Genomic DNA, 57671 nt, shown 5'->3' with positions numbered 1-57671 from the left:
TTAACTGAGTGACCAATGTGAATGTTGCCATTCGCATACGGAGGGCCATCATGCAGAATGAAGGTTTTCTTGCCCTTTTTCGCCTGACGAATAATTCCGTACAAATCCTGTTCATACCAACGTTTCAGCATGTCAGGTTCACGCTTGGCCAGATCGCCACGCATCGGGAACCCTGTTTCCGGCAAATTCAGGGTAGTTTTGTAGTCACTCATTAGATTCTCGATTTAGTTTCGGCCATACCTTGGGGTATGAATATTACACCGGTGCTGCTAACCCGAAAAACGTCCGGGCCGTCACCACATCCTCGGCGATTTGCTGCGTCAATGCTTCTAGCGACGCAAACCGCTGCTCATTTCGTATTTTCTTACACAGCGCCACTTCTATGTGACGCCCGTACAGATCCATGGCGACATCCAGCAGATGCACTTCCAACTGCTGGCGTTTATCGCCGTCTACCGTTGGCCGGGTGCCAATATTGGCGACACCGGGAAACGGCGTCGGGCCCAGGCCGTAGACTTCAACGGCATACACCCCACTGACCGGCGATACCTGGCGTTTCATCGGCAGGTTCGCGGTCGGAAATCCCAACGTTCTGCCCAGTGCTTTACCATGCACCACGCGCCCGGAAATACTGTAAGGGTGGCCCAACAATTCCTGCGCCAGTGGCAGATCGTCATGCAGCAGCGCATCACGTACTGCGGTACTGCTGACGCGCCTACCGCCATTGCAGAACGTCGTGGTGCTGATGACCTCAAAACCATGGGCCTGCCCCGCCTTCTGTAATAACAGGAAATCGCCGCTGCGACCAGCCCCGAAGCGGAAGTCATCCCCCACAACGAGAAATTTCACACCCAGTTTTTCCACCAGAAGGTGGCGCACAAAATCTTGCGCATCGTGTGCGGCGAACGCCGCGTCAAACTTAACGCACAATAGCGCGTCAACGCCTGCGCGCGCCAGATAGTTCACCTTGTCCCGCAGCCGGGTAAGCCGTGCAGGTGCCTGATCGGCAGCAAACAGTTCGAGCGGCTGTGGCTCGAAAGTCATCACCATCACCGGCAAATGACGCGCCAGCCCCTCCTGCTTTAATCGCTCAAGCAGCATTTGATGCCCACGGTGTACGCCGTCAAAATTGCCGATGGTGAGCACACAACCATAATGGCGTGCCCGGAGATTGTGTATACCGCGGATTAGCTGCATGGCGACTCAGGAACAGTTTGGTTAACGATATGGAAATCGGCGGATTATACCTTGTACAGCGGTTAAGGTTAAGGCGCGATTCACGCCTTTTGTCACGCAATTGCTCGGCAGTGCCTACCGATCGCGCCGTGCACCGCCTGCACGGCGCTACCCCGCGTGAGCGGAAATTCCTCTTTCTTATCAAAAGTTCGTCAGGTAAACGTGAATTTCTGTTGGGAAACGCTGTATTCCCGAGCGCGAAGCTGTTAAAATCCTGCGCCATCACAACGTAACAAGCGTCGGCGTACAAACGGCGCTTATTTGCACAAATCCATTGACAAACGAAGGCTAAACGGGCATATTCCTCGGCCTTTGAATTGTCCTCGAAAGAATATATTTGGGAGTTGGACCTTGGCTAATATCAAATCAGCTAAGAAACGCGCCGTACAGTCTGAGAAGCGTCGCAAGCACAACGCTAGCCGTCGTTCGATGATGCGTACTTTCATCAAGAAAGTATACGCCGCGATCGCTACTGGCGATAAAGAAGCTGCACAAAAAGCGTTTAACGACATGCAACCGATTGTGGATCGTCAGGCTAGCAAAGGTCTGATCCACAAGAACAAAGCATCTCGTCATAAATCCAACCTGGCTGCTCAGATCAACGCGCTGCAATAATTGCCTGCGTAGACATCTGTCTTCCTCGTTGTAAGAAAAAACCGGCTCTGGCCGGTTTTTTGTTTCTGCTCGTTTAAACCGCATCCCCCAGGTTCCCCCTGCCGCTATCTCGTCATCAATCCTCGCTTTATGCCGATTCAATCTGTAAGGCGCTTTTTTTATAGCCGGAATTAACCGCTACTTTATGCTGGCGCGCATATCGCATCCACTATTCATGAGGTTTTCTATGGTAGCGCCAGTAGCCAAAAAATGTTCTCCCATCGTATTGACGAACCTGGAGCCAAAAGCTCAACAGGCGTCACCGATAACATCATCACAGCCTTCTGCGTTAAACACCCTGAACGGGCTTGGCAACAGAGCACAACACGCCTGCGCGCCGAACGGCAGACCCGCAGCAGAGGTGGTGAGCACGCCGCTAAAAAATAACGCGTTATTACAGTGCATCAACCCCTTCACGCAGTGTATCAATGTGCGCGCGATGGCAAGATTTAATCAGTCAAAACACGCCGCAACCGCGTCGCGTACACCCGATACAGCGCAACAGACCCGCGCAGCAAGGCCAGCCTATCCCCACTCAGCCCGACAAAAAATCATGGCTACCCTCGCACAGGAAGCCGAGCAGCAGGTCAATAAAAGTCATTTACGCAAAGCGGGCGCGGGAAAACGATTGACCCGACAAGCCATCTCGGGACCGATTCTGGGTAAGCCACTGACTCAGCATGCGGCAACCACACCGACAACCAACACCACCAGCGGGGAAACGCTCACAAAAGCAAAAACGATTGTCGATAGCGCCGTCATGGAGTTTGGGATCGTAGAGAAAGGCATGGCAGATGCCCACTATGCCAGTCAGGCTATCGACTCAGCCCTGTGCGCCGTCTATAGCAACCATAAAGACAACTTCTTAAAGCGCCTGGAGCAAAATGCCAAACCGGTTCAGGATGAACTGCTCAGCCCCCTCCCCGCTGACACACAGCAATCCATTCGCCAGGCGCTCTCTGGTGCTCACACCTCACCGCCACAACACCCCAATACCAAAGTCACAGGCGCATTAGACAAGCTGGAGCAACTAAAAAACAAACCATTCGTGAAAGCGTTGGGAATGGGCCACATCGTCAATGTGCTGCAAAAAGGGATAGTCAACATTGCGGGCCGCAGTTTGTTCAATCACAGTCTGCAAGACGCAGTTGCCACAGCCTATCAGAAAGGACGCAATGCCAGTCTGGCCACGGGATCGCTAAAGGCGCTTAACGCCGTAAAGCAAGAAATCACACAGCATCAACGGGGTTCCGCTGACGCACGCGCAAGTAGCATGCCGTATCCACACACCGAGCTTGAAACCGTTACCCACAACGCCGTGCTCAATCATCTCTTAAAAACCAAGGGCCACGCACGCCATGATGGAAACGTTCTCTCGGCCGCCGCGCAAATTGCCTACCATAAAGGGCTTTGTGACGGCATTCGTAACGCCTATCTGCATACCTTAGGCAGCGCCGCACAGGATGCAGGCCTTTCCGGCGAGACACCACACAGCGATGAAGCCTTCACACCGAAGGGAGCTGGCGCGAATCCCTATATCAGACCAGCCTTAGACGCGGTAACGCAACACTATCCCGACGCATTGATGAACCAGGAAATTAAAGACCAACTGTCAAAACATGCTCATCACCAGCTAATGGCAGAAATAGAGACGTTATCAAGGAATTTAAAACCCAAGCTTGAGAGCTTGCCATCCGCTGATAGTGATAACGACTCGGCATTAAACGCTAAACTACAAAATTTAATGAAATATTCCCCCGATCGTTTCGACGACAGCCTGACGAAGATTTCTACGCGTTTTGAAGGATTCGTTTCTTATTAAGACTATAGGTTCAGCAGATTATTGAAGCGGCATAACGCTCACTTAATTAATATTCTGCTTAACCTTCAATATTCATCCAGCACTCAGGAGACCACATGCGAGCAGCAATATCAAAGAACATTAGCACATTAATGAAAAATTTCATGCAACCCTTACCGCCATCATTGACAAAAAATACGGCTGCTGGCGTTATTAAACATGATGTTAAAAAAGCATCAAACAGCGCAATAAAATTTACACCTTCATCCTATGCATCATCTACCGTGCCGACCAAACAACTGCCGCTCAGTGAACTCAGCATTATTTATGCGCGGAAACAGTCAGATAATTTCGCGAGCGAACACAGTAAATTCCTACAGCTTCTGAGCCGTAATTTAGCCACAGGTACCCCTTCGCCGATTAAAAAACCTCTCGTCGCAACTCCTGCGCCAGCGCCTATCGCGATGAGCACATTCATCCCGCCAGCGCCCGTAACACCGAGTAAAACGGGAATACCGCCGCCACCCCCTATGCCGCCGGCATCGTATGTACCGCCAAGAATCATCCAGACGGATACAGTAAACTCAGCACCAATGGTACGTGAAAAGAAGAGCATTAAACCCGAAACAACACCGAAATATAACTCCGTCATGGATGAGCTTAAAAAAAGATTTGAAGCCTCATCCTATAGAGCACAGGAAGCAAGCCACTAAACCGTTTCAAATAAATATGGCGCGAAATCTCGCGCCATTGCCGGAAAAGGCTCTTTCTATTACCTATAAATTACTTAACTATTCCGTAGCGATATAGTATCCATCAAGATAACCATCGCTGCCCCTGTTACCATACTCACCCTCATAAGATAGGTGTCTGGCAACAATGTAATCCTTACCCTTGTATTTTATATAGTAAGGGTGCACCAGGCCTTCAACGGGTAATATTCTTGTCGTGGTTTTCTTCTCGATATCGGTTTTCCAAACACAGGCAACACCGCCGTCATTGTCAAAATAGAACGCGTTTTTATCCCCCCAGGTATAGCGACGATCATACTCCCATTGGGATGATTTATTCTCATTGGGATCTAATTGAGGCAGGAAAACATCAACACCGAGATCGGGGCGATCTGAAGGAAAATAGAAAATACTGTCAGTCGCCGCAATACGCCATTTCCCATCGGGAGAACCGCCTCGGCTGGTACAGGTTACAATACCACAATATCCCGTCCACGTTTCACTACCTTCTTCATCGTAGTCTCTGACGGTGGTTGCGGGTACTTCTTTGGGGGCCGACAGTCCTTTATCCGATACTTCTATCTCAAACTGCTTTTCATAATGGTAATCACCGCGACCGTAACTGATGGAATAGCTAAGGATATTGTCGTCCGTAACATGATAGCTCACCACCGGGGTATATACGGTGCTCATCTTGTAATCAAAAAGCGCAACCAGTTTTAAGTCATTGCTGTGAGGCACCGAATCGGTGTACATGTAGATTTTGGTATTGGTCGAATTCGCTACCGCAAAAAAGATGGCCAAATCACCATTGATAATCCGGTGCGTTAGCAAACGCCAGTAACCATCATTATTTTCATCATACTTACGCATTTCACCGCGAAAACGAAACAGCCTTTTTATCTTCCACGGCGCTTCCTCGATGGCGAAGCCTGACGCGGTTTTCATCCCTTTTTCTAACGGCTTATCCAACCATTTGCCAAACAAATTTCTGACAGAAGAAAATTGATGAACCATTTCAAGATAGCGAATCTGCTGCTGATATTCAGATTTTATGCAGTCAACGTTAGTGCCGCACGCATTTCTTCGTGCCAACCATTCGCGTTGCTCCCTCATCAAAGAGCCTTTAGCCACACTATTATCTATGGCAATCGTGTAACGCCGATTCGCGATGGAGTCGATGCCACTCAGCGCAGGCGTGCTGCATATTGTTTTTTCGGTTTCATTGAGGTTTTCGAGCGAGCAGTTAAATCCGGCGGCCTGAACATTGGCATAGCAGGCTAATAGCGCCAAAAATAACACGATTTTTCCCAGTTTCATCTTTTTCCCTGATTATTTCCCTATAAAATCCAATGATATCGGTTCAAAGAAGTCATTAGCAATAGCAGGGATATACATTTAGCCGATGAGGGGCATATTGAGTGAAACGGCAGGCGTAAAAAAACCGGTGATACATCACCGGTTTTTTTGTCTCAACCTGCAACGTTAGCGGGTCAAATCATCGAAAAACTTCTTCACGCCATCAAAGAAGCTTTTAGAGCGAGGGCTGTTTTTCTCACCGGAAGGTCCACCAAAGCTCTCTTCCAGCTCTTTCAGCAGTTGCTTCTGGCGCTCATTAAGATTAACCGGCGTTTCAACCACCACGCGGCACAGCAGATCGCCCTGCGCACCACCGCGTACCGACTTCACCCCTTTGCCACGCATGCGGAACAGTTTTCCGGTTTGCGTTTCCGCAGGCACCTTCAATTTCACACGGCCATCCAGCGTCGGCACTTCAATCTCACCGCCCATGGCTGCCATCGCAAAGTTGATAGGCACTTCGCAATAGAGATTGTTCTCTTCACGCTGGAAGATAGGATGCGGTTTTACCTGCACCTGAACGTACAGATCGCCCGATGGTGCACCGTGCTCCCCGGCCTCGCCTTCACCGGACAAGCGGATACGATCGCCCGTATCCACGCCCGCAGGGATTTTCACCGACAGCGTTTTGCTGGTTTCAACACGGCCATGACCATGACACTTGTTGCAAGGATCTTTAATGATCTTGCCACGCCCATGACAGTGCGGACAGGTTTGCTGAACGGTAAAGAACCCTTGGCGCATCTGCACCTGACCGTTGCCATGGCAGGTTGGGCAGGTGACCGGCGAGCTGCCCGGTTTTGCACCGCTGCCATGACAGGAGTCGCACTCTTCCAGCGTCGGAATGCGGATCTCTTTGGCGACGCCACGAACCGCTTCTTCCAGCGTCAACTCCATGTTATAGCGTAAATCGGCCCCGCGGCTGGCACGTTGACGACGTCCACCGCCAAAAATATCGCCGAATACGTCGCCAAAGATATCGCCAAAATCTGCGCCGCCGCCGAAACCGCCAGCCCCGCCGCCGCCCATACCGCCTTGTTCAAACGCGGCGTGGCCGTATTGATCGTAAGCCGCCCGTTTCTGCGCATCCGTCAGAATTTCATAGGCTTCTTTGATCTCTTTGAATTTTGCTTCAGCTTCTTTATCACCGGGGTTACGGTCCGGGTGAAACTTCATCGCCAGGCGCTTGTAGGCCTTTTTGATCTCCCGCTCATCGGCGTCTTTGGCAACGCCGAGCGCTTCGTAATAATCTTGCTTCGCCATGTTTTTTCCTGCCCTCAACATGCGTGCACGGGCGCAGAGTTTCCTCGACGCCCGTGCCTGGTTTGCCAGCAACGGCTTATCACCGTTGTTGCGCCCGCCTAAGGGCGATTATTTTTTGTCTTTCACTTCTTCGAATTCAGCGTCTACAACGTCGTCTTCTTTACGCGCCGCATCATCTGCATTGCCTGCGCCAGCTTGTGCCTGCTGTTGTGATGCTTCCAGCAGTTTGGCAGACGCTTCGATCAACGTTTGGATCTTCGCTTCGATCTCCGCTTTATCTTCGCCTTTCAGTGCACTTTCCAGCGCTTTCAGACCATCTTCAATCGCGGTTTTATCGTTAGCGGCCAGCTTGTCGCCAGACTCTTCCAGCTGCTTACGGGTGCTGTGCAGCAGGTGATCGCCCTGGTTACGCGCCTGTACCAGCTCTTCAAACTTACGGTCAGCTTCCGCATTCGCTTCTGCATCGCGCACCATCTTCTGGATTTCATCTTCATTCAAGCCAGAAGACGCTTTGATGGTGATGTTCTGCTCGCGGCCGCTGTTTTTGTCTTTAGCGGAAACGTGCAGGATGCCGTCGGCATCGATGTCAAACGTCACTTCGATCTGCGGCATGCCGCGCGGTGCGCCCTGAATACCATCCAGGTTAAACTGACCCAGTGATTTGTTGTCGTGCGCACGTTTACGTTCACCCTGCAACACATGGATGGTTACAGCGGACTGGTTATCTTCCGCCGTAGAGAACACCTGGCTGTGTTTGGTCGGGATGGTGGTGTTCTTGGTGATCAGCGGCGTCATCACGCCACCCATGGTTTCGATACCCAGCGACAGCGGAGTAACGTCCAGCAGCAGCACGTCTTTAACGTCACCGGCCAACACGCCGCCCTGCACCGCGGCACCAATCGCCACAGCTTCATCCGGGTTGACGTCTTTGCGCGGTTCTTTGCCAAAGAAGTCAGCCACTTTCTTCTGCACCAGCGGCATACGGGTTTGACCACCCACCAGAATCACGTCCTGTACGTCAGAAACGGACAGCCCGGCATCCTGCAATGCGACTTTCAGCGGCTCCAGTGAACGGGTCACCAGCTCTTCTACCAGCGACTCCAGCTTGGCGCGAGTCACTTTGATGTTCAGGTGTTTCGGACCGGTGGCATCCGCCGTGATGTACGGCAGGTTAACGTCAGTCTGTTGCGCAGAGGAAAGCTCAATTTTCGCTTTTTCTGCTGCTTCTTTCAGACGCTGCATCGCCAACGGATCGTTGCGCAGGTCAAAGCCTTGCTCTTTCTTAAATTCATCAACCAGATAGTTGATCATACGGCTGTCGAAGTCTTCGCCACCCAGGTGGGTATCACCGTTGGTTGCCAGTACTTCAAAGGTTTTTTCGCCGTCAACTTCATCGATTTCGATGATGGAAATATCAAACGTACCGCCGCCCAGGTCATAAACCGCAATGGTGCGGTTGCCGACTTCTTTATCAAGACCATAGGCCAGCGCAGCCGCTGTCGGTTCGTTGATGATACGTTTTACTTCCAGACCCGCGATGCGGCCCGCATCTTTGGTCGCCTGACGTTGCGCATCGTTAAAATACGCCGGCACAGTGATAACCGCTTCGGTGATGGTTTCACCAAGGTAGTCTTCTGCCGTTTTCTTCATTTTTTTCAGCACTTCAGCAGAGATCTGCGGCGGTGCCATTTTCTGATCTTTCACTTCCAGCCAAGCGTCGCCGTTATCTGCCGCAACGATGTTGTACGGCATGATATTGCTATCACGCTGCACTTCTTCATCTTTGAAGCGACGGCCAATCAGACGCTTGATAGCAAACAGGGTATTTTTCGGGTTAGTCACAGCCTGACGTTTAGCGGGCTGGCCAACCAGAATTTCACCATCTTGCGTATAAGCAATAATAGAAGGCGTTGTGCGATCGCCCTCGCTGTTTTCCAGTACTTTAACCTGCGTACCGTCCATAATCGCTACACAAGAGTTGGTTGTACCCAGGTCGATACCAATAATCTTACCCATCTAAACATCTCCACTAAAAAGTCGTATTCGGTGTGGTCGTTCAACCTACTATGCGGGCGAAAAGGGGATTTTCAACTCAACAAGGTGCAATTATTCAATTTTTGCCCTCACGAGGTCTCCTCATCCACACGGCGTTCTTCGATGCCTCGGCAAACTCACGCTGCCCAGCACATCCCGTTACAAGAGGTCAAACCGTTTCGGTTGGAAATAAGATGGGGACAACAATTTCCTCATCAAGGGGGGGAGCGAAAAAAAAATGCAGGCGATCCCCTTTATGATCAAACTATTCCTCTTGCGCCTTGTTGTATCCGCGCAATCGTCCCGCTATTATGCCGCGCCGCAATTTACATTTTTTTGAAAATTTCACCGTTGCGTTGTTTTTACTGTTACCGAGCTTTCACAGTTAAATCGCAAGGGTCTATCGGGACGACGAGCAAGGACAGCTCGCCAGAGATCAGGAAATACCGACAGAGCGCGGCATCGAGCAAGCTACACAACTCCACTATTGTATTCTGAGGATTTATGCAAACGAACTCGCTGGCGAATCCCGGTCCGTTAGGACTGATGGGCTTCGGGATGACCACCATTCTTCTTAACCTGCATAACGCAGGCTTTTTCCCACTTTCTTCTATTATTCTCAGCATGGGGATTTTCTACGGCGGCATCGCCCAGATCATCGCAGGGCTGTTGGAATACAAGAAAGGCAACACCTTTGGCGTGACCGCATTCACCTCTTACGGTGCATTCTGGCTGACGCTGGTCGGCATTCTGATGCTGCCGAAAATGGGTCTGGCAGAAGCCAGCGACGCACAGTTTCTCGGGGTATTCCTCGGTCTGTGGGGTGTTTTCACCCTGTTTATGTTCTTCGGCACGCTGTGCGCTAACCGCGCATTGCAGTTCGTATTTGCCAGCCTGACGCTGCTGTTTGCTTTACTGGCTATCGGTAATTTCACCGGTAACCACGGTCTGCTGACCATCGCGGGCTACGAAGGCATTATTTGCGGTGCCAGCGCCATCTACCTGGCGATGGCTGAAGTGCTGAACGCGCAGTTTGGCCGTACGGTACTGCCGATTGGTGCACGCGGCGCGGCACACTAAGCGCCTCGCATTACTTGCAATAAAAAGCCCGGCGCATGCGCCGGGCTTTTTTATTGTGTTGTCACCGGAACGCTACAGGCTCTGTGCCGACTCGGTCAGAGCCACGCGACGACGCGACTGTGTCTGATAGAGATAAAGCCCCAGCAGCAAGCCAAGCCCGGACAACGCCAGCACATAAACGGCGGGTGCGATAGGGGTAATCTGCATCATCAGCGTGACGCTTATCGGCGTCAGGCCGCCGAAAATCGCATAAGAGACGTTGTAAGAAAAAGAGATGCCCGAGAAACGCACTTCTGGCGGGAACGCTTGCACCATCACATAAGGCACCGCACCGACTACGCCAACGCATAATCCCGCAACCGCATACCCTAAGAACAGCAACGAAGGATCGCGCGCGGCCACCAGATAGAAGAAAGCGCAGCCCGCCGCCAGCACAATGCTGCCAAAAATAAACGTCTTGCCAGCGCCCACGCGATCGACGATCAGCCCGACGGCCACACAGCCAATCATCAGGGTGATGGTCGCCAGACAGTTGGCCTGCAACGCCATAGAAGCGGGGATACCGTGCGCTTTTTGCAAATAGGTTGGTGCCATCAGGATCACCACCACGATGCAGGCAGAGAGCAGCCAGGTCAGCAACATCGATACCACGACAGCCGTTTTATGTTTCATCACTACCGATTTAAGCGGTAATTCATCCGCCAGACGCTTGTGCGCCTGCATCTCCATAAACACCGGTGTCTCTTGCAGCCAGCGACGCAAATACATGGCAAAGAAACCAAAGATACCGCCAAGGAAGAACGGAATACGCCAGCCGCCGCCGATAATCTGCTGCGGGGTTAACGTGCTATTGAGCAGTGTCGCAATGGCAGAACCGAGCAGAATACCGAGCGTCAGCCCCGCCGTCAGAATGCCACACGCCAGCCCAATGCGGGAACGTGGCACATGCTCAGAGACAAACACCCAGGCTCCCGGCACTTCGCCGCCAATCGCAGCACCTTGTAAAATACGCATCAACAGCAACAGTACCGGCGCAGCAATCCCCATGCTTTCATAGGTGGGCAACATCCCCATGGCCAGCGTAGGCACCGCCATCAGGAAAATGCTCAGGCTGAACATCTTTTTACGGCCCACCAGATCGCCAAAATGGGCCATGATGATGCCCCCCAACGGACGGGCCAGATAACCTGCGGCAAAGATGCCGAAGGTTTGCAGTTGGCGCAGCCACTCGGGAATATCAGGCGGGAAAAACAGCTCGCCAATCACCGCGGCGAAAAACACGAAAATAATGAAATCGTAGAACTCCAACGCGCCACCCAGCGCCGCCAGGGAGAGCGTTTTGTAGTCCTGCCCGTTCAGTTGGCGCTGGTGTTGTGGTGATTGCGGCAATGGTCGCGCTGACGATTGTTGTGCTGAAAATGATTGTGATGGAGCGTTATCACCGTTCATAAGTTACCGAATAAGGCCAGAGTGAGAGAAAAATAATTCGCCGTCTTTGTGTAAAGCTAAGATTACTATAACGACTAAAATTTTACACTCCAGCAAAGCTGTAGCTTATGCTTAAAATGGACTAACGTTAGCTTTTTGTGTCGCGGATCGCACTCTTGGGGCGAAATGCTGCTACCACTTGCGGATTGGTTTCGACATAAGGTCCTTCCAGCAGCTGTATACAATACGGTACACTGGCAAAAATCCCTGGCAGTACCACGTTTCCCGCATCGTCTTTCAGCCCTTCCAGCGTCTCTTTGATGGATTTGGGTTGCCCCGGCAGGTTCAGGATCAATGCCTGTTTACGAATAACCCCCACCTGACGCGATAAAATTGCCGTAGGCACAAAGCGCAAGCTGATCTGGCGCATCTGTTCGCCAAAGCCCGGCATTTCTCGATCGGCCACCGCCAGCGTGGCATCCGGCGTGACATCGCGCCGTGCTGGTCCCGTACCACCGGTTGTCAACACCAGATGACACTGACGTTCATCCACCAGCTCACACAACGCCTGTTCAATTAACGGCTGCTCATCCGGAATGAGGCGAGATTCCACGACAAAGGGCGTCGTCAACGCAGCAGCAAGCCACTCCTGCAACGCTGGGATGCCCTTATCCTGATATACCCCACTCGAGGCGCGGTCGGAGACGGATAACAGGCCAATTCGCAATTCATTCATAACAACGTCTCTGTCAGTTAAAATCTGATTTTAACAATCTTTTTAACGCATGAGGCCTGCACATCGTTTAACAATCAGCGCGATCGGTAATAATGTGAGATAAGTAGCTTTTTAGACCCTCATAGAAAAAAGATTGCGTTTATATTTAAAGTCACGGCCACTTAGCGCCGACACTGAGTATGTTAGCGCATTGCTGGCGGCAACTGTACGCGCGAGTACCAAGGAAACGTTCATGGCCGGTCTGAAATATCAATTACTCAAACTCATCTCTCATCCGGTATCCGCCTTCTTTTTCTTTGGTTCCGTGGTTTTTTCTGCCGCTCTGTTCGTTATCTACCACGATCGTCAGGCTGAGTGGAATACTCAGCGACACAACCTTGATAGCATCATTAATATTTATCAATCCTATAACACCGGTGGTGAAGTTAAAGACAGCGATATGCGCTTTTTGACGGGCGATTTTACGCAGGTGCGTGTCAGGACGTTGGGCTTCAACACGCGTGACACACAGTCGGAATGCATCACCCACCTGTCACAATTGGATTTGACCTTCAATGACATGACTGTCCTGCGCTTGTGTAAAGACAAGCTGCCCGCCATGGGAGAGTACGCGGGCAAAGGAACCTACACCACCATCTTTCCACTGATGTCGCCGCTCGACGAGTTGCACGGCGTTATCATCCGCACCACCGGCGTACTGAGTGAACCGACGCTGTATAAAACCGTGAGGTCGTTTTCGTCTCTGCTGATTGCCGCGTTTATGGCGCTACTCGCTGCCATGCTGGGCAGCGTGCTCTCGCTGTTTGCCAAAAAATACCTGATCGAATTGCCCACCACCGCCCGCTACGACGATTTGACGGGCTACCTGCGCCGCGATGCCTTTTACCATGCGGCCAACAAGGTGCTGCAAATCGCCAATGTGACCCGACGCCCCACCTGCGTCATCCTGATCGATATCGATCACTTTAAAAACGTGAACGACACCTTGGGTCACGACGGCGGCGATGACGCGCTGAAAACGGTAGCGTCCATCCTGAAACATTCGTTTCGCAAAGAGGAGATCTTTGGCCGTTTAGGCGGGGATGAATTTGCCATCGTTCTGCCGAATATCGCGCTGGATGACGCTTACTGGGTGGCTGAACGGGCCAGAGTGGCGGTGAGCAACGCCACCAGCGCCTCGTCTTCGGGCCAGAAGATGAAGCTCTCCGTCAGTATTGGTCTGGTGGAGTATCATATCGCGCAGGAAGATCTTACCCAGGTGATGAAGCGTGCCGATGAGAAACTCTATCTGGCGAAACGTGAGCGTAACCGCGTTGCGCTATAGCCTGCCCAAACAGCAATAACAAAAAAGGCCGGGGAAACCCGGCCTTGTGCGTTTTCTGCGTTGATTACAGCAGGTCTTCAATCATTTTTTCCAGCTTGCCCTGGTCGATAGCAAACTTGCGGATACCGTCCGCCAGTTTATCAACGGCCATCGGGTCCTGATTGTGCTGCCAGTAGAACTCAGCTTCGGTCATTTTCGCTGGGCGCGCTTTAATCTCACCGCTGTAAGCCAGTTTGCGCGGCACATCGCCGGTGGACTCGGACAATTCTTTCAGCAACGCTGGCGCAATGGTCAGGCGATCGCAGCCCGCCAGTTCAAGAATTTCGCCGCTGTTGCGGAAGCTGGCACCCATCACCACGGTTTCATAACCGTGCGCTTTGTAGTACTCGTAAATTTCAGTAACGGAGACAACACCCGGATCTTCCTGCGGCGCATACTCTTTCTTGTCGGTGTTGGCTTTGTACCAGTCCAGAATACGGCCCACAAACGGGGAGATCAGGAAGACACCCGCTTCCGCACAGGCACGCGCTTGTGCAAAAGAGAACAGCAGCGTCAGGTTACAGTTGATGCCTTCTTTTTCCAACTGCTCGGCGGCGCGGATGCCCTGCCAGGTTGAAGCCAGTTTGATCAGGATGCGATCGTTGCTGATGCCCGCATCGTTATAGAGCTTGATCAGATGCTTGGCTTTGGCAACGCTCGCTTCAGTATCATAAGAGAGGCGAGCATCCACTTCCGTGGAGATACGACCCGGGATCAGTTTCAGGATTTCCAGACCAATATTGACGGCCAGTTTGTCCGTGGCATCGACAAGCTGCTGTTCCCGTTTGCTGCTCTGCTCACGCGCCCATTTCACCGCGTCTTCAATCAAAGAGCGGTATTCAGGAATTTGCGCCGCGTTCAGAATCAGGGAAGGGTTGGTGGTAGCATCCTGCGGTTTGTAGAGCTTCATCGCGGCGATATCGCCGGTATCAGCCACGACCGTGGTCAATTGGCGTAAGGAAGTCAGTTTATCCGTCATGTTGGCATATCTCGTTGTGGGTATATGAACGTCGTCTTGTATTTCGCACTTATAAATTACTTATGTTTCGATAATAACACGCACCGCCCCCCGTGCAAGACAGCCTTTTCCTGTTACAGCCATCGCCCCTTTTTTCTGTGTTTTTTGCTACAGTACCTGCAACAAAAACAGGGGAGCCATGCCATGTTGATCACCATTTCGCCAGCGAAAACGCTGGATTACACCAGCCCGTTGGCCACCGAGCGCTACACGCAGCCCGCATTGCTGGACCACGCCAGCGAACTGATCGCCTTGTGTAAACGGCTCACACCGGCACAAATAGCCTCGTTGATGAGCATCAGTGACAAACTGGCGGATCTCAACGCCGGGCGTTTTAGCGAATGGCAGCCCCATTTCACTCCCGACAATGCGCGCCAAGCCCTGTTGGCCTTTAAAGGCGACGTCTATACCGGGCTTGCCGCAGAAGATTTCAGCGAAGCAGATTTCGATTTTGCCCAGCAGCATCTGCGCATGTTGTCCGGGCTGTATGGCGTACTGCGCCCGCTGGACTTGATGCGGCCCTATCGTCTGGAAATGGGTACGCGACTGGAGAACCAGGCCGGCAAGGATCTTTATCACTTCTGGGGTGATACCATCACGCAGCACCTCAATCAGGCGCTACAGGCACAGGGAGATGACATCCTCGTCAATCTGGCGTCAGATGAATACTTCAAATCCGTCAATGTCAAAAAGCTCAATGCTACGCTGATAAAACCGGTGTTTCTGGATGAGAAAAACGGCAAGTTCAAGGTGATCAGTTTCTACGCCAAAAAGGCGCGTGGCTTGATGAGCCGTTTTATTATCAAAAACCGGCTGACGCAGGTTGAGCAACTGCAAGATTTCAATCTGGAAGGTTACTGCTTTGCGGAATATGGCGCGACCGAGCAGGAGCTTGTCTTTAAGCGCCACGCGCAGTGAGGGTTACCGTTCCCCGCACGGTGCGGGGAACGATAAACAGCATAACTTATTCCGGCAACGCCATCAGGAACTGACGCAACTGCGCGAAATCGGGCGCAAAGTTATGCGAGAGCAATTCCAGATCCGCACGCTGCGCCAATGCGTCTGGCAGATCCAGCGTTTTACCCAGAATGGCTTCTACGCTCTCTTTGAATTTCGCCGGATGCGCTGTTCCCAGGAACAAGCCGAACTCGCCCGGCTGGAGTTGGTCGCGCAGCAGACGATAAGCAATGGCTGCATGCGGTTCGGAGGTGTAGCCCAGCGCTTCCAGTTCATGCAGGGTCGCTTTGGTCACATCATCACTCACCGCACCAAATCCCAGCGTTGGCAGCGCCCAATTTTTACGACGGAACAACTCCTCTACGCGCGGCCAGTTGTTCGGCTGGCTAACATCCATCGCGTTAGACAACGTTGCCACTGTCGGATTGGGGGCCCATTCGCCGTTGCTGAGATAACGCGGCACGGTGTCATTGGCATTGGTAGCGGCGATAAAGCGTTTGATCGGCAAGCCGAGGGATTTTGCCAACAGACCGGCGGTCAAATCACCGAAGTTACCACTCGGCACCGACACCACCAGTTGCTGACGCGCGGCGGCAGGCAACTGCGCTACCGCTTCAAAGTAATAGCAGATTTGTGCCAGCAAACGGCTGATATTGATCGAATTGGCAGAGTTCAGACCGATAGTCTGCTTCAACGCTTCATCGTCAAACGCCTGCTTCACCAGCGCCTGGCACGCATCGAAATCGCTGTCGATCGCGATGGTATGGATGTTGCCGCCCAGCGTACAGAACAGTTTCTCCTGCAACGGGCTGATTTTGCCGCGCGGATACAAGATAACCACACGCACGTTTTCCAGACCGTAAAACGCGTGCGCGACCGCCGCACCGGTATCACCGGAGGTTGCCGTCAAAATGGTGACTTTTTCCCCGTTGGAGACCTGTGCCAGCATCTGCGCCATAAAGCGCCCGCCAAAGTCCTTAAACGCCAGCGTCGGGCCGTGGAACAGCTCCAGAGAGGCAATATCTTCAGAAACCGTGGCAACCGGAGCCGGGAAGGTAAACGCCGCTTTAATACGTTGATACACCGTTTCTGGAGCAATTTCATCACCCAGATAGGCAGAAAGAATGCGGCTGCTGCGCGTAACCAGATCCAGTTCCAGCAGGTCATCGATTTCCGTCGAACTGAACTCAGGCAGGTCCAGCGGGAAGAACAGCCCTTGCTGGCGTCCAAGCCCTTGTTTGATCGCCTGCGAGAAGCTGACCTGCTCGTTGTGGTCTTTTAAGTTGTAAAGTTTCATGCCTTATCCCAATTGACGTGCGCCTGTCGTATCCAGACGGCAAATATGAACAAACCCTTCATCGTTCTGCAAATAGTTATCTTGCAGCCAACTGGCCAGACGCTGCGCCTTTTCCATATCGTCGCACACGGAAAACAGCGTCGGCCCTGAACCGGAGATACCGCACGCCAGCGCGCCAATATCTTTTGCCGCCTGACGCGCGTTGGCAAAGCCGGGCAGGAGGCGTGTACGGTACGGCTCGGCGATCACATCCTGCATCAACGCCGCCGCCAGCGCAGGCTGGCGGGTGTGACAAGCGTGAATAAAGCCCGCCAGATAACGGCCATGGCTGATGCAATCCTGACGGCGATACTGCGCGGGCAGAATGGCACGCGCTTCCGCGGTCGACACTTTGATCCCCGGATAGGCCATCACCCACAGCCAATCGTCAAACGCAGGTACCGGCTGGCTGATGATGCCGTTTTGCTCGATCATCAGTTGAATACCGCCCAGGAAGCACGGCGCGACATTATCGTAGTGCACGCTGCCGGAAATACGCCCTTCCAGTTCGCCCATCAGCGCCAGCAAACGCGTATCATCCAGCGGTTTGCCACAAAATTCGTTCATCGCCATCAGACCAGCGACCACGGAACAGGCGCTGGAACCCAGACCCGAGCCGATCGGCATGTTCTTTTCCAGCGTCATGGCGACAGGAATGGTTTTCCCCACTTCCTGACAAAACCGTTCCCAACACTGGTAGACAATGTTCTCTTTCGGCTCACTCGGCAGTTTGCCGACAAAACGGCCTTCATTGCGCAGGCTGAAACTCTCCGCCGCCGTTACGGTCACGCAATCGCCCAACAGTGAGCCATCAACCGGCGTAACCGCCGCGCCCAGCACATCAAACCCAACGCTGACGTTGCCGATCGACGCGGGCGCATAAATTTTAACCATTATTATACTCCTGACTTCCATGACAGCGTGCGCAACAGATCGGCAAACACACCGGCCGCTGTCACATCATTACCCGCGCCATAACCGCGCAGCACCAGCGGCAATGGCTGGTAATACTGGCTATAGAACGCCAGCGCATTCTCACCGTCTTTCACTTTGAACAGCGGATCGTTACCGCCCACTGCGCTAATTTGCACTTTGCAGCGCCCTTCTTCAATCACGCCGACATAACGCAACACTTTACCTGCTTCCCGCGCCTGCGCCACTTTTTCACTGAATTGCGCGTCCAGCTCGGGTAAACGCGCCATAAAGGTGTCGACATCGCCCGAGGCATCAAAGGACGGCGGCAGCACCGACTCCACCTCGATATCGGCCAGTTCCAGCTTATAGCCCGCTTCACGTGCCAGAATCAGCAATTTGCGCGCCACATCCATGCCGGACAGATCGTCACGCGGATCGGGCTCGGTGTAGCCATTGGCTTTCGCCTGCAACGTGGCCTGCGACAAGCTCATGCCTTCATCCAGCTTACCGAAGATAAAGGAGAGCGACCCCGAGAGAATCCCGGTGAAACGCAGCAGCTCATCTCCGGCATTCAACAGGTTTTGCAGGTTTTCAATCACCGGAAGCCCGGCACCGACGTTGGTGTCATACAGGAACTTGCGGCGTGATTTAGCGGCAGCGCTGCGCAGTTGCTGGTAGTAGCTCATGGAGCCGGTGTTGGCCTTTTTGTTTGGCGTAACCACGTGGAAGCCATCGGCCAGGAAATCGGCATACTGATCGGCCACCGCCTGATTGGAGGTACAGTCTACGATAACCGGGTTAAGCAGGTGGTACTCTTTCACCAGACGAATCAGGCGACCCAGATTGAAAGGTTCGCGCGCCTCATTCAGCGCTTCACGCCAGGAATCCAGCGCAATGCCGTTGATATTGGTCAGCAACGCTTTGGAGTTGGCAATACCACAGACGCGCAGATCGATATGTTTCTGCTTCAGCCACGGCTGCTGGCGATGAATCTGCTCCAGCAAGGCACCGCCCACGCCGCCTACGCCGATAACGAACACATCGATCACCTGATCGGTGTTAAACAGCATCTGGTGTGCGACACGCACGCCAGTGACTGCCACATCGTTATCCACCACCACCGAGATGGAGCGCTCAGAAGAGCCCTGCGCAATCGCGATAATATTGATATTGGCGCTGGCCAACGCGGAGAACAAGCGGGCGGAAAGGCCGCGCAGCGTGCGCATACCGTCACCCACCACGGAAATGATCGCCAGACGCTCAGTGATATCCAGCGGTTCTAGCACGCCGTCTTTCAGTTCCAGATAGAATTCATCTTCCAGCGTTTTCTTGGAACGGGCCAGCTCGCTTTGCGACACGCAGAAGCTGATGCTGTACTCGGAAGAGGACTGCGTGATCAGCACCACGGAGATGCCCGCACGGGACATTGCCGCAAACACGCGCGCTGCCATCCCCACCATGCCTTTCATGCCGGGGCCGGAAACGTTGAACATCGCCATGTTGTTCAGGTTGGTGATGCCTTTTACCGGATATTGGGTATCAGAGCTGTCCAGACCAATCAGTGTGCCGGGCGCTTGGGGGTTTTCGGTATTTTTAATCAGGCAGGGAATTTGGAACTGGGCGATGGGAGCGATGGTACGGGGGTGAAGCACTTTGGCGCCGAAGTAGGAGAGCTCCATCGCTTCCTGATACGACATCGACTTCAGCAGTCTCGCATCAGGCACCTGACGCGGGTCGCAGGTGTAGACACCGTCCACGTCAGTCCAGATTTCACAACAGTCGGCGCGTAAACAGGCGGCCAACACAGCGGCAGAGTAATCAGAGCCGTTACGGCCCAGTACCACCAGTTCTCCTTTATCATTACCCGCGGTGAATCCCGCCATCAGAATCACGTGATCGGCAGGGATACCTTGCTCGGCGATACGGCGCGTGGATTCAGCGATATCCACGGTAGATTCCAGATAATGGCCCTGCGCCAGCAAACGTTTTACCGGATCGATAACCGATACTTTATAACCACGCGCCTGAAATACCGCTTCCATGATGGCGATAGAGAGTTTCTCGCCACGGCAGATGATGCTGGCGTTGACGCTGTCCGGGCACTGCCCCAGCAGTGAAATGCCGTGCAGAACCTGTTTCAGCTGACCCAGCTCTTGTTGTACCAACGTGGACAAGCGCTCATACGGAAAACCCGGCTGGGATTCCGCCAACCCTTTTAACAGAGAAGAAAAGATAGTTTCGGCATCGTTGATATGCGGCAGAATGTCTTGGCCCGCAACGGTTTTATCAATCATCGCCACCAGGTGGTTGGTGATTTTCGCCGGGGCAGACAGCACGGTGGCAACCTGTCCCTGACGCGCATTGCTCTCGATGATATCGGCAACGCGCGCAAAACGCGCCGCATTCGCCACGGAAGTCCCGCCAAATTTCAACACTCGCATTTTTATCTCTTCTCCTGAGTTTCAGTCACCAAAACACGCTGTGCGCTTTTGGCTGCCGCTGCTGGCGGCCCGGGTCGGCGTAGCCTGCTCTTCGCCGTAAAAAAAAAGCCCGCACTGTTTAGGTGCGGGCTTTTTCAGATTCTTTTCTACGCGTCAGCCCGCACCGTTACTGGTAGTAATGGTGGTGGTAATAATGGTGGTGGTCAGGCTGATATGACGCATGCGTAAGGATTCTCGATCAATAAATCGGTTTCTATCCTCTATTAGTTAAGGCAATCGCGACATGAAGTCAATGGATTTCTTTTTTTCATCTCACTTCAGTGCCTTCTCAATATCGTGCAGCAACGTATGCAGCATGGCGGTATCGCGTTGCTGTAACAGCCCGATACGCTGCATTAGCCAGTCACGCAGTTTCTCGTCATCGTCTACCTGCAACGTCACCAACAGCTTATCCAACCGATGGCGCAACGCCACCAACTGCCCCGCCTGCGCGGCTTCGGCGGTCTCTGCCTGCACCTGCATCAGTTGCGCCAACTGGTAACAATAGACCATGACGGCCTGCCCTAAATTCAGTGACGGATAGTCTGCCTGCATCGGCACCCCTGTCAGGATATCCGCCAGCGCCAACTCCTCGTTGGTGAGACCAGAATCTTCACGACCAAACACCAGTGCGGCAGAACCTACCCACTGCTGTTTCTCCTGCATCAGATCGAGTAACGCGCTGGGCGTGCAGTAATAGTGGAATTTTGCGCGCGAGCGCGCCGTGGTCGCAACGGTAAAATCCACATCGGCCAGCGCGTCAGCGAGCGAAGGGTAGCAGGTCACATTATCCAGAATATCACCGGCCCCGTGCGCCACCCGTCGTGCACCGGGCTCAAGGTGCGCCTGACTGTCAACGATACGCAGTGAATGAAATCCCATGGTTTTCATGGCTCTGGCTGCCGCCCCCACGTTCTCTGGGCGGGCTGGCGCGACCAGCACAATAAAAAACTGCACAAAACCTCCAAAGAGAGAAAGTGGCTGGCGGACATGCAATACCCGGTACGCCTCGTCCCGCCAGCCTGGATTACATTAACAAAAATGAAACATTCGAGCGTTACCTTACGGTAAAAAATGCGGGTCAGGCTTAAAAAGGAATAAAAACCAAAAAAATCATTACATATGCTTTAATATCAATGCATTATATAATGACCATCGCAAGATGGCGTTCCGTATTCGTTGCGGTCGCTTGCGCTGCTGAATCGTATCCAAATCAGGCAGATTGTGACTTAAGCTGGCAATCTTATAAGTATTTTTCACAAAATAGTTAACGTGCTACAATGAAATTTGATATATGTCAACGGAACCGTAGATTTGTGAGCGATCAAAATCGGCGCTTACTGTTATGTTGCTGTTAATAAGGTTAAACTATGCACCACTTTAGGCGTAGTTGAGTTAGCCTGATTATCATCTGATATCGCCGGTTATCACGTAGAAAGCACTGGCGCTGCCCGCGCAACTGATTCACGCGGAATTTTGTCAGCGTCAGGCAACCGATATGCGGAGATGTCGTTGCTGTAGCAACGTGCCGCATCGGGTGAAGTCAGGCATGCACCAGGAACGTATTTGCGTACTTTAGTCTACATTGCGAGTGTGAGCGTGCCCTTTGCGCCCCAAACTCCGGTAAGAGCCCTATAACCTCGCACCGCGCGTGCGGGCACGAAAAGACCGATGGCGACTTCTGTACTTCCGAATTCTATAATTAGTTGGCAATTTTAGGTAGCAAACATGCAGACCCCGCACATTCTTATTGTCGAAGACGAGTTGGTAACTCGCAACACCCTCAAGAGCATCTTTGAGGCTGAAGGATATGTCGTTCACGAAGCCACTGACGGCGCTGAGATGCACCATATCCTGTCCGAACATGATATCAATCTGGTTATCATGGACATCAATCTGCCCGGCAAAAACGGCCTGCTGTTGGCACGCGAACTGCGTGAACAGGCCAGCGTCGCGCTGATGTTCCTGACCGGACGTGATAACGAAGTGGATAAGATCCTCGGCCTGGAAATCGGTGCGGATGATTACATCACCAAACCGTTTAACCCACGTGAGTTGACTATCCGTGCGCGCAATTTGCTGTCCCGTACCATGAATTTGGGCGGTGTGAGCGAAGAGCGTCGTCTGGTAGAAAGCTACCGCTTCAATGGTTGGGAGCTGGACATCAACAGCCGTTCGCTGATTAGCCCGGCAGGCGAGCAGTACAAGCTGCCGCGCAGCGAGTTCCGCGCCATGCTGCACTTCTGCGAGAACCCCGGCAAAATTCAGACCCGTGCCGAGCTATTGAAGAAAATGACCGGCCGCGAGCTGAAACCGCACGACCGCACCGTGGACGTGACGATTCGCCGCATCCGTAAGCATTTCGAATCCACTGCCGATACGCCAGAAATCATCGCCACCATTCACGGCGAAGGTTACCGTTTCTGCGGCGATCTGGAAGACTAACACGCGCTTTCAGTGACTCATGACAGGCCGAAACCCTCTGGTTTCGGCCTTTTATTTTTAACTCAGGCTCCGCTCTCGCCAATCGCTTTAATGCCTGTTTTCATCCGTGCCCAGCGCGTTGCGTTCAGCGACAAAGCATCAACCCCATTCTAACCTTGTAAAATAATCCCTAAATCCATCAGAAGTTGACCCGCCTGATTCATATCAAGCTTCACACCGTCGAGCTCGGTATCCCTGATAGTGAGGTTCCCCAATGCAGCGCCCGTGAGGTCACAAAATGTAAAATTAGCTGAACGCCAGTCAAACTCGTTAAATTCACCGCCAGAGAGATCTGATCCAACAAAGGAAGCACCAAGTACATTTGCCGCCGTCCAGCGGTTTTCCCATAGTTCACATTTCTCTAATACGGTTTTTGAGAAGTTGGTATAGCTCAGATTTGATTTAATAATGAAAGCACTGCAAAACCAAACTCGCTCTGTAATTTTGTTCATGAAACTGGCGCTACGGAAATCGGCCCCCTGCGCGCGGCACTCTCTGATCTCAATGCCAAACGCGTCTGCGTACCGGAAATTGCACAGGCTCAAATCGCACCCAATAAATCTCGCCTCCTTGAGTACCGAATGCGAAAAATCACATCCCGTCTGGCTTTCATCATCATAGAAATGGCAATTATTGAACACGGTTTCTGTCAGGTCTGCACGTGAGAAATCGCAATTGATGAACCGACATTCGCTAATGGTATTCCCTGTCAGTGCACTACCCACGAATTGTTGTTCTGTGCAGATCGTTGAATTCATCGTTTAACCCCTGATGGTTATGCCTTATGTGCGTTAACGAGGCATATCAGTCGCCGCATAGTCTGACAATGTCCATTTACGCCCCCCCCCCTCAGGATGACGAGGGGAAAATGGCTTTTTCTGTCTCGGCACGTATTCCCTAACACACTACTCGCTCTTGCCCCAGGGGATGATCGGCACCGCGCTCAAGGCGTTTTTGGGTGAGCCATCGACCAAACGATCGGAGTAAGTCAGGTAGACCAGCGCGTTGCGTTTCTCATCATAGAAACGGACCACCTGAAGTTTTTTGAACACCAGTGACGTGCGCTTTTGGAACACCACCGTGCCACTATCATCACTTTTCTTTATCTTATCCGACAGCGTAATCGGCCCAACCTGCTGGCAGGAAATGGCCGCATCGGAGGTATCCTCTGCCAGGCCTAACCCCCCTTTGATGCCGCCGGTTTTAGCACGGCTTAAATAGCAGGTAACGTTCGCAACGTCTGGATCGTCAAAGGCTTCCACCACAATTTTATGGTCTGGCCCCAGCAGTTTGAAAACCGTATCTACAGAACCAATCTGTTCCGCCCTGGCGACGCTGCCCACGCTCAGCAGCGCCATACAGGCTCCCATGATTAATGCGTTTTTCATCGATATTTCTCTCTGTCTGGAAACAAGTTACAGGGGTTTTTCCCCCGCTGACGATGCCGCTACTAGATATAGGGCTAAAGTATGAAAATTTCACCTGATTGTTTGTATAAATTATTCAAAAATCTTAAGCGGTGACAACAGCAAAAAGTTGCTATGATGCCTGATCTCTATGCGCTTCGTGCTTTGTGTGTTCTATCGAGGATGTTCTATGGATCAAGCCAGTATCATACGTGACCTGCTCAATTGGCTGGAAAACCATCTTGACCAGCCACTGTCGCTGGATAACGTGGCAGCAAAAGCCGGCTACTCCAAATGGCACCTGCAACGTATGTTCAAAGATGTCACTGGGCACGCCATTGGCGCGTATATTCGCGCACGCCGGTTGACCAAAGCCGCGATGGCACTGTGTATGACCGGCAGGCCGATCCTCGATATCGCGCTGCAATACCGCTTCGATTCGCAGCAAACGTTCACGCGCGCGTTCAAAAAACAGTTTGCTCAGACGCCAGCCTCTTACCGTCGTGCTGAAGAGTGGAATACCTACGGTATTCGCCCTCCGTTGCGTTTAGGTGAATTCACACTGCCGCAACCTGAGTTTGTCACGCTGCCGGATACGCAGTTGGTGGGCGTCACGCAAAACTGCAACTGCTCTTTGGAACAAATCTGTAATTTCCGCACGGAAATGCGCGTGCATTTCTGGCGGCAGTACCTGGGCGAAGCCAAATGCATTCCCCCTTTGCTGTATGGTCTGCATCACGCCCGCCCGAGCAAGGATAAAGAAGACGAACATGATGTGCTCTATACCACTGCCGTGGAGCCAGAGCACGTTCCGGAAGGGGTTCACCCCGGCGAGCCGATTACGCTTCCCGGCGGCGAGTACGCGTTGTTCGTCTATGAAGGCCCCACTGATGCGCTACAGGATTTCATTATCAGCCTGTACGATACCTGCCTGCCCACCTTCGAGCTAACGCGTCGCGACGGCTGTGACGCAGAACGTTTCACCCCGAACGGGACGAAAGAAGACGGACCACCGAAAGTGATCCGCTGCGAATACCTGATCCCTATCCGTCGCTAAGCGCGCACACCGTTAACGCTGGAGTTCATCCAATGCCGGGGTATCAAGATGAGAAACATCCCCGGCGGTTTCCACGACCCAGCCGGACGCCAACCACGGGCTCTGCTGATAATCGATGCGGGAGACCGAGCAGTTACGCAACCGCAAACGGCGTTCTGCACTGGCAGGCAGCCCAAGGATGGTGCTTAACAAGCAGCCGAGGGCCATACCATGACTGACCAGCAGCGGACGGCTGCCGGGCGGCAGCGCCAGACAGCGATCGAGCACCTGATGCATACGCGTTGCCATCTCCGCCATGGATTCCCCTTCGGGAATGCGGCCATCCGGCGTACCGTCCACCAGTTGCTTGCGCCAGGTTTCCTCTTGCGGGCTGAGCGTGTCTATGTCGCGCATTTCCAGCACGCCCATATTCAGCTCACGCAAATTAGGGTCTTCAACCACTTCACAGTGATGGCAAGACTGCGCAATAATCTCCGTAGTGCGGCGCGTCCTCCCTAAATCGCTGGTAAAGATATGCGTAATGCCTAGCGTTTTAACACGGTTCGCAACCTGATAGGCCTGCTGTTCGCCTTGCGCGGTCAACGGGCTGTCAGATTGTCCCTGAATACGCCGAGCCACGTTCCATTCCGTTTCACCGTGGCGAACAAGATATACCTGTAACATCGCTTTTTTCCATTATACTGCGTCAAATTAACTAAAAGAGTATGAACCGTTATGTACCATGTTGTCGCTGCCACTACCAACCCGGCAAAAATTAAGGCTATTACACTCGCATTCACGGATGTCTTTGGCGAAGAAAACTGTCGCATCGAAGGTGTTGATGTCGACAGCGGCGTTTCTCATCAGCCCTTGGGTTCCACCGAAACACGTACCGGAGCCCGCAACCGCGTTATGCGCGCCCGTCAGGTTCGGCCCGAGGCCAATTTCTGGGTCGGCGTTGAAGCTGGCATTGAAGAGAGCATGACGTTCGCCTGGATGGTGATTGAAAACCCACATCTGCGTGGTGAATCACGCTCCGCCAGCCTGGTGCTGCCGGAAAGTATATTACAAGGAATCAAGGAAGGAAGAGAGCTGGGAGACGAAATGGCACGTTTGACCGGCATTCAGGACATTAAACATCAGGGCGGTGCGATTGGGGTGTTCACCGACGGTAAACTGACACGCACCAGCGTCTACTATCAGGCACTGTTGTTAGCGTTAGTACCTTTCCACAACCCGATTTACAGCCAGCCAAGCTAACCCGTTTAAGGGGCGCGATGCCCCTTAACCTCTGCGACGTCCCACTGCCCTATTTGCCCTCAGGCAGCAGTTGTGTTTCCAGCCACTGTTTCAGCGCTGGCGGTGCCGCTTTTAAGCTGTTGGAACCGCGCGTAATGGTAGCAATACCGGCTCCCAGTTCGTTTTTCAATTCACGCTGGCTCATCTCTCCTCGCATCAACTCCTGAATAATGCGCACACGCGTCGCAAGCGCCGTGCGTTCGTCCGGCGTCAACAACAGTTGCAACAGAGGGTGATGCAGATCTTCCGTCACAGAAAGCTTCAATAGCTCGACAAACTTGAGCCAATCTTCATTGCCGTGTTCGGAAAGCGCAGGATCGGTATGTGATAAAGGGGTCATAGCGGGCTGCCATACTCGTTAGCGAGTACAGCAGCATAGCATAATCACTGGGAAATCACCGATATCGTGCGTGAAAAATCCCATCGGCGACGCAAGACCTAATAACGCTGCCCCCATTCTGCTGACGTCAATACGCTGTCATTCTGATGCAGAAAATAGCGATAGAAGGCATCGTAGGCCAGCACGTTTTTCACATAGCCACGCGTTTCGGTAAACGGAATACTTTCAATAAAGGCAACCGGATCGATACGCCCTGCGCTGTTTTTCAGCCAGGTGTTCACGCGCGAAGGCCCGGCATTATAGGCCGCGCTGGCAAGAATGCGGTTGTTATTGAACGTCTGATAAACATCATCCAGATAGGTGGTGCCCAACAGAATATTGGTTTCGGGATCAAACAGCTGGCTGCTGTTAACATAGCCGTTCAGGTTGCCCTTCTTCGCGGTATGCTGCGCGGTGGCAGGCATCAGTTGCATCAGGCCGGACGCCCCCACCGGCGAGCGCGCCTGAGGGTTCCAGGCGCTTTCCTGACGGGCAATCGCCATCGCATAGCTCTGTTGAATGGCGCGCCCTTGCGTCATTCGCTGGAAGGTATCACGCCATGCCAGCGGGAAACGTTCTTCCAGATTGTCCCACAGCTTGGCCACAATGGTCGCCTGCACGCTGAGATCGGCCCACCCTTGATCCAACGCGTAACGCGCTAACGCCCCCTGACGCGGCTTATCGCTGTTCGCCACCAGTTCTCCCCATTCGCTGCGCGCCAGATTGTCCATGTTCCAGTACATCAGTTCGCGCACACGCGCAATTTCCGGCCGTTGTGCCAGGGTTTTATCCGGAGTGGACGACGCAATGGTCAAGGAATAGGGGATACCCAACTTCTGCGCGGCGACCATCGGGTAGAACCCCCGCGCCTGCATCAGCTGTCGCAGTATCGCTTCACCATCCTGACGCTGGCCGTTATCTAACAGCAACATCGCCTGCCAATAGCGCCATTCTTCTTTCTGTAGCGCCTCAGCCGGAAGTTTCGCGAGCCAGAAGCGCAGCCCCGCTTTATCCCCTTCCCCGAGCGTCATGCGCACCCTGCGTTCAATCAGGCTGGTTGATTGGCTGCGCTGCGCCACGGCATCACGCCAGGCGGCCTGTTCGGGCGTCGCACCGGTTCCCATCCAACGCCAGGCCACCGCTTCTTCCATCTCGCGGCGATCGGCCTCGCTCATTTTTTGCAGCCGAACCAATGTGCTGATAAGCGCACGGGCGCTCTCTTCATCCTGTCGCGCCAGTTGGCGGAAGGCGACCAGCGTGGCATTGCGCGTAAAATCCGTTGGCCCCACGCTGCGAGCAAAGCGCTCTACGGTTTTGGGGTCGTTTTGCAATTTCATCAGCGCATCGCTGATGGTGCGGTAATCAGGCGGAAGCTGTTTCACCAGATAGTTCACCAACCCGGTGCTGCCTTCATTCATCGCCAGCCGAATGCGCTCCAGTACGGCGATCGGCGTTTTCTCACCGGCATCTTCCCACACGGCAAACAGCTTATCGCAGGTGGTGGGCAGCGAACGTCCGGTCAGCCAGATAGCCTTTGCTTCATCCCATACGCCCTGACGCTGTCCCGTCGCCCAGCGCGCATACAGGTGATTACAGTGCGCTGCAACCGGTTTGGGCGAGGTTGGCGCAAATGCCAGCAGGCCCGCCCAGTCCTCGCGGCGCGCCAGCTCATTCACAAACAGAGATTTCAGGTTACGTGCTGGCGGTAGCGTTGGATAACGCGCCGAAAATGCACTGACGTCGCTGCTGCTCACCTGCCCCAGCGATTGCGTTAACGCGCGGTATTCCAGGTAAGGATAAAGCGGGTAATCGCGCAGGGTTGGCATTAACGCCTGCACGGTATCCATCTGATTACTGTCCCACGCCTGTTTAACCTGCTGATAGCGCTGGCGTTGGGCGTCCAGTGTATCCGCCATGGCGGCGCTGGTCACCCCCGCCAGACACAGGATGGCAATGCGCGCCCAGCGCCCCATGTTACCCTTCATCCAAACCACCTCATCCCAAACGGTTATCGACATGCAATGTGCACATCACTGATAAATTTCGCCGCAGAATGCCGCAATCAGTGCAAACACGAGGTTTGCATCAGCAAAATTTGCATCATCCAGACGACATTTGCTGCCCTCCAGTGTGGCACAGGATGCGCGGCGGCGATATGTCGCAAAAGGGAATAAAATGTCAAGCAACGTAAGGATAACCGTTTAGAAATTCCGGGTTGGGTGCAGGGCGTGATAACACAGCCCTTGGAGCCATTTCACAGAGTGACAGACTGTAAGGGCTGATGGCTGGGATCGCACGGCGAAACCAGCTACACTCCGCATCAGTATAACGATAAATCGAAGAGGGCGACGCCCCACCTTCATCGTTAACCTCGATGCAGCGCGGGCTTCGCACTGCATCCTTTAACCTATAGAGAGGCGAAGTCGCAACGTGGCTCAATACGTCTATACCATGCACCGCGTCGGCAAAGTGGTTCCGCCGAAGCGCCATATCTTAAAAAATATCTCCCTTAGCTTCTTCCCGGGCGCAAAAATTGGCGTGCTGGGTCTGAACGGCGCAGGGAAATCCACCCTGCTGCGCATCATGGCAGGGATCGATACAGACATCGAAGGGGAAGCGCGCCCGCAACCTGGCATCAAAATCGGCTATTTGCCGCAGGAGCCGCAGCTCAACCCGGAACACACGGTACGTGAATCCGTCGAAGAAGCGGTATCGGAAGTGGTCGGCGCGCTGAAACGTCTGGATGAAGTGTATGCACTGTACGCCGATCCGGATGCCGATTTCGACAAACTGGCGGCTGAGCAAGGCAAACTGGAAGAGATCATTCAGGCGCACGACGGCCATAATCTGGATAACCAGTTGGAACGTGCTGCCGATGCGCTGCGCCTGCCGGAATGGGATGCGAAAATCGCCAAGCTGTCCGGGGGCGAACGCCGTCGCGTGGCGCTGTGTCGTCTGCTGTTGGAAAAACCAGACATGCTGCTGCTCGACGAACCGACCAACCACCTGGATGCGGAATCCGTGGCCTGGCTGGAACGCTTCCTGCACGACTTCGAAGGCACCGTGGTCGCCATTACCCACGACCGTTACTTCCTCGATAACGTCGCTGGCTGGATTCTGGAACTGGACCGCGGCGAAGGCATTCCGTGGGAAGGTAACTACTCTTCCTGGCTGGAGCAAAAAGACCAACGTCTGGCGCAGGAAGCCTCTCAGGAAGCGGCCCGCCGTAAATCCATTGAGAAAGAGCTGGAGTGGGTGCGTCAGGGTGCCAAGGGTCGTCAGGCCAAGGGCAAAGCCCGCCTGGCTCGCTTTGAAGAGCTTAACAGCACCGAATACCAGAAACGTAACGAAACCAACGAACTGTTTATTCCACCAGGTCCACGCCTGGGCGACAAAGTGGTGGAAGTCACCAACCTGAGCAAAGCCTACGGCGAGCGCCAACTGATCGACGGCCTGTCGTTTGCGGTGCCCAAGGGGGCGATTGTTGGGATTATCGGCCCGAACGGTGCCGGTAAATCAACGCTGTTCCGTATGATGTCCGGCCAGGAGCAGCCCGATGGCGGCACTATCGAACTGGGTGAAACGGTAAAACTGGCGTCGGTCGATCAGTTCCGTGACAGCATGAACAACAGCAAAACCGTGTGGGAAGAAGTCTCCGGCGGGCTGGACATCATGCGTGTTGGCACCACCGAGATGCCGAGTCGCGCCTATGTTGGTCGCTTTAACTTTAAAGGCACAGATCAGGGCAAACGCGTCGGCGAACTGTCCGGTGGTGAACGCGGTCGTCTGCATCTGGCGAAGCTGCTGCAAGTCGGCGGCAACGTGCTGCTGCTCGATGAACCGACCAACGACCTGGATATTGAAACCCTGCGCGCACTGGAAAACGCCCTGCTGGAGTTCCCCGGCTGCGCCATGGTTATTTCCCACGACCGTTGGTTCCTTGACCGTATTGCGACTCACATTCTGGATTATCAGGATGAAGGCAAGGTGGAGTTCTTCGAAGGTAACTTCACCGAATACGAAGAGTACAAGAAACGCACGCTGGGTGCCGATGCGCTGGAACCTCACCGCATCAAGTACAAACGTATCGCGAAGTAATGTGCTGATAGCGTCGAGGATGACAAAGTCACGTTATCGCTTCGTCATCCTCGGCCTCTCCCCTTCGTCATCCTCGGCGTAGGCCGGGGATCTCTATAAGAAGAAACGCGTTTCTTCGGCAAGAGATTCCCGTCTTCGCGGGAATGACGCCGGGAATGACGTCGGAGCGTTTTTTTTACGGCGTTCACCGATCAATCGCGATCAAAAGGTTTCCCAGTTCTGATTGTCATCCGGCTTGACCCGTTTTGTGCCTGCCGCAGGCAACGCAGGGTTGCTGCGCACCGGCGTTGACGCAGCGGCCGCGCCTGCCAGCGCACGCGTAGGCGCTGAAGGGACTATCTGGAACACCGCAACCGCCTGCGTTAAACGCCCGGCCTGCTCCTCCAGCGATACCGCTGCCGCAGAGGCTTCCTGTACCAACGCCGCATTCTGCTGCACTGCGCTATCCATTTCCGATACCGCCTGGCTTACCTGACTGATTCCTCGACTCTGTTCATCGGACGCAGAGGCGATTTCTCCCATGATGTCGGTCACGCTGGTGACCGCCTGAACGATCTCACCCATGGTTTCTCCCGCCTGCGACACCAGTTGCGCGCCGGTATCAACCAGGCGACCTGACTCACCGATCAAGGATTCAATCTCTTTTGCCGCCTGTGCGCTGCGCTGTGCCAGACTGCGCACTTCACCGGCCACCACGGCAAACCCGCGCCCTTGCTCACCGGCACGGGCGGCTTCAACGGCGGCATTCAGCGCCAGAATGTTGGTCTGGAAGGCGATGCCGTTAATCACGGAGGTAATGTCGGCAATCTTGCGTGAACTGGTAGAGATATCGCTCATGGTGGTCACCACGTTATTCACGATATCACCGCCCTGCTCCGCTTTGGTCGAAGCATTTTTCGCCAGTTGGCTGGCATGGTGGGCGTTGTCCGAGTTTTGCTTTACCGTGGCCGTCAGTTGTTCCATGCTGGCAGCCGTCTCTTCCAGCGCGGCTGCCTGCTGCTCCGTGCGAGAGGAGAGATCGACGTTACCGGCGGAAATTTCCGTGGAACCCTGATGAATCGCCGTTGCCCCTTCGCGCACCACGCTAACCGTTTCTGCCAATGCGGCCTGCATGTTCTGGACGTTCTGCCCCAGAATACCGATTTCGTTACGCCCCATCTCACTGGCGCGCTGGGTTAAATCCCCGGCGGCAATACGTTGAATGCGCGTCACCAACCGATCCAGCGGAGCCAATAGCGCATTGCGTATAATCACATAGATGATTACTGCCATCACAATGGAGGCCACAAAGGAGAGCGCCATCAGCATAAAGCCGCGACGAGAGTTGGCCTCAGCATGCTGGTTGATTTGCGTGGCGTTATCCGTCAGATAACGCACCGCTTTCCGCACCGAGAGTGCGTAGTCTTCGTCCAGTTTGCGTGCTTCATCGCTTTCCAGCGAAATCACTTCTTCAAATTCGCCCCTTTTCGCCGCTTCAACAATCAGCTTGATCGCTTTATCGCGGTAGGTCGCGTAATTGGCAGCAAGTTCATCATCCAGTCCAGCGGGCGCGTTGAATTTATCCGGCCGAGCCAGATATTCATCAAAGCGTTTTTGTGAGCTTTTTACACGACTCTCTGCCTGCGTCAGTGCGCTTTTATAGCCCTCGGCATCACCTACGCGTTGCGTCGCGGCCGCCTGAACCAACAGTTGGCGAGCAACGCGCAACTGATCCATGCTGCTGCTGATGCCAGCTCGCACATCAGAGACCAGATTGGCCCGGTCTAATGCATCGTTACTCTGTTTGAGAAAATAACTCGCCGTACCGATGGAGATAGCGAACAGCAATAAAATAATCGTTAACAGACTAATAAATAGCGTAACAAGTCTGATGTTATTGATATAACCTGAATTTCCTTTTATCTCGGACATGACTGTTATTCTCACTTCGACAACGGCTGGTATGGATATCCCTTCCGCAACGCATCACAAACAGCATCGGCGTTACTAAAAAAACATCGTCGGATTCATGTTTTATCGGCAATGGCGTGAAAACATCCACCCTGATGCCGTGATCATAATCACATTTCAAATAAAGTGGTATTATATTTCTAAAAATAAGAAATGTATTTTCACATTATATAATACGTTACGCTATCAGGATGAAAATGGCGTCGGCGTGACATATTCCGCCAGCGCATCATGTTGCAGCACAAATTCAATAAAGCAGGCCATTGCGGGAGAATTGAGCTTCCTGCTGGGATAAACCAAATAAAGTTCATTGGGCTCTGCACGCCATTCAGGCAGCACGTGCACCAGAGGCTGGGGCAGATCGACGCCATCGACCAGAAACGCTGGCAGCAGGGTGATGCCTGCGCCCGCCATCGCGCATTCACGGGCATAGAGCAGATTGTCCGTGGTGTGCGTCAGCGGAAGCAACCAGCGATAGTCCTCGCTGCCGCGTTGCAATGCCCACTCCGCCCAGGCACGATGGGCAATACATTGATGAGACTGAAGCTGCTGCGGATGCACCAACGCAGGGTGACGCGCCAGATAGTGCGGTGAGGCCACCAGATAGCGCGGCGTAACACCCAACGGTCTGCCAATCAGTGAAGAATCCAGCGGCTTACCGGTGCGAAATGCCACGTCAAACCCTTCATCGACTAGATCCACCAGCGTGTCAGAGATGGCAATTTCGAGAGACACGGCGGGAAAGCGGCGCTGAAACTCGGTGGTCAAGCGCGCCAGCAGCGTGGCACCAAAACCGGCAGGGCTGGTGATGCGAAGCCGCCCGCTCGGGTTATCACGCAAATGTTGAATAGCGAGATCGGCGCGTTCGCTGGCCTGCATCATCTCCTGACAGTGGATCAGATAGCGCTCGCCAGCGAACGTCAGGCTGATCTTGCGCGTAGTGCGGTTTAGCAGCCGCAATCCAAGCTGTTGTTCGAGTTGGCTGATACGCAAGCTGAGGCTGGATTTGGCCATGCCAGCCTTGAGCGCGGCCTGTGTCACACTGCCGCATTCGGCCACCAGCGCAAACAGCGCCATATCTTGCCACTGCCTGAACATGGAGGGTTTAAACATAATTGTTCGCCTGTGACAAACACTTCGTTAATGATTGTCCATCTTATCAGCGCGATGAGTTCGTTCTACACTTTTCTTATCGAAACAATGAGGAACCCATCATGACCGTACAGGCTATTGCCGTTGACCCACAACATCCCGAACGTTTTATCGCCATTACCCAAGAGCAGCCGCAGCCGGGTCCGCACGATCTGCTGGTTGAGGTAAAAGCGATATCCATCAATCCCGTCGATACCAAAGTTCATGCCGGGTTGCGTAAAAACGGGTTGGCTGAACCGCGCGTGTTAGGCTGGGATGCCAGTGGCACCGTGCTTGCCATTGGCGATCGCGTCAGTGGTTTTCAAGTGGGAGATGAAGTGTGGTATGCGGGCGATATCACGCGCGCTGGCAGCAACAGCTCGCACCAGCTCATTGATGCACGTATTGTGTCGCACAAACCCGTCTCTCTCGACTGGGCTGCCGCCGCTGCCCTGCCGCTGACCGCACTTACCGCCTGGGAAGGACTGTTTGAGCACCTTGAGATTCAGGACGCGGATGCGGGGAAAAATCTGCTGATTATCGGCGGCGCGGGCGGCGTCGGTTCTCTGGCTATCTCACTGGCGGCACTGCGCAGTGAGGTCAAGGTTATCGCCACGGCATCCCGTCCTGATTCGGCAGAATGGTGCCGCCAGCGCGGAGCGGATCTGGTGGTTGATTATCGCGATTTGGTCGGTGAGCTGAAAAAAGCGGGCATCACCCAGGTGGATTATATTTTCTGCCTGAACGACACCGACGGACACTGGGGCGCGATAGGCACGTTGATTGCACCGCAGGGCAAAATTTGCACCATCGTGGAAAACGAACGTCCGTTGGATCAGAACGAGTTGAAGCGTAAAAGTGCCTCGCTGCATTGGGAATTTATGTTTACCCGCAGCATGTACCAAACGCCGGATATGGAACAGCAAGGGAAAATTCTGCAAGAGGTGGCGCATCTGGTGGATGCGGGCAAGCTGCAAGGCACTGCCAGTGAAGTGTTGAACGGGTTAAGCATCGAAACGCTGCAACAGGCTCATGCCAAGGTGCAGGAAGGGCATATGCGCGGCAAGGTGACTATCGCGTTATAAACGCTAACGTTGTCATATCGTTAAGCAAACAGCCCCACAAAGGGGCTGTTAGATTGTGCTGTTAACCACGTCCGTGTTTCTCGGCGAATCGCGACGAGGGGCACTCCGGCGGCTTACGCCGCTACGACCCCATCGCCGCACTTCACCTAATAACGGACATTGTCATCGATCTGACAGCCCCGTTCGACGAGCACTTAGAACAACAGGCGGGCACGAATGGTGCCGGGAATCGCCTTCATTAGTTGCAGTGCGGTATTCGCCGCATCTGTTTCCACGTCGATCACCACATAGCCGATATCCGCGCTGGTTTGCAGATACTGGGCAGCAATGTTGATACCTTGCTCGGCAAAAATGGTGTTGATGGCCGTCAGTACGCCTGGGCGATTTTCGTGAATGTGCAGCAAACGTGCGCGATCGCTCTGTACTGGCAGGGAAACTTCCGGGAAGTTAACCGCAGACAGCGTCGAACCGTTATCAGAGTATTTTGCCAGTTTACCGGCCACTTCCGTACCGATGTTTTCCTGTGCTTCCTGCGTGGAACCGCCAATGTGCGGCGTCAGCAGCACGTTGTCGAACTCCAGCAGCGGAGAAACAAACGGGTCGCTGTTGGTTGCTGGTTCTTGCGGGAATACGTCAATCGCGGCACCCGCAATGTGTTGGCTGCGCAGCACTTCGCACAATGCAGGGATATCGACAACCGTGCCGCGTGAGGCATTGATCAGGATAGAACCCGGTTTCATCAGCGCCAACTCTTCTGCGCCCATCATATTCTGGGTGCTCAAGGTTTCAGGCACGTGCAGGCTGACCACGTCGCTCATGTTCAGCAATTCGGACAGATGACGCACCTGCTGAGCATTGCCTAACGGCAACTTGCTCTCGATGTCGTAAAAGTAGACGTGCATCCCCAGGCTTTCCGCCAGGATACCCAACTGGGTGCCGATGTGACCGTAGCCAATGATGCCCAGTTTTTTGCCGCGCGCTTCAAACGAGCCCACAGCCAGTTTATGCCACACGCCGCGATGCGCTTTGGCGTTGGCTGCCGGAACGCCGCGCAGCAGCAGCAGCATTTCACCAATCACCAACTCCGCTACGCTGCGGGTATTGGAAAACGGCGCGTTGAATACCGGGATACCGCGCTTGGTAGCGGAAGGCAGTTCTACCTGATTGGTACCGATGCAAAAACAGCCCACGGCAACCAGCTTTTCTGCGGCAGCAAACACTTCTTCCGTCAGATGAGTACGGGAACGCAAACCGACGAAATGCGCGTCACGAATGGAGGCTTTCAACGCTTCCGTATCCAACGCACCTTTATGGTATTCAATGTTGGTGTAACCCGCTGCGCGCAGGTTTTCCAACGCGCTCTGGTGAACCCCTTCCACCAGGAGGAATTTAATCTTGTCTTTTTCCAGTGATACCTTTGCCATTTCCCGACCTTATATTCAGACTTCAGATGCCAATGAACCCATTTGCCAAACAGCCTCTGCCAACATAACAAAAATTACGCCAGCAGCAAGACAATCGATTGCTTCCCCGATGCTGCCAACGGCGTCACAAACGCCCTTTTACAGTAAAAAATAAGGACAACGCGTCGCCTCGCCAGATGTGCAGGGAACAAAATAAGAAAAAGTGATATTAAGTACCAAAAGTGAGACTTTAACAATGGTGGGGTTTTTAAGCAAAAAAAATCGGACGTTAGCCTTCTTCATGCCAACGCCCGATGTGCAGGAGAGAAATTACTTCAGGGTTTTCACCCCGTCAGCGGTACCGACCAGCGCAACGTCAGCGCCACGGTTGGCAAACAGACCGACGGTCACCACGCCCGCAATCCCATTGATACGGTTTTCTACCGCAATGGCATCTGAGATATCGAGATTGTGCACATCCAGAATGACGTTGCCGTTGTCGGTGACCACACCCTGACGATAGACTGGCTGACCGCCCAGTTTCACCAGCTCACGCGCCACGTAAGCGCGCGCCATCGGGATCACTTCCACCGGTAGCGGGAATGTGCCCAGAATATCCACCTGCTTGGAGGCATCGACAATACAGATAAACTGACGCGCAATGGCGGCAATGATCTTCTCACGCGTCAGCGCAGCGCCACCGCCTTTGATCATTTGCATATGCGGGTTGATCTCATCGGCACCGTCCACATAGATATCCAGTTCATCAACCTCGTTGCTGTCGAATACTGTAATGCCTAAGCTTTTCAGCTTCTCGGTCGACGCTACGGAGCTGGATACCGCGCCTTTAATCTGGTGTTTGATGGAACCCAGCGCGTCAATGAAGTGCGCGGCCGTTGAGCCCGTCCCCACTCCAACAATGGTATCCGGGCGAACATAATCCAACGCGGCCCAGCCGACTGCCTTTTTCAGTTCATCTTGTGTCATGGTCTGTATCGTGCCTGCAAATTACAGTGAGAAGAGAGAGGCGTTATTATAGAGCAAGCGCCACTGGAAACGACGCCAATCGCCGCGCGTCCTCCGATTATTTTCGGCCATCGGTGTGAAATGGGACAGATTTTTAGCGTGTTCCGTCAGAAAAATGTGGCATAGTGCAAAGACCAAGTTTTATCCATAGGAAATGGCACCTTCATGAAACGACCGGACTATCGCACACTTCAGGCCCTGGATGCCGTCATCCGTGAGCGCGGATTTGAACGCGCCGCGCAAAAATTGTGCATCACGCAATCCGCCGTTTCGCAACGCATCAAGCAGTTGGAAAACCTGTTCGGACAACCGCTGTTGGTCAGAACCATTCCACCGCGTCCCACAGAACAAGGACAAAAACTGCTGGCGCTGTTGCATCAAGTGGAGTTGCTGGAAGAAGAGTGGCTGGGCAACGATGCCAGCAGCGATATCCCGCTGTTACTGTCGCTGGCGGTCAACGCCGACAGTCTGGCTACCTGGCTGTTACCCGCACTGCAACCGGTGCTGGTCGATTCCCCTATCCGTCTTAATCTGCAAGTGGAAGATGAAACCCGCACCCAAGAACGCTTGCGCCGTGGTGAAGTGGTCGGCGCCGTCAGTATCCAGCCACAACCGTTGCCGAGTTGTCTGGTGGATAAGCTCGGTGCGTTAGACTATCTGTTTGTCGCCTCACCAGATTTTGCCGCACGCTACTTCCCGAACGGTGTAACTCGCTCTGCCTTGTTACGCGCACCTGCGGTTGCCTTCGACCATCTGGACGACATGCATCAGGCGTTTTTGCAGCAAAATTTTGATCTCTCGCCCGGTAGCGTTCCCTGCCATATCGTTAACTCGTCAGAAGCGTTCGTACAATTGGCGCGACAAGGCACCACCTGTTGTATGATCCCGCACCTGCAAATCGAGAGAGAATTGGCAAACAGCGAACTGGTCGATCTGACGCCGGGCCTGTTTCAGCGCCGGATGCTCTATTGGCACCGCTTCGCGCCAGAGAGTCGGATGATGAGAAAGGTGACGGATGCCCTGCTTTCGCACGGGCATCGCGTATTGCGCCAGTCCTGACGCGCGTTAAGCAAGCGTTACTGATTAGGTTGCAGCTCGAACACTACGTCAACCTGATCGTCAAACTGGATGCTTTGCTGCTCGTAAGTCTGTGCCACATCGGCCTCTGCCGCGACACCCGCCGCTTTAAACATCCGGGCCATCGGAACCGGCTGATAGTTGGCTACCTGATAGCGGATGCTGTAAATCGGCCCCAGCTTGGCGTTGAATCCGGTTGCCAGTGCTTTCGCCTGGCTGGTCGCCGTTTCTATTGCCCGCTGACGAGCCTGATCGCGATAGGCTTCCGGGTTGGCAACCCCCAGCTCCACGCCGCGGATTTCCGTTAACCCCGCGCGCAGCGCACCATCCAGCAAGGCGTTTAGCTGATCCAGTTGGCGTACCGTTACCGCCACCTGACGCACCGCGCGATACCCTTTCAGTTCAGAGCGACCATCTTTGAGAAAATCGTATTCAGGATGGGTGCGCAGGTTGGCGGCGCTGATGTCTTTTCTTTCAATGCCGTGCTTTTCCAGATAGGCAAAATATTGCGCCACGCGGTCGTCCACCTGCTTTTTAGCATCAGCCACGTCTTTCGATGAAACGCTGACCTCAATCGCCAAATTTGCAATGTCCGGCGTGGCATCCACGCTCGCTTTGCCCGATGTCACGATGTGCGGTCCGTTCGGCAATTCAGCGGCCTGACCGGACAGTGGAAGCGTGCTTAATCCTAACAGGGCGGCTATCGCCAGTGCTTTTAGCTTCACAGTGTCGTTTCTCCTGATTCCATGTAATAGTGCGCCGTTGCAGGCCACGATGACGGCTGCGCGCCTGTGCTATGACTATGCCTACGGCTATAGGTAAATATAGTGCACAGGCTGGCTTGGCTTAACTATAGGTGAATTCCGGAATACCGTAAAAAAACGTCAACTTACAACACTATTGCAGACCAGAATGTGCGAGTTGCAGCGCAATACTCCACATGATGATGCCAACAAAGGCATTAATCACGCGCTGCGCTTTTGGCGTGTTTAACCACGGTGCCAACCAGGACGCCAGCAACGCCAATGCAAAGAACCACAGGAAAGAAGCCGTAATGGAACCCAAGGCAAACCAACTGCGCGCGTCGGGTGCCATCTGCCCACCAATGCTGCCTTGCACCACGAAAGTATCCAGATAGACATGCGGATTCAGCCAGGTGACTGCCAATACGCTAGCGATAACGCGCCAGCGGCTGTGCCGTGCGATATCCACACTGACGACTTCAAGCTGGCGGTTGAAAACCACCTTGAACGCGCCCCAGCCATACCACAGCAAAAACGCAACGCCTCCCCAGGTGATCAATGACAGCAACAGCGATGACTGACTCAACAATGCGCTACCGCCAAAGATACCCGCACAGATCAAAATGACATCGCTCAATGCACACAGCAGGGCAATCATCAGATGATACTGACGCCGAATCCCCTGATTCATCACGTAAGCGTTTTGCGGTCCCAGTGGCAAAATCATCGCCGCGCCCAGAAAAAATCCCTGCCAATACATGCCAAACATGGTTCTCTACACTCTCCCGGATGAACAATTCGAAGGAGTGTAAGGCGGTTTTTCCATTAATTGAAATTGAAGATTCTAATTATTCATTAGAGAATCTAATTTCGAATATCGTGCAATACCGAAGGTGAAACCGGCAGCGTTTTGGCTCCAACCAGCTTTTCATTACGTTGCAATAGGAAAGCAACGGCAAACAGCGAAAACATAAACGGCAGTTCAAACAACTCTTCCAGCAAATCGGTACGCGATGTGTCGTAGACAAAGAGAAACGCCAATAAGCGGTGGTGTTCGATGGTATCGACGATAACGAAATAGAGCACCAACAACAGGATATCCCACACGGGCAGGCTTTCTTGCCGGAAACGGCGAATAATCTCTCGACGAATCACGGGCAACAACAGCGCACAGGCCGTCACCCCAATCAGCACGATGGAAATAATGCGAAAGTAAAGCTTTGGCTCATCAGGGAAGTAATCCCGCCCCCAACTGATTCCCCGACCAAACAATAACATCCACCAACTGATACTCCAGAGCCAGAAGAACTTCGCCGCAGTCTCACGTCGCAACGGCCTGATGTAGCACCAGGTGAACAGCGCACCAAACAGCAGCCATAGTGATTGAAACGTCTCAATCGCCAGCACCGCCTGGCTTTGCGCGGAGAAGAGTCTATTTCCAGTGTAAAGCAGCGAGGCGGCAAAAATTGCGATCGCCACGGTGTGGGGATACAGGGTTTTATCAAGTTTCATAACACAACACATATCAACCAGTAACAGCGGTTAGGGTAGGTCGATAGGGGAGCCGTGTTTTTACTTTTCGAGTGAAAGCGTTTAGGCATCCGTGCTCTTAGCACCGGATGCCTAAAGAGGACTAACGAAAATTACGCGTTGGTTGATGTTGTCGGGGTTTGATGCAAATGCACATCCATTTGCGGATAGGGAATGCCGATCTGGTGTTCATCCAGCGCCCGTTTAAAACTTTCTAACAGATCCCATTTCACCGCCATGGCATCACCGTTGGTCGTCCAGACCCATACGACAAAATTCAGTGAAGACGCCGCCATTTCATTGAGACGAATGGTGACGCCACGTTCATGCTGAATGCGCTTATCTGCCGCGACGATATCCCCAAGCACCGTTTTGACCCGATCGATATCCGCGTCATAGGCCACACCAACGATAATTTCGGTGCGTCGGTCCGGCTCACGGCTGCTGTTAATGATGTTTCCGGCAATGATTTTCCCGTTGGGAACGACGATGATTTTGCCATCTGGCGTGCGCATCGTGGTGGAGAATATCTGCACCTGTGTCACCGTGCCAGAAACCCCGCCCAAATCGACAAACTCACCGGTACGGAACGGGCGGAACATCACCAGCAGCACGCCCGCCGCGAAGTTTGACAGCGAGCCTTGCAGCGCCAAACCCACCGCCAAGCCAGCGGCACCCATCACCGCAATCACCGATGCGGTTTGCACCCCAATGCGGCTCAATACCGCAATCAGCGTAAAGGCAATAATGCCGTAACGCACCAGTGCGGCAAGAAAATCCGCTACGGTGGTGTCAATCCCCCGCGCTACCATCACTCTGCTAATGCCCTTCGAGACCACACGCGCCACCAGCAGGCCGATGAGCAAAATGATAATGGCGGCCACCACGTTCACCGCATACTGGATCAGCAGAGCCTCATTATTGACGACCCATTGCCCCATACGGCTCAGGCTTTCGGTTACATCCAGTTCTTCCATTGGCACTCTCCCATTTTTGCATTTCACCCTTTGAAAGGGATGGTTCACACCCAAAATGGCCGCAAAGCAGGCCAGAAAAAATTAAGGCTCCTGATAAAAGGAGCCTCTTATTTTCATGCATTGTTTATCAATGCACTTATTAATATAGATTACAGTACGTCGATCGCGTTCAGTTCTTTAAACGCTTTTTCTAAGCGTGCAACCATGGTTGCCTGGCCAGCACGCAGCCAAACGCGCGGATCGTAGTACTTCTTGTTCGGCTTGTCTGCGCCTTCCGGGTTACCCAACTGCCCTTGCAGGTAGCCTTCGTTCTTCTTGTAGTATGCCAACACGCCTTCCCAGGTTGCCCATTGGGTGTCGGTGTCGATGTTCATTTTGATCACACCGTAGCTCACCGCTTCGGCGATCTCTTCTGCCGTAGAGCCGGAGCCGCCGTGGAACACGAAGTCCAGGCTGTTGTGCGGCAGGTTGAATTTCTTGGAGACGTATTCCTGCGAGTTGTGCAGGATTTTCGGCGTCAGTTGCACGTTACCCGGTTTGTATACGCCATGCACGTTGCCGAACGACGCCGCGATGGTGAAACGCGGGCTGATGGCGTGCAGTTTTTCGTAGGCGTAAGCCACGTCTTCCGGCTGGGTGTAGAGTGCGGAGTTATCAAGGTGGCTGTTGTCCACGCCATCTTCTTCACCGCCGGTGCAACCCAGTTCGATTTCCAGCGTCATGTTGATTTTTGCCATGCGCTTGAGGTATTCGCTGCAAATCTCGATGTTCTCTTCCAACGGCTCTTCCGACAGGTCGATCATGTGGGAGGAGAACAGCGGTTTACCGGTCGCGGCAAAGTGTTTTTCACCGGCATCCAGCAGGCCGTCCAACCAGGGCAGCAGTTTTTTGGCGCAGTGGTCAGTGTGCAGGATAACAGGAATGCCGTAGTGTTCAGCCATTAGGTGAACGTGTTGTGCGCCAGATATGGCACCGAGGATGGCGGATTTCTGGCCTTCCGCTTTCAGGCCTTTACCTGCGGTAAACACGGCCCCCCCGTTAGAGAACTGAACGATAACCGGTGCGCGAACTTTCGCTGCCGCTTCCAGCACCGCATTGACGGAGTCAGTACCGACGCAGTTGACTGCGGGCAGAGCAAAGCCATTTTCCTTTGCTACTGCGAAAACTTTCTGAACGTCATCGCCAGTGATGACACCAGGTTTTACGAAATCAAAAATTTTAGACATGTTACGTGTCCCGTCTCGTTGGCCGTGGAGGGTTGAGATAATTGACTACGGGCCGGACGCACAGCGTCCGAACCCACCGTTGCCCACTCGAGGAGGGAGCAACGGGTTGCCGGGTGACACCCCCGGCAAAGCGGCATTACTGCTTAGCACGCTCTTCCAGCATGACTACCGCAGGCAGTTTTTTCCCTTCCACGAACTCCAGGAAGGCACCGCCGCCGGTAGAAATATAAGAAATCTTGTCTGAAATGCCGAACAGGTCAATCGCGGCCAGCGTATCGCCACCACCGGCGATAGAGAACGCGTCGCTGTCTGCAATCGCCTGAGCGATGATTTCGGTTCCCTTACGGAAGTTCGGGAATTCGAACACGCCAACCGGGCCGTTCCACAGGATGGTCTTGGCATTTTTCAGAATATCGGCCAGACGCTCAGCGGACACATCACCCAGGTCCAGAATCTGTTCATCATCTTTGATGGCAGTCACTGACTTCAAGGTTGCGGTTGCAGTTTCAGAGAATTCCGTCGCTACGCGCACGTCACTCGGCACTGGAATGTCGCAGGTTTCCAGCAGTTTTTTCGCTTCAGGGATCAGATCCGCTTCGTACAGCGATTTGCCCACGTTGTGGCCTTGTGCCGCTACGAAGGTGTTGGCAATACCGCCGCCCACGATCAGTTGGTCAGCAATCTTGGACAATGAGCCCAGCACGGTCAGCTTGGTAGACACTTTAGAACCGCCGACGATCGCTACCATCGGGCGCGCCGGGTTGCTCAGTGCTTTACCCAGTGCTTCCAGTTCGTCTGCCAGCAACGGGCCTGCACAGGCGATATCAGCAAACTTGCCCACGCCGTGGGTAGAGGCCTGCGCACGGTGTGCCGTACCAAAAGCGTCCATCACGAACACGTCGCACAGCGCCGCGTATTTCTTCGACAGCTCTTCGTCGTCTTTCTTCTCGCCTTTGTTGAAGCGAACGTTTTCCAGAACCACCAACTCACCTTCGGCAACATCAACGCCATCCAGATAATCCTTCGCCAGACGAACCGGAGAGGAAATTTTATCTTTCAGATAGTTAACAACCGGCAGCAGGGAGAATTCTTCGTTGTATTCCCCTTCGGTCGGGCGTCCCAGGTGGGAAGTCACCATGACACGCGCACCTTGTTTCAGTGCGTTCTCAATGGTCGGCAACGATGCACGGATACGCGCATCAGACGTCACTTTACCTTCTTTAACCGGCACGTTCAGATCCGCACGGATCAATACGCGTTTACCCGCCAGATCCAGATCGGTCATCTTAATTACAGACATGGTGAATCCTCTTGTTGATTCTCTTATAAAGTTGTGTGATCGAGATTAAAATCCCTGACAATTCAGTTACATATAACTAAAAACCGCAGGCTGCCATCGCGCGTGTCGTATCCAGCATGCGATTGGCGAAGCCCCATTCGTTGTCGCACCAGACCAGCGTTTTTATCAAGTGCGACCCACTGACCCGCGTCTGCGTACCGTCGACAATGGCACTGTGCGGATCGTGATTAAAATCAGCTGAAACTAAAGGTAATTCCGTATAGTCAACTATACCACGAAATGCCCCATGCGCTGATTTTTGAAAAAGCGCATTGATTTCATTAACATTTACCGCTTGCCTTACCGTTACGCTCAAATCGATGGCAGTGACATTGATCGTTGGCACGCGCACTGAAATCGCCTCAAAACGGTCAGTAAACTGCGGGAAGATACGCGTAATGCCTGCCGCCAGTTTGGTATCCACCGGAATGATGGACTGGCTGGCCGCGCGGGTGCGGCGCAAATCGCTATGGTAAGCATCGATCACCGGCTGATCGTTCATCGAAGAGTGAATGGTGGTGACCGTGCCGCTTTCAATACCGAACGATTCATCCAGCAATTTAATAATGGGGATAATGCAGTTGGTGGTACAGGAGGCGTTAGACACAATGTGGTGTTCTGGCTGCAACGTCTCATGGTTGACGCCAAACACAATAGTGGTATCGATATCGTTGGCACCGGGGTGAGAAAACAGCACCTTCTTGGCACCGGCGGCCAGATGCGCTTCGCCGTGTGCGCGGCTGCCGTACACGCCGCTGCAATCGAGCACCACGTCAACGCCCAGCTCTCGCCAGGGTAACCCCTCAATCTCACGCTGATGCAATAGCAGAATGGCGTCATCGCCTACGTAGAGCTGGTCGCACTCCTGGCGCACATCCCAGGCAAAACGCCCATGGCTGGTATCATACTTCAGCAGATGCGCCATACCTTCCGCGCTCGCCAGTTCGTTGATCGCCACCACGCTAATATCGGCCCGACGTCCGGATTCGTACAGTGCCCGTAACACGCTGCGGCCAATACGACCAAAACCGTTTATCGCAATACGAATTGTCATCGCATTCTCTGTATCAAGCTGAACACTCGAATTATGTAGGGTATAGAATAATCAGTACCAACACCGGAATAAACTGTTAAGTAAGACTATTCTTGGACAACACACCTGCCCTTGACGATCCACCTGCGGGATAATTCGCCGCTGTTCGGGATCAATCGCCCTAATTACGCCAACTGAAACGCTTCAGCTAGCATAATGCAAATTTTCAGCAAAGGAAATATCTCAACCAGAGCGCTTGCAGAACAGTGACGCAGTTCAAAGAAAAGGCGGTATTGGCATGGCAAGAAACGGCGTCTTGCCATGCCAGCATGGTGTATCAGACGGGCTTAGTGTGCATGAGATCGGGATGGCGTAACATTTCTGCCAACGCCAGCATCGCCAATGATTGTCCATAAGAGCGCTGGCGAATCGGCACATCGGTGTATTCTGGCAATGTCATAAACACCGGTGTACCGGAAGAGACTTCCGCCAGTTGCCCTTGTTGATCGATGCGCGCCAGCAGCGCAGCAATGGCATTAACGCCAGCATCGGCAAAGCGGCTATCGAGAATGCCGAGCCGATATCCTTTCAGAAAGGCGTAGGCGATCGCCGCCGTGGCTGACGACTCCTGATAGCTGTGCGGATCGTTGAGCAGCGTGTGCCACATGCCGTTGTCAGCCTGAGCGTTTAACAATGCTTCACTCTGGCGCAGGAAATTCTGCTCAATAAAGCGAGAGGACGCAGAGTGGCTTGCTCGCGTCAATTCCAGCAGTTCAACCGCCGTTATCGCCGCCCAGCCATTACCCCGGCCCCACAACGCACCGGCAAAGTGGTGTTTTTCCGTGAAATGCCAGCCGTGCCGCCACAGGCCGCTGACCGGATCGCTTAAAAATTGTGTATGCAACAAGAACTGATAGATGACCTCTTCGCAATAGGCAGGCTTGTTAAGCAGTTGTCCGGCCTTAACGTGGAACAGGCCGCTCATAAACAGGGTATCGACCCACAATTGCCCTTCGTTATTGCGCGTAGCCGTGGTGTGGGCGAACCCGCCCATTTCGGTACGCAACAACCCCTGCTCAATCCACTCGCCGTATTCATTCACCAGCGCGCGCCATTGCACATTTTCCTGTTGCTCCAGCAGCGACACCAGCGTCAGCATCGGCGCGACGTGATTGACATTTTTTACTGCCGCCTCTGCCCGATGGCGTTCAAACCAGGCGCTCAGGTAGTCAACATAGGTCTGATCGCCGGTCGCTTCATATAAGCGCCAAATGCCATACAACCCGACGCCTTGCGACCAGTCCCACAGTTCGATAGACATATCCGAACCGTAAGCACCGATGGATTTGAGATAGGCATCATCCTCACGGATGGCAACGATCTCCTGATACAACGCGGCGAGTTTTGTGGTAATGACTGATTTATCCAGCATGGGTTTCTTCCTGAAGGTTGGGCTACAGAGACGCGCTCAGCGGCAGCGTCTCTGTAACGTGGGGAGGTTATTCCCCAATGGCGATATTAGCCTCACGCAGCAGCGCGATTAGGTGCTGTTTCATTTCCGGGCTGGGCGGCGTCGCAGGCGCGGACACGGCGGCAGAAATTGACGAACCGGTGAGACGAATCGCTTCTTTTATCAGGCCGGTAAACGGCACTTCCAGGGTATAGATCTTCGACAACACGGCCAGACGGCGCAGCAGCGCTTGCACCGCGACCATATCCTTATCCAAAAAGGCCTGATAGATGCCGCAGGTGATTTCCGGCGCAAAATTGGAGGTGGCGGGGATCACGCCGTCGCCGCCGAGCAGCAGCGTATCAAGGGCATATTCATCAAAGCCGCAGAACACCAGAAAATTAGGATGACGGCCTTTCACTTCCGTGATCACCTGGCGGATATGGCTCATGCAATCAACGGTATCTTTAATACCGACAATATTGGCGCAACTGTCTGCCAGACGACCAATTAATTCAACGGACAGGTTTTGCCCGGTCAATGCCGGGAAGTTATATAATAATTGCGGAATAGCCACCGCATCAGCAATAGATTTGTAGTGATTATAAAGGCGCTCATCGGACATCAGCGCATAATAGGGATTCACAATCATTACCGCATCAGCACCAATATCTGATGCGTGTTGCGTTAATGCAATCGCCTCCGCCGTGGAGCAGGATGCGGTGCCGATAATAACCGGTTTGCGCCCATTCACTTTCGCTACGCAAAATTCAGCAATCGCTTTGCGTTGCTGCTGAGAGAAATTGGCAAACTCTCCCGCACTCCCCAAAAATAAAAAACCGTTTACGGCAGAGTCAATTAATCTTTCAATTAATACGCCCATGCCTTCCGGATCAAATTGACCTTTGGCATCAAGAATCGTTGGAACCGGAGGAATAACACCCGCAAGTGTTTTAAACATAAGTCACCACCTTTTTCCGTATGTGGAAAATAAATATCATTGCTATAATGAGGGTGGGCGCGCAGTTGGCCGCCCGAATTAAAACTACAAATTAATCGCTGTTATTCTCTTTTAACGCTTTCAGACCAGCATTGATAACGTTAAGGATCTTGTCGGTATCATAAATACAGCCCGCCCAGGTTCCGCCACTGACCGCCTGCAACGCCGCCCACAAACGCGTATCATCGGGTAAGTCGGGATGCGCTCGTAATTCAGGATGTACCGGACGACTCGCCAGCACGGCGGCCCCTTCTTCGGGTGACAGCGGATGCCCTTCTGTACCGATAAAATTAATCGAGCCGACCAGTTGATTCCGGTCGATGATCATTTCGATGATGTCACCATCGCGTAGCTTGCCGATCGGCCCGCCCGCCAAGGCTTCCGGCCCAATATGACCGATACAGGCACCGGTTGATACGCCAGAGAAACGCGCATCGGTCAGCAGCGAAACGAACTTGCCATAGGAGAGATGTTTCAGCGCGGACGTAAGCTGGTAGGTTTCTTCCATCCCGGTGCCCGACGGCCCGCCGCCGATCACCACCATCATGTCACCCGCCTGAATCGCCCCCTGCTTGATGGCGCTGATCCCCGCTTTTTCCGAAGTGAACACCTTGGCCTTGCCGGTGTGGCGGTAAATACCCTGCTCATCCACCACCGAGGCATCGATCGCCGTCGATTTAATCACGGATCCTTCCGGCGCAATGTTGCCGGAGGGGAAGGTAATGGTGGAGGTCAAACCGCGCGCCTTGGCCTGCTCAGGGCTCATGATCACTTCATCTGGCTGAACACCGTCGCACTCTACCAGCAGTTCGCGGAAACGGCGTCGACGCTCCGAGCGCTCCCACACGTCGAGATTCTCGCCCAGGGTTTCGCCGGTCACCGTGAGCACATCTTCATGCAATAACCCGAGTTTGCGCAGATGCAGCATCACTTCCGGTACGCCACCGGCCATAAAGGCGCGGACGGTGGGATGATAGTCCGGTCCATTCGGCAACACGCTCACCAAGCGCGGCACTTTGCGGTTGATTGCCATCCACTGCTCAACGGTCGGCGCTTTGCAGCCCGCCGCATAGGCAATCGCAGGAATATGCAGTAACAGGTTGGTCGAGCCACCAAACGCGGCGTGTACCGTCATCGCATTCTCAATGGCTTTGTCGGTAATAATATCCTTGGTGGTCAAACCTTTGAGCTGCATCAGCAGCGCCGCACGCGCGGACTGTCTGGCGATATCCAGCCACACTTCCTGCCCGGAGGGCGCCAGTGCAGAATGGGGTAGCGCCATCCCTAAACCTTCAGCCACCACCTGCGAGGTACCGGCCGTGCCGAGGAACTGACAGCCGCCCCCCGGAGAAGCGCACGCCCGGCAGCCCAGTTCGGCAGCCTCTTTCAGGCTCAGTTCCTGATTGGCAAAGCGTGCACCAATCGTCTGGATTTTACCGGCATCCTCTCCGTGCGTCGGCGGCAACGTTGCGCCGCCGGGCACGATAATGGTCGGTAAATGGTGCGTCGCCGCCAGCGCAATCATCATCGCGGGCAAGCCTTTGTCACAGGTGGCTACGCCGATCACCGCTTTACGGGTGGGCAAGGAGCGAATCAACCGACGAAACACCATCGCGGCGTCATTGCGATACGGCAAGGAGTCAAACATGCCGGTGGTTCCCTGCGAACGGCCATCGCAGGGATCGCTGACATAAGCGGCAAACGGCACGCCATTCTCTTTGGCGATGGTTTCAGCGGCGGCGCGCATCTGCAAGCCGATTTCCCAGTGCCCGGTATGATATCCCAACGCAATCGGACGACCATCCTCAGCGCGAATCCCCCCTTGCGTACCGAGGATCAGCACTTCGGTACCGAGCAGACGGTTTGGGTCCCACCCCATTCCTGCATTCAGCGTTAAACCAAAAATATTGCCGCTGGGTGAATCCACCAGCATTTCTGGTGTTAACGGCAGCGACCCAGCCGGGCCTTCCGCGTGCGTTTTGATATTGTAGATGCCGGGATCTGCGCTATTAAAGATAACGTTAAGCGACATGATGGGAACTCCTTAATGGCCCGTATGCCTTACCCAAAAATACAACTGAAAATCTATTATCCTGCCGATGGCGTTTTCTGGCTGTTAAGCCATCGGCACTTGGTGCAAGAGATCTACGCCAGCGAAATATTTCGCTCCGTTTTTGCATCAAAGATATGGCACTTATCCCTATCAAACTGGAAATAGACCGTCTTATGCATCGCGCTGGCGATAATCACTCTGGCCTGCTCGGAAGGCATACGACAGGTCAGTTCAAAATTATCTACCTTCAGATACATAAAGAATTCGTGGCCCATATTTTCCACGCGGATCAATTCCCCCTGAGAGTGGCTTTCGACAAACGGGGTTAATGAGACACTGACGTATTCCGGACGCACGCCAAAAAACACATCCTGACCAAGATAGGCTTTGACCCTCTCCTGCTGCGAGGCATTGAGCGCCAGCGTGGAATTTCCAACGGTCAATGCCACCTGCCCGTCCCGTTCCACCAGCTTGCTCGGCTTGATGTTCATTTCCGGCGCACCGATAAACCCCGCCACGAACATGTTCTTCGGGTAGTGGTACAGGTTATCTGGCGTATCGACCTGCATGATATGGCCCAGTTTCATCACGCAGATGCGGTCACCCATGGTCATGGCTTCGGTCTGATCGTGGGTGACATAGACGCTGGTTGCTGGCTTGCCGCTTTTCTTTAACTGCTTGTGCAGGTCAGAAATGCGGATACGCATCGAGGCACGCAGCTTGGCGTCCAGGTTGGATAACGGTTCGTCAAACAGGAACACATCCGGTTTTTTCACGATAGCGCGGCCGACGGCAACGCGCTGTGCCTGCCCACCGGACAGTTGGCGCGGCAAACGATCCATCAGATCTTCCAACTCAAGGATTTTGGCCGCTTCGTTAACCTGTTCGTCGATCTTCTCTTTGGGTAATTTCGCCAATTTCAGACCGAATGCCAGGTTCTCACGCACCGTCATATGCGGATAGAGCGCATAGTTCTGGAACACCATCGCAATACCGCGATCTTTCGGCACCAGATTATTCACGATGCGCTCACCGATGCGCACTTCACCGCCGCTGATGGTTTCCAAACCCGCCAGCATGCGCAAGGTCGTGGATTTGGCACAGCCAGACGGTCCGACAATCACCATGAATTCACCGTCTTTGATGGTCAGGTCGATGCCGTGCACCGCTTTGAAACCGTTGGAGTACACTTTCTCCAGTTTATTAAACGTAACTTCAGCCATGATAAATCCTCAATTAACCTTTAATTCCGCTGCTGGTAACGCCCTGTACGAAGTAGCGTTGAGCAAAGAAGAAAATAATGATGGACGGCAGAATAGAGATACTCGCCATCGCCAGAATTTCATTCCACGGCGCACCTTCCGTCACGTCGATGGACATTTTCAGCGCCAGTGCAATCGGGTACTTATCCACGCTATAGACGTAGATCAGCGGGCCGATAAAGTCGTTCATCGACCACATGAACTGGAACAGCGCCACAGAAATAATGGCCGGTTTGAGGATCGGTACTACCACATACCACAGCACCTGAAAGGAGTTACAGCCATCGATCTGGGCGGCTTCTTCCATATCACGCGGCACACCGCGCAGGAACTGGATCAGCATGAAGACAAAGAATCCCTGCGTGGCAAAAGCCAGCGGAATATAGAGCGGCATGTAGCTGTTCAGCATGCCCATTTCACGGAACATGATGTATTGCGGAATCAACAACACGGTGCTGGGCAGCAACATGGTGGTGATCAGCGTGGCAAACCAGAAGTTCTTCCACGGAATTTCAAAGCGGGCGAAACCGTAGGCCACGATGGTGGAGGAAATAATGGTCAGTATCACTTTCGGGATCACATACTTGAAGGTATTCAGCATGTAATGGCCGAAATTGTATTCCGTCCCCGTTTTCCACCCGCGCACAAAACCGTCACTGGTGGGATTTTCCGGCCACAGTCCAAGCGTGGTAAAGATCTCGTGGTTCGGTTTAAAGGAGGCCGAGAACATCCATACCAGCGGATAGAGCATCAACAGACCGACAATCAGCAGGATGGTGTAACGGATGCTGGCATTGAATTTTTCACGGCGTAACGTCCGGCGCACTTCTGCCGCGGCAATCGCTTCGGCGGACGACACGCCCGCGTGGCCCTGAGGTAAATCAGCCATTTTTGCCCCCTTTATCGGCAGAGTAGAACACCCAGTATTTCGATGATTTAAACGCCACCGACGCAAAGATAGCGACAACCAGGAACAGTACCCACGCCAATGCCGCGCCATAGCCCATATCAAAATATTTAAACGCGGTATCATAGATATAGAGCGAGAACAGGTAGGTATAGTGGGTTGGCCCACCGCCGGTTATCACATAGGGTGCGGTAAACTCCTGGAACGCCTGAGTGGTCTGCATAATAAAGTTAAAGAAGATCACCGGCGTAATCAGCGGCACGGTCACTTTGATGAACATCTGCCATTTGGTGGCACCGTCAATCATCGCGGCCTCGTACTGCGATTGCGGCACGTTTTGCAATGCGGCCAGAAAAATCACCATCGCAGAGCCAAACTGCCAGACGCGCAGTAAGGTCACCGACATCAGCGCCAACGACGGTTCGCCCAACCAGTTCACTGCTTCAATGCCGAGAATGCCAAGGAAGCTGTTCAACAGTCCATCAATAGCAAACAGGGCGCGCCACAGCACGGCAATCGCCACGCTGCTGCCGAGAATCGACGGAATATAATAGGCGGTACGGAAAAAACCGATGCCGCGCAGTTTGAAGTTAAGAACGAACGCAATGCCTAATGCAAACGCCAGTTTCAACGGAATGGTCAGAAAAACATAGGCAAAGGTCACACCCATGGATTTCCAGAACAAGGCGTCTTCCGTCAGCATATAACGGTAATTTTCCACCCCGTTAAATACCGGCGGATTCATTAAATCATATTCAGTAAAGCTCAGTACAAACGATGAGACAAAAGGGAATGCCGTAAATATCAACAGCCCTATAATATAGGGTGAGACATAGGCCAGACCCAATAGCTTGTTTTCATTCATGGGTACTTACCTGTTGAGATGTAACAGGGTAATGTTATTTACCCTGTTACAAATAAAAGCCCTGGTGTTGAATATCCCCGCTGATTGACTCATATCAGCGGGAACCTGCGTAATAAATTAAAAAAAGTACTCTTGTCGCCGGGTGAAACTACTGCCTACACCCGGCATTATTTTTTTGCAGAAAATCAGTGTTTTCTGTCAGATTTTATCAAAGACCATCAGATGATTCTTTTCAGCACACGTTCACCTGCTTTCGGGAAACCGGCCGCAACGTCTTCGATAGACAGTTTTCCGTAATCATATTGCTGGAGATAATCCAGGAATACCGACAGCAGTTTTTGGTTCTCAAAATAGGAAGAGACTTTCACATCGCCAGACAGCTTATTCACTTGCTCCAATGACTGAGCCTGAATATCACCACTTTTCAAGATGCCCTCTTTTTCCAACGTCGCTACAGCGATTTTGCTCAGCGGAATACCGCGTTGCAGCCCCATGGTTTTGATGCCGGCAGGATCGTTAAGCATGTAGTTAATGAACTTGGCCGCTTCTTCTGGGTTTTTGGCGCTATTCCCGATAGAGAAAATCTGTGAAGGTTTAAAGAACAAACCGGAATCTTTCGCCCCTGGCAGCATCGGGTACGGCCCCAGCACCAGCTTCGACGGTGCTTTGAGACTGTCGGCGTAGGTGCCTTCCGTGGTCCAGATGTAGGTTCCGCCCAGTTTGCCTTCCAGCCACGGGCGGATTTCCCAGGCGTTGGCTTTACCGAAGGCGGTAAAATACTTCATGGAAGGAATAACGTGGTTATCCACCAGCTTTTTATACAAGCCAAAGAATTCCAGCCACTGTTCCGGGGTGTAATTAAATTGCTTTTTCTCTTCATCGATCATGGCGATATTGTATTTCTGCACCATGTACGAATTGAGGAAGGTCAGAATCGAGGTATCCACCGCACCGAGGAAGAACGGATAATAGTCATCCCCCAGTTTGCTTTTAAATACCGGACCGGCTTTCAGAATATCATCCCAGGTTTGCGGATATTCTAACCCGGCCTGCTGCCAGACGTTGGCGTTGTAATACATTAAACGGGCGGTTAGCGCGATAGGAATACCGTTCAGTTTTCCGCCGCGCGTGACCAGATTTTTCCCCTGCTCGGTAAATTGGCTCAGGTCAATGTGCTGAGACAATTTATTCAGATCGTAAAACCCTTCACCATTTTTGGAGAAAAGTTCTAACCAGTTCCAGTTAATCTGCATCACATCAGGCTCGGTTGAGCCCGCGAGCTGAGTACTGACGCGGGAAAGATAGCCATCCCACCCGCTTGGCTCTGCTTTTATCGTGACGGTAGGATGTTGTACTTTGTACTGATCGATGGTTGCACGCGTCGCTTCATGGCGTTGGTTCCCTCCCCACCATGAAAAACGCATTTCAGTATCAGCATGGCTTAGCGCTGGCGACAGCATCATCAATAAAGCGGAATAACGCAGGAGCTTTTTCATTTTCATTTATATCATTCTCCATCATTGATACGTATTGGCAATGTCAGGCATTTATCCGCAGAGTCATATGATGAAGACGTATTAGGACTCACTGCGTGTAGGGTGCGGATAAAGATCTGTTCTTAAAATCGCTATACCCTAAATAATTCGAGTTGCAGGAAGGCGGCAAGGGAGCGAATCCCGATGAGCTTACATAAGTAAGTGATTCGGGTAAGCGAGTGCAGCCAACGCGCATGCAACTTGAAGTATGACGGGTATAATTGGCTATCCATTTCCTCCGATATATCCCCCAGTGTAATATTGGCCATCCAGACAGACGGCCAATCATGTTAAATAACCACCTATTTACGCGGTGGCAGTTTTACCGCCAGATCCTTAATCCGCACCGGTAATTCAGTACGCAAAGAGCGGTTGGCCGCGATACCGGTCAGAATGGAAAGTGCGCCATCCTGATAATCCGCAGCACGGTTCAGCGGATCGGGTTCCGAGATACCAAACAAGTCGCGCAGCATCACATCATCACCGCCGCCGTGTCCGCCAACGCCTTGCACCACGGGCACCACGTACGGCTCGTCAAACATCGGGAACACTTTGATTTCACAACCGCGCAGTGCGCCTTCGTCTGATTTTTTGCCGCCGCCGTTAACGTAAGATTTCTCGACCAGCTTCATCTCGATACGACCACGACTGCCGTTAAACACCACGTTCAACCCTTCCCACGGCAGATAAGCATTGAGCGAGTAGGTCATGATGGCTTTGCTTTTGTAGCGCACGATCACGCCAAGCGTATCTTCGATATTAATGCCATCGTCAAACACGCTCTTATCGCGGTAATACCCATCTTCATGCTCAGCGTTGAGATACAGCGACGTCAGTTGCTTGCTGTCTTTCATGTGCAACGCAAAGGGATCGTTGGCCGCCGCCTCGCTACCATGGGAACGGTTATAAAACTCGGTCACGCCGCGTTCTTCCGCATTGGCTTTGCCATAGAAACGCAGATCGCCCTGTGCGTAGACGGTTTCCGGTTCAGAGTTGAGCCAGAAATTAACCAGATCGAAATGGTGCGTGGATTTATGGACTAACAGGCCGCCGCTGTTGCGTTTGTCGCGGTGCCAGCGACGGAAATAATCTGCGCCGTGCTCGGTGTTCAGCAGCCATTCAAAATGCACAGAATAGACTTCGCCGATAATGTTGGCGGCAATCAGCTCGCGAATTTTGCTGTGGTGTGGTGCATAACGGTAATTAAAGGTAACGCGCAGGCTGCGCCCGGTGCGCGCGACGGCATCGATAATTTCCTGACACTTCTCTTCATCAATGGTCATGGGCTTTTCACTGATAACATCACAGCCCAGTTCCATGGCGCGCACAATATAGTGATGGTGCGTGCGGTCAATGGAGGTGACGATGACAAAATCAGGACGCGTTTCCGCGATCATTTTATCGAATTCATCCGCCTTGTACGTTGGCACGGACTGATGCTCAAACTCGCCGATCATGGCGTTGGCATAATCCATTCGCGTTTGGTTGCTGTCGCAAAAGGCGACCAGACGACCTTCCTGGCGGTAATCACGCGCTATTGCGGTCAGGAACAGACCGGAGCGGCCCCCCGTCCCCACTAAGGCATACTTTTTCATAACGACTCCGTAGTTATTAACTGCTTTCACTGGTGTGAACCCTGGCTGAGCATCACCTTGGATCTAAAAAAAACGGTATCCCGATATCACTTTCTGTAGCGAAGGGCTGACAGCGTGTAACAAGCGCTATCTAATGTGTTGACAGCATCCTATCCGCTCGCTATATTTTCCACATATGGAAATCGTTTTTTATATATGGAATTTAAAGTCAGTATAGTGGTCAATAATAAGGTGCACAAGATGAAAAAAAAGCCAGAAACCTGCGTGACGTCTCAAATCGTTGAGAAAAACGCCGCTGATAACCCAGAAGTAAATGCACCTGTTGACGCTAGCGACGCCCTTTCTCTCGCAACAAAATCCACCGCACCGGCGTTAACCAAAGGGTTTGCGATACTCAACCTGATTGCCAAGGAACCGGGACTTAACCTGACGGCGATAAAAGACCGACTGGGACTCCCCAGCAGCAGTTGCCACCATCTGGTAACCACGCTGTGCCAACTGGGTGCCTTACAGCAGCAACCGGTACAGGGGGGATATATTCTGGGGCTGAAGCTATTTGAACTGGGCACCATCGCAGCAAACCAACGACGTATTGAAGAATTTGCCCTGCCCGCGTTGAAGGCCTTAGCGCAGGAACTTCAGTTGACGTGCCATCTGGGCGTGATGGAAGGAAGCGAAGCGGTTTATCTCTTGAAGGTTGAGGGCAACAGCAGCATTCAGGTCAACACCTGGGTTGGAAAACGCCTTTCACTCCACAGTTCCTCGCTGGGTAAGGTGTTGCTTGCCTGGTTACCGGAGCAGGCTTTAGAAAAAAAGCTCAGTCATATCGGCTGGCAAACGAAAACCGCCAGCACGCTCACCTCGCCAGAAGCCTATCGCCAGCATCTCATCAGTGTACGTCAGCAGGGATGGGCGTTTGATAATGAAGAAGATATCGTCAATATTCGCTGCCTTGCCGCACCGATAACCGACAGCAGCGGGCAGGTCATTGCCGCCATCAGCGCGGTTGGCACGGTATTAGATATCGACCCGGCAAAGCTACAGTGGATTATCGATCCACTGTGCCGCACCGCCGCGCATATCTCCCAGCAACTGGGGAAGTAAATCAGGCATAAAAAAACGGCGTCTACTAGACGCCGTTTTGTACGATTAAATGCTAAGGCTTATTTCAGCAGCGCACTGGCTTTTGCCACCACGTTATCCACCGTAAAGCCAAACACCTCGAACAGTTTTTCCGCCGGAGCCGATTCGCCGAAGCTGGTCATGCCCACAATCGCGCCGTTCAGGCCGACATACTTGTACCAGTAGTCTGCAATGCCCGCTTCGATCGCCACGCGGGCGCTCACCGCTTTCGGCAGCACTGCTTCACGGTAGGCCGCATCCTGCTTGTC

General features: G+C 53.2%; 52 protein-coding genes and 1 other annotated feature (1 of these 53 running past the window's edge). Of the genes, 13 read left to right on the top strand and 39 right to left on the bottom strand.

What is annotated here, in order from left to right; genetic code table 11:
* Positions 1 to 212, bottom strand: the start of a protein-coding gene (gene ileS / locus J5067_RS15725) for an isoleucine--tRNA ligase (protein WP_264644513.1). The gene continues 2602 nt to the left of window position 1, outside the view; only the first 212 of its 2814 coding nucleotides appear in the window; the start codon lies at positions 210 to 212; the stop codon falls past the left edge of the window.
* Between the two features lie 43 nt (positions 213 to 255).
* The gene (gene ribF, locus J5067_RS15720; protein ID WP_264644512.1) at positions 256 to 1197 is read right to left on the bottom strand and encodes a bifunctional riboflavin kinase/FAD synthetase; all 942 of its coding nucleotides are present in this window, start codon (positions 1195 to 1197) and stop codon (positions 256 to 258) included.
* A 390-nt stretch (positions 1198 to 1587) separates the two neighbouring features.
* Here ribF and rpsT point away from each other — a divergent pair, with 390 nt between their 5' ends.
* Complete coding sequence (gene rpsT / locus J5067_RS15715; RefSeq protein ID WP_264644511.1) at positions 1588 to 1851, top strand: 30S ribosomal protein S20; 264 nt, start codon at positions 1588 to 1590, stop codon at positions 1849 to 1851.
* Between the two features lie 288 nt (positions 1852 to 2139).
* Here the strand turns inward: rpsT and J5067_RS15710 are convergent, their stop codons facing one another.
* Positions 2140 to 2295 carry a hypothetical protein gene (locus J5067_RS15710; protein WP_264629121.1) on the bottom strand — a complete coding sequence of 52 codons (156 nt, stop codon included), beginning with the start codon at positions 2293 to 2295 and terminating at the stop codon, positions 2140 to 2142.
* 34 nt (positions 2296 to 2329) lie between these two features.
* On the opposite strand from J5067_RS15710, the gene J5067_RS15705 reads away from it, so the two are divergent.
* Positions 2330 to 3712, top strand: coding sequence for a hypothetical protein (locus tag J5067_RS15705; protein WP_264644510.1), 1383 nt, complete (start codon positions 2330 to 2332; stop codon positions 3710 to 3712).
* Positions 3713 to 3807: 95 nt separating this feature from the next.
* On the top strand, positions 3808 to 4404 hold the full coding sequence (locus tag J5067_RS15700; protein ID WP_264627937.1) for a hypothetical protein: 597 nt from the start codon (positions 3808 to 3810) through the stop codon (positions 4402 to 4404).
* A 78-nt stretch (positions 4405 to 4482) separates the two neighbouring features.
* Here J5067_RS15700 and J5067_RS15695 read toward each other — a convergent pair whose 3' ends face one another.
* From J5067_RS15695 to dnaK, 3 genes are all read right to left on the bottom strand, one after another.
* Positions 4483 to 5742: a lysozyme inhibitor LprI family protein gene (locus J5067_RS15695; RefSeq protein WP_264651508.1), complete on the bottom strand. Its 1260-nt coding sequence runs from the start codon at positions 5740 to 5742 to the stop codon at positions 4483 to 4485.
* A 165-nt stretch (positions 5743 to 5907) separates the two neighbouring features.
* Positions 5908 to 7044 carry a molecular chaperone DnaJ gene (dnaJ, locus tag J5067_RS15690; protein ID WP_264644507.1) on the bottom strand — a complete coding sequence of 379 codons (1137 nt, stop codon included), beginning with the start codon at positions 7042 to 7044 and terminating at the stop codon, positions 5908 to 5910.
* Between the two features lie 108 nt (positions 7045 to 7152).
* On the bottom strand, positions 7153 to 9060 hold the full coding sequence (gene dnaK, locus J5067_RS15685) for a molecular chaperone DnaK (RefSeq protein ID WP_264644506.1): 1908 nt from the start codon (positions 9058 to 9060) through the stop codon (positions 7153 to 7155).
* A gap of 522 nt (positions 9061 to 9582) precedes the next feature.
* Between dnaK and satP the strand changes: the two genes are divergently transcribed.
* Positions 9583 to 10158: an acetate uptake transporter gene (satP, locus tag J5067_RS15680; RefSeq protein ID WP_222158255.1), complete on the top strand. Its 576-nt coding sequence runs from the start codon at positions 9583 to 9585 to the stop codon at positions 10156 to 10158.
* 72 nt (positions 10159 to 10230) lie between these two features.
* On the opposite strand, the gene J5067_RS15675 is transcribed toward satP, so the two are convergent.
* Together J5067_RS15675 and mog are read right to left on the bottom strand one after the other, a co-directional pair.
* On the bottom strand, positions 10231 to 11607 hold the full coding sequence (locus tag J5067_RS15675; protein WP_264644504.1) for an MFS transporter: 1377 nt from the start codon (positions 11605 to 11607) through the stop codon (positions 10231 to 10233).
* 127 nt (positions 11608 to 11734) lie between these two features.
* Positions 11735 to 12322 carry a molybdopterin adenylyltransferase gene (gene mog, locus J5067_RS15670; RefSeq protein ID WP_264644503.1) on the bottom strand — a complete coding sequence of 196 codons (588 nt, stop codon included), beginning with the start codon at positions 12320 to 12322 and terminating at the stop codon, positions 11735 to 11737.
* 232 nt (positions 12323 to 12554) lie between these two features.
* Between mog and J5067_RS15665 the strand changes: the two genes are divergently transcribed.
* Complete coding sequence (locus J5067_RS15665; RefSeq protein ID WP_264644502.1) at positions 12555 to 13646, top strand: GGDEF domain-containing protein; 1092 nt, start codon at positions 12555 to 12557, stop codon at positions 13644 to 13646.
* Between the two features lie 64 nt (positions 13647 to 13710).
* On the opposite strand, the gene tal is transcribed toward J5067_RS15665, so the two are convergent.
* Positions 13711 to 14664: a transaldolase gene (gene tal, locus J5067_RS15660; RefSeq protein ID WP_264651507.1), complete on the bottom strand. Its 954-nt coding sequence runs from the start codon at positions 14662 to 14664 to the stop codon at positions 13711 to 13713.
* A 183-nt stretch (positions 14665 to 14847) separates the two neighbouring features.
* Here tal and yaaA point away from each other — a divergent pair, with 183 nt between their 5' ends.
* On the top strand, positions 14848 to 15621 hold the full coding sequence (gene yaaA / locus J5067_RS15655; protein ID WP_264628430.1) for a peroxide stress protein YaaA: 774 nt from the start codon (positions 14848 to 14850) through the stop codon (positions 15619 to 15621).
* Positions 15622 to 15667: 46 nt separating this feature from the next.
* Here yaaA and thrC read toward each other — a convergent pair whose 3' ends face one another.
* The 5 genes from thrC to J5067_RS15635 form a co-directional block, all read right to left on the bottom strand.
* The gene (gene thrC / locus J5067_RS15650; protein WP_264651506.1) at positions 15668 to 16957 is read right to left on the bottom strand and encodes a threonine synthase; all 1290 of its coding nucleotides are present in this window, start codon (positions 16955 to 16957) and stop codon (positions 15668 to 15670) included.
* Between the two features lie 3 nt (positions 16958 to 16960).
* The gene (thrB, locus tag J5067_RS15645) at positions 16961 to 17890 is read right to left on the bottom strand and encodes a homoserine kinase (RefSeq protein WP_264651505.1); all 930 of its coding nucleotides are present in this window, start codon (positions 17888 to 17890) and stop codon (positions 16961 to 16963) included.
* Between the two features lie 2 nt (positions 17891 to 17892).
* The gene (gene thrA, locus J5067_RS15640) at positions 17893 to 20352 is read right to left on the bottom strand and encodes a bifunctional aspartate kinase/homoserine dehydrogenase I (protein WP_264651504.1); all 2460 of its coding nucleotides are present in this window, start codon (positions 20350 to 20352) and stop codon (positions 17893 to 17895) included.
* Positions 20353 to 20450: 98 nt separating this feature from the next.
* Positions 20451 to 20567 (bottom strand) — a sequence feature (Thr leader region).
* The gene (gene thrL / locus J5067_RS23305) at positions 20506 to 20574 is read right to left on the bottom strand and encodes a thr operon leader peptide (RefSeq protein ID WP_369076105.1); all 69 of its coding nucleotides are present in this window, start codon (positions 20572 to 20574) and stop codon (positions 20506 to 20508) included. (Overlaps the previous feature by 62 nt.)
* A gap of 90 nt (positions 20575 to 20664) precedes the next feature.
* A complete protein-coding gene (locus J5067_RS15635; protein ID WP_264644496.1) occupies positions 20665 to 21348 on the bottom strand; it encodes a tRNA/rRNA methyltransferase in 684 nt (227 codons plus the stop codon).
* 771 nt (positions 21349 to 22119) lie between these two features.
* Here J5067_RS15635 and arcA point away from each other — a divergent pair.
* Complete coding sequence (gene arcA / locus J5067_RS15630) at positions 22120 to 22836, top strand: two-component system response regulator ArcA (protein ID WP_195311984.1); 717 nt, start codon at positions 22120 to 22122, stop codon at positions 22834 to 22836.
* Positions 22837 to 22985: 149 nt separating this feature from the next.
* Here the strand turns inward: arcA and J5067_RS15625 are convergent, their stop codons facing one another.
* Together J5067_RS15625 and creA are read right to left on the bottom strand one after the other, a co-directional pair.
* A complete protein-coding gene (locus tag J5067_RS15625; protein ID WP_264628311.1) occupies positions 22986 to 23633 on the bottom strand; it encodes a Qnr family pentapeptide repeat protein in 648 nt (215 codons plus the stop codon).
* 147 nt (positions 23634 to 23780) lie between these two features.
* On the bottom strand, positions 23781 to 24263 hold the full coding sequence (gene creA, locus J5067_RS15620) for a protein CreA (protein ID WP_222158265.1): 483 nt from the start codon (positions 24261 to 24263) through the stop codon (positions 23781 to 23783).
* A gap of 208 nt (positions 24264 to 24471) precedes the next feature.
* Between creA and robA the strand changes: the two genes are divergently transcribed.
* Positions 24472 to 25338 carry an MDR efflux pump AcrAB transcriptional activator RobA gene (robA, locus tag J5067_RS15615; protein ID WP_264644495.1) on the top strand — a complete coding sequence of 289 codons (867 nt, stop codon included), beginning with the start codon at positions 24472 to 24474 and terminating at the stop codon, positions 25336 to 25338.
* A 12-nt stretch (positions 25339 to 25350) separates the two neighbouring features.
* Here robA and gpmB read toward each other — a convergent pair whose 3' ends face one another.
* Positions 25351 to 26001, bottom strand: coding sequence for a 2,3-diphosphoglycerate-dependent phosphoglycerate mutase GpmB (gene gpmB / locus J5067_RS15610; protein WP_264644494.1), 651 nt, complete (start codon positions 25999 to 26001; stop codon positions 25351 to 25353).
* Positions 26002 to 26052: 51 nt separating this feature from the next.
* Here gpmB and yjjX point away from each other — a divergent pair, with 51 nt between their 5' ends.
* Positions 26053 to 26577 (top strand): inosine/xanthosine triphosphatase, encoded by a 525-nt coding sequence (gene yjjX / locus J5067_RS15605; protein WP_222158267.1) that lies wholly within the window; start codon positions 26053 to 26055, stop codon positions 26575 to 26577.
* Positions 26578 to 26626: 49 nt separating this feature from the next.
* Here yjjX and trpR read toward each other — a convergent pair whose 3' ends face one another.
* Both trpR and sltY read right to left on the bottom strand, forming a co-directional pair.
* Complete coding sequence (gene trpR, locus J5067_RS15600; protein WP_264644493.1) at positions 26627 to 26956, bottom strand: trp operon repressor; 330 nt, start codon at positions 26954 to 26956, stop codon at positions 26627 to 26629.
* Positions 26957 to 27054: 98 nt separating this feature from the next.
* Positions 27055 to 28968, bottom strand: a complete 1914-nt coding sequence (gene sltY / locus J5067_RS15595) for a murein transglycosylase (RefSeq protein ID WP_264651621.1) — start codon at positions 28966 to 28968, stop codon at positions 27055 to 27057.
* Positions 28969 to 29425: 457 nt separating this feature from the next.
* On the opposite strand from sltY, the gene ettA reads away from it, so the two are divergent.
* A complete protein-coding gene (ettA, locus tag J5067_RS15590; protein ID WP_264644492.1) occupies positions 29426 to 31093 on the top strand; it encodes an energy-dependent translational throttle protein EttA in 1668 nt (555 codons plus the stop codon).
* Positions 31094 to 31294: 201 nt separating this feature from the next.
* Here the strand turns inward: ettA and J5067_RS15585 are convergent, their stop codons facing one another.
* The gene (locus J5067_RS15585) at positions 31295 to 33004 is read right to left on the bottom strand and encodes a methyl-accepting chemotaxis protein (protein ID WP_264644491.1); all 1710 of its coding nucleotides are present in this window, start codon (positions 33002 to 33004) and stop codon (positions 31295 to 31297) included.
* A gap of 225 nt (positions 33005 to 33229) precedes the next feature.
* Positions 33230 to 34141, bottom strand: a complete 912-nt coding sequence (locus tag J5067_RS15580; protein ID WP_264651620.1) for a LysR family transcriptional regulator — start codon at positions 34139 to 34141, stop codon at positions 33230 to 33232.
* A 116-nt stretch (positions 34142 to 34257) separates the two neighbouring features.
* On the opposite strand from J5067_RS15580, the gene J5067_RS15575 reads away from it, so the two are divergent.
* On the top strand, positions 34258 to 35259 hold the full coding sequence (locus J5067_RS15575) for a zinc-binding alcohol dehydrogenase family protein (protein ID WP_264651503.1): 1002 nt from the start codon (positions 34258 to 34260) through the stop codon (positions 35257 to 35259).
* 194 nt (positions 35260 to 35453) lie between these two features.
* Here the strand turns inward: J5067_RS15575 and serA are convergent, their stop codons facing one another.
* Together serA and rpiA are read right to left on the bottom strand one after the other, a co-directional pair.
* Positions 35454 to 36683: a phosphoglycerate dehydrogenase gene (gene serA / locus J5067_RS15570; RefSeq protein ID WP_264644489.1), complete on the bottom strand. Its 1230-nt coding sequence runs from the start codon at positions 36681 to 36683 to the stop codon at positions 35454 to 35456.
* A 309-nt stretch (positions 36684 to 36992) separates the two neighbouring features.
* Positions 36993 to 37649 (bottom strand): ribose-5-phosphate isomerase RpiA, encoded by a 657-nt coding sequence (gene rpiA, locus J5067_RS15565; protein WP_264644488.1) that lies wholly within the window; start codon positions 37647 to 37649, stop codon positions 36993 to 36995.
* A 204-nt stretch (positions 37650 to 37853) separates the two neighbouring features.
* Here rpiA and J5067_RS15560 point away from each other — a divergent pair, with 204 nt between their 5' ends.
* Positions 37854 to 38747: a LysR family transcriptional regulator ArgP gene (locus J5067_RS15560; RefSeq protein WP_264623785.1), complete on the top strand. Its 894-nt coding sequence runs from the start codon at positions 37854 to 37856 to the stop codon at positions 38745 to 38747.
* A gap of 17 nt (positions 38748 to 38764) precedes the next feature.
* Here the strand turns inward: J5067_RS15560 and J5067_RS15555 are convergent, their stop codons facing one another.
* The 15 genes from J5067_RS15555 to J5067_RS15485 form a co-directional block, all read right to left on the bottom strand.
* Positions 38765 to 39490: an oxidative stress defense protein gene (locus tag J5067_RS15555; protein WP_264644487.1), complete on the bottom strand. Its 726-nt coding sequence runs from the start codon at positions 39488 to 39490 to the stop codon at positions 38765 to 38767.
* Positions 39491 to 39662: 172 nt separating this feature from the next.
* Positions 39663 to 40277 (bottom strand): arginine exporter ArgO, encoded by a 615-nt coding sequence (gene argO, locus J5067_RS15550; RefSeq protein ID WP_264651502.1) that lies wholly within the window; start codon positions 40275 to 40277, stop codon positions 39663 to 39665.
* 95 nt (positions 40278 to 40372) lie between these two features.
* Positions 40373 to 41020 carry a hypothetical protein gene (locus J5067_RS15545; protein ID WP_264651501.1) on the bottom strand — a complete coding sequence of 216 codons (648 nt, stop codon included), beginning with the start codon at positions 41018 to 41020 and terminating at the stop codon, positions 40373 to 40375.
* 131 nt (positions 41021 to 41151) lie between these two features.
* Entirely contained in the window at positions 41152 to 42015 is an 864-nt protein-coding gene (mscS, locus tag J5067_RS15540; protein ID WP_264651500.1) for a small-conductance mechanosensitive channel MscS, read from the bottom strand.
* A 149-nt stretch (positions 42016 to 42164) separates the two neighbouring features.
* Positions 42165 to 43241, bottom strand: coding sequence for a class II fructose-bisphosphate aldolase (gene fbaA, locus J5067_RS15535; protein ID WP_264644483.1), 1077 nt, complete (start codon positions 43239 to 43241; stop codon positions 42165 to 42167).
* A gap of 136 nt (positions 43242 to 43377) precedes the next feature.
* The gene (gene pgk / locus J5067_RS15530) at positions 43378 to 44541 is read right to left on the bottom strand and encodes a phosphoglycerate kinase (RefSeq protein WP_264644482.1); all 1164 of its coding nucleotides are present in this window, start codon (positions 44539 to 44541) and stop codon (positions 43378 to 43380) included.
* A 76-nt stretch (positions 44542 to 44617) separates the two neighbouring features.
* On the bottom strand, positions 44618 to 45634 hold the full coding sequence (gene epd, locus J5067_RS15525; protein WP_264644481.1) for an erythrose-4-phosphate dehydrogenase: 1017 nt from the start codon (positions 45632 to 45634) through the stop codon (positions 44618 to 44620).
* 316 nt (positions 45635 to 45950) lie between these two features.
* Positions 45951 to 47045 (bottom strand): glycoside hydrolase family 105 protein, encoded by a 1095-nt coding sequence (locus J5067_RS15520; RefSeq protein ID WP_264651499.1) that lies wholly within the window; start codon positions 47043 to 47045, stop codon positions 45951 to 45953.
* A 67-nt stretch (positions 47046 to 47112) separates the two neighbouring features.
* Complete coding sequence (locus J5067_RS15515) at positions 47113 to 48024, bottom strand: dihydrodipicolinate synthase family protein (RefSeq protein ID WP_264644479.1); 912 nt, start codon at positions 48022 to 48024, stop codon at positions 47113 to 47115.
* A gap of 91 nt (positions 48025 to 48115) precedes the next feature.
* Positions 48116 to 50095, bottom strand: a complete 1980-nt coding sequence (locus J5067_RS15510) for a YjhG/YagF family D-xylonate dehydratase (protein WP_264651498.1) — start codon at positions 50093 to 50095, stop codon at positions 48116 to 48118.
* A gap of 113 nt (positions 50096 to 50208) precedes the next feature.
* On the bottom strand, positions 50209 to 51339 hold the full coding sequence (locus J5067_RS15505; protein WP_264644477.1) for an ABC transporter ATP-binding protein: 1131 nt from the start codon (positions 51337 to 51339) through the stop codon (positions 50209 to 50211).
* 13 nt (positions 51340 to 51352) lie between these two features.
* Complete coding sequence (locus J5067_RS15500; RefSeq protein ID WP_264644476.1) at positions 51353 to 52267, bottom strand: carbohydrate ABC transporter permease; 915 nt, start codon at positions 52265 to 52267, stop codon at positions 51353 to 51355.
* On the bottom strand, positions 52260 to 53150 hold the full coding sequence (locus J5067_RS15495; protein ID WP_264623797.1) for a carbohydrate ABC transporter permease: 891 nt from the start codon (positions 53148 to 53150) through the stop codon (positions 52260 to 52262). The genes J5067_RS15500 and J5067_RS15495 overlap by 8 nt, the downstream gene beginning before the upstream one ends.
* Positions 53151 to 53368: 218 nt before the next feature.
* Complete coding sequence (locus tag J5067_RS15490) at positions 53369 to 54646, bottom strand: ABC transporter substrate-binding protein (protein ID WP_264651619.1); 1278 nt, start codon at positions 54644 to 54646, stop codon at positions 53369 to 53371.
* 341 nt (positions 54647 to 54987) lie between these two features.
* Complete coding sequence (locus J5067_RS15485) at positions 54988 to 56280, bottom strand: Gfo/Idh/MocA family protein (RefSeq protein ID WP_264644475.1); 1293 nt, start codon at positions 56278 to 56280, stop codon at positions 54988 to 54990.
* Between the two features lie 240 nt (positions 56281 to 56520).
* Between J5067_RS15485 and J5067_RS15480 the strand changes: the two genes are divergently transcribed.
* Positions 56521 to 57384 carry an IclR family transcriptional regulator gene (locus J5067_RS15480; protein WP_264651497.1) on the top strand — a complete coding sequence of 288 codons (864 nt, stop codon included), beginning with the start codon at positions 56521 to 56523 and terminating at the stop codon, positions 57382 to 57384.
* Positions 57385 to 57443: 59 nt separating this feature from the next.
* On the opposite strand, the gene J5067_RS15475 is transcribed toward J5067_RS15480, so the two are convergent.
* A partial coding sequence (locus tag J5067_RS15475; protein ID WP_319802398.1) for a transketolase C-terminal domain-containing protein occupies positions 57444 to 57671 on the bottom strand: 228 nt, incomplete at its 5' end.

Origin of the sequence: Candidatus Symbiopectobacterium sp. NZEC151, from assembly GCF_025962655.1 — a bacterium.
In the GTDB taxonomy this organism is placed as follows: domain Bacteria; phylum Pseudomonadota; class Gammaproteobacteria; order Enterobacterales; family Enterobacteriaceae; genus Symbiopectobacterium.
Note: the sequence above shows the minus strand (reverse complement) of the source record. Positions and strands in the feature narration are given on the sequence as shown.

Excerpts from the sequence above, each read along its gene's own strand:
- J5067_RS15490 (WP_264651619.1), bottom strand. The coding sequence starts at position 54,646 with ATGAAAAAGCTCCTGCGTTATTCCGCTTTATTGATGATGCTGTCGCCA.
- J5067_RS15545 (WP_264651501.1), bottom strand. The coding sequence starts at position 41,020 with ATGAAACTTGATAAAACCCTGTATCCCCACACCGTGGCGATCGCAATT.
- J5067_RS15560 (WP_264623785.1), top strand. The coding sequence starts at position 37,854 with ATGAAACGACCGGACTATCGCACACTTCAGGCCCTGGATGCCGTCATC.
- gpmB (WP_264644494.1), bottom strand. The coding sequence starts at position 26,001 with ATGTTACAGGTATATCTTGTTCGCCACGGTGAAACGGAATGGAACGTG.
- mog (WP_264644503.1), bottom strand. The coding sequence starts at position 12,322 with ATGAATGAATTGCGAATTGGCCTGTTATCCGTCTCCGACCGCGCCTCG.
- thrA (WP_264651504.1), bottom strand. The coding sequence starts at position 20,352 with ATGCGAGTGTTGAAATTTGGCGGGACTTCCGTGGCGAATGCGGCGCGT.
- thrB (WP_264651505.1), bottom strand. The coding sequence starts at position 17,890 with ATGGTTAAAATTTATGCGCCCGCGTCGATCGGCAACGTCAGCGTTGGG.
- tal (WP_264651507.1), bottom strand. The coding sequence starts at position 14,664 with ATGACGGATAAACTGACTTCCTTACGCCAATTGACCACGGTCGTGGCT.
- rpiA (WP_264644488.1), bottom strand. The coding sequence starts at position 37,649 with ATGACACAAGATGAACTGAAAAAGGCAGTCGGCTGGGCCGCGTTGGAT.
- J5067_RS15485 (WP_264644475.1), bottom strand. The coding sequence starts at position 56,280 with ATGAAAAAGTATGCCTTAGTGGGGACGGGGGGCCGCTCCGGTCTGTTC.
- robA (WP_264644495.1), top strand. The coding sequence starts at position 24,472 with ATGGATCAAGCCAGTATCATACGTGACCTGCTCAATTGGCTGGAAAAC.
- trpR (WP_264644493.1), bottom strand. The coding sequence starts at position 26,956 with ATGACCCCTTTATCACATACCGATCCTGCGCTTTCCGAACACGGCAAT.
- epd (WP_264644481.1), bottom strand. The coding sequence starts at position 45,634 with ATGACAATTCGTATTGCGATAAACGGTTTTGGTCGTATTGGCCGCAGC.
- argO (WP_264651502.1), bottom strand. The coding sequence starts at position 40,277 with ATGTTTGGCATGTATTGGCAGGGATTTTTTCTGGGCGCGGCGATGATT.
- J5067_RS15695 (WP_264651508.1), bottom strand. The coding sequence starts at position 5,742 with ATGAAACTGGGAAAAATCGTGTTATTTTTGGCGCTATTAGCCTGCTAT.
- satP (WP_222158255.1), top strand. The coding sequence starts at position 9,583 with ATGCAAACGAACTCGCTGGCGAATCCCGGTCCGTTAGGACTGATGGGC.
- J5067_RS15515 (WP_264644479.1), bottom strand. The coding sequence starts at position 48,024 with ATGTTTAAAACACTTGCGGGTGTTATTCCTCCGGTTCCAACGATTCTT.
- J5067_RS15580 (WP_264651620.1), bottom strand. The coding sequence starts at position 34,141 with ATGTTCAGGCAGTGGCAAGATATGGCGCTGTTTGCGCTGGTGGCCGAA.
- arcA (WP_195311984.1), top strand. The coding sequence starts at position 22,120 with ATGCAGACCCCGCACATTCTTATTGTCGAAGACGAGTTGGTAACTCGC.
- yaaA (WP_264628430.1), top strand. The coding sequence starts at position 14,848 with ATGTTGATCACCATTTCGCCAGCGAAAACGCTGGATTACACCAGCCCG.
- J5067_RS15575 (WP_264651503.1), top strand. The coding sequence starts at position 34,258 with ATGACCGTACAGGCTATTGCCGTTGACCCACAACATCCCGAACGTTTT.
- J5067_RS15520 (WP_264651499.1), bottom strand. The coding sequence starts at position 47,045 with ATGCTGGATAAATCAGTCATTACCACAAAACTCGCCGCGTTGTATCAG.
- yjjX (WP_222158267.1), top strand. The coding sequence starts at position 26,053 with ATGTACCATGTTGTCGCTGCCACTACCAACCCGGCAAAAATTAAGGCT.
- J5067_RS15505 (WP_264644477.1), bottom strand. The coding sequence starts at position 51,339 with ATGGCTGAAGTTACGTTTAATAAACTGGAGAAAGTGTACTCCAACGGT.
- J5067_RS15700 (WP_264627937.1), top strand. The coding sequence starts at position 3,808 with ATGCGAGCAGCAATATCAAAGAACATTAGCACATTAATGAAAAATTTC.
- creA (WP_222158265.1), bottom strand. The coding sequence starts at position 24,263 with ATGAAAAACGCATTAATCATGGGAGCCTGTATGGCGCTGCTGAGCGTG.
- pgk (WP_264644482.1), bottom strand. The coding sequence starts at position 44,541 with ATGTCTGTAATTAAGATGACCGATCTGGATCTGGCGGGTAAACGCGTA.
- J5067_RS15510 (WP_264651498.1), bottom strand. The coding sequence starts at position 50,095 with ATGTCGCTTAACGTTATCTTTAATAGCGCAGATCCCGGCATCTACAAT.
- J5067_RS15665 (WP_264644502.1), top strand. The coding sequence starts at position 12,555 with ATGGCCGGTCTGAAATATCAATTACTCAAACTCATCTCTCATCCGGTA.
- J5067_RS15495 (WP_264623797.1), bottom strand. The coding sequence starts at position 53,150 with ATGAATGAAAACAAGCTATTGGGTCTGGCCTATGTCTCACCCTATATT.
- J5067_RS15675 (WP_264644504.1), bottom strand. The coding sequence starts at position 11,607 with ATGAACGGTGATAACGCTCCATCACAATCATTTTCAGCACAACAATCG.
- ribF (WP_264644512.1), bottom strand. The coding sequence starts at position 1,197 with ATGCAGCTAATCCGCGGTATACACAATCTCCGGGCACGCCATTATGGT.
- J5067_RS15585 (WP_264644491.1), bottom strand. The coding sequence starts at position 33,004 with ATGTCCGAGATAAAAGGAAATTCAGGTTATATCAATAACATCAGACTT.
- dnaJ (WP_264644507.1), bottom strand. The coding sequence starts at position 7,044 with ATGGCGAAGCAAGATTATTACGAAGCGCTCGGCGTTGCCAAAGACGCC.
- fbaA (WP_264644483.1), bottom strand. The coding sequence starts at position 43,241 with ATGTCTAAAATTTTTGATTTCGTAAAACCTGGTGTCATCACTGGCGAT.
- mscS (WP_264651500.1), bottom strand. The coding sequence starts at position 42,015 with ATGGAAGAACTGGATGTAACCGAAAGCCTGAGCCGTATGGGGCAATGG.
- J5067_RS15500 (WP_264644476.1), bottom strand. The coding sequence starts at position 52,267 with ATGGCTGATTTACCTCAGGGCCACGCGGGCGTGTCGTCCGCCGAAGCG.
- J5067_RS15480 (WP_264651497.1), top strand. The coding sequence starts at position 56,521 with ATGAAAAAAAAGCCAGAAACCTGCGTGACGTCTCAAATCGTTGAGAAA.
- J5067_RS15705 (WP_264644510.1), top strand. The coding sequence starts at position 2,330 with ATGGCAAGATTTAATCAGTCAAAACACGCCGCAACCGCGTCGCGTACA.
- J5067_RS15710 (WP_264629121.1), bottom strand. The coding sequence starts at position 2,295 with ATGCACTGTAATAACGCGTTATTTTTTAGCGGCGTGCTCACCACCTCT.
- J5067_RS15625 (WP_264628311.1), bottom strand. The coding sequence starts at position 23,633 with ATGAATTCAACGATCTGCACAGAACAACAATTCGTGGGTAGTGCACTG.
- serA (WP_264644489.1), bottom strand. The coding sequence starts at position 36,683 with ATGGCAAAGGTATCACTGGAAAAAGACAAGATTAAATTCCTCCTGGTG.
- sltY (WP_264651621.1), bottom strand. The coding sequence starts at position 28,968 with ATGGGGCGCTGGGCGCGCATTGCCATCCTGTGTCTGGCGGGGGTGACC.
- thrC (WP_264651506.1), bottom strand. The coding sequence starts at position 16,957 with ATGAAACTTTACAACTTAAAAGACCACAACGAGCAGGTCAGCTTCTCG.
- dnaK (WP_264644506.1), bottom strand. The coding sequence starts at position 9,060 with ATGGGTAAGATTATTGGTATCGACCTGGGTACAACCAACTCTTGTGTA.